The organism is Pseudomonas sp. GW822-FHT02E03, from assembly GCF_058802325.1.
In genome coordinates, this window is record NZ_JBXAOA010000036.1 from 1 (window position 1) to 51,322 (window position 51,322).

The following is a 51,322-nucleotide window of genomic DNA, read 5'->3' on the forward strand; positions in this document are numbered from 1 at the left end:
GGAATGTCCGGTTTGAGGTAGTAATCGAGGGCGCGATCGGCGGCTTCGTTGAGTTTTTTCGAATCGAGGGATTCGTAGGGGGATGTTGGATCGGTTTCCGGTGGGTTCGGTGTAGGTTTGAACATGGTAAAACTCCTTGATCAATGGAGTCGCCACATGTCGCTGCTAAACGAGAAAGGGTGGCGACCGTACGCGGGTTAGCAGACCAGGGATCAAGGAACCCGGCGCACCGAAGTGCCCCACGCACAGTCACCATAACGCAGACCAGCGTAGGCAAAAGTAGCTGGCTGATCGAGAGATGACACTGCGTGCCTTGATATTTACCGAGCTGCTAAACCCGATCGCTGATTCGTCAGCGACCCGGAAACGATAGAGCCCGGCCTCAAGACGCACAAGCCGGCGGATTCTGGCGTAGTCGTAGGCAGCGGCGCAAGAATGTGTAGCCTGAGTGAGTGTCTGGAAGTGTCGCTTAAACAGTGCCTGTTTATTGGTCTGAATTTTGTAGTGGATGGGCCGGCCTCTTCGCGAGCAAGCCCGCTCCCACAGGGATCTTCGGTGAACACACTATTTGTGTACGCCTGAGATCAAATGTGGGAGCGGGCTTGCTCGCGAAGAGGCCCGCTGGAACACCCTCGAACTTTCAGTTAAACCAAAAAAGAAGTCATCGTTCAAAATTTGGATGATTCTGTAAGTTGACCTGACTCCTGCCTGAGTAGAGGCCACGCTGTCGTCCACCCCTTGGACTTCAAGCGCTCTTGGTACATCGCTGTTTTTTCTTCAGTAAATCTCCAAGTGGGTCTGATGATCAGGTTGAAAAGATCATCCAGTCCCAAGGGGGCAGATACCTCACAGGTGTTTCCTTCGCGCAATCTGACGGCTATTGCCGTTGCTGTCTCTGGCCAGTAACGCATTGCATCCGTAGTGCAGATGTAAGGTTTATCGCCGTTCTGAACATGCATCCTCGCCTGGTTTTTTACTGACCAGAGGACTGTCGGGTCCAAATCTCGCAGAGCTGCTTCTAAAGCCCTGTCATCTGAGGGAGTGCAGTGACATGGATCAAACCAGATTACGTCGACGTCGCTCGCGATAGGAGATGGGAAGCGTCCGTGCAAGTGATCCCAAACCGCGTTCCGGACAAAACCTGCACCGATCCAACAATCCGGCAACCCCAGGGAATGAACAAGCTGGAGTAGACGCCATCGAGCGGGGTCTTCTGAAATGATTGTCTGGACTCTTGAAGCGTTATTCACTGACACCTCCAGCTCGTTGGGCAGAAAGATTCTCCTCACTACATCTTATGGTGTGCGGGAGATGTCGATGAAACATCATTTGTTTAGCAGTCTCACTTTGGGTTTTGTAGTGGATGGACGGGCCTCATCGCGGGCAAGCCCGCTCCCACAGGTATCTGCTTAGACCAAAGGATTTGTGAACGACACCAATCACTGTGGGAGCGAGCCTGCTCGCGATGAGGCCCGAAAGGACACCCTTGAACTTTCAGTTAAAAACCACCGCCATTGATCGTTCCCACGCTCTGCGTGGGAATGCCTCAACGGACGCTCCGCGTTCGGCTCTGGAAGGGACGCGGAGCGTCCCGGGCTGCATTCCCACGCAGAGCGTGGGAACGATCAACGTCAGCTTTTCCCGCACAAAAAAACGCCCCGCAATTGCGGGGCGTTTTCATTGAGGCTGCAATCAGAAGTCAGCCTTGACCGACATCACGAAGTTGCGCGGTTCACCGTAGAAGTTACCCCAGCCTTCGGAACCGATCGTGGCGTAGTAGCGCTTGTCGAACAGGTTGTTGCCGTTCAGTGCCACGGACCAGGTGTCGTCGATGCGGTAGCCGATGCGACCGTTCCAGACGGCGTAGCCTGCCTGGGTGATGTTCTTGCCGCTGCTCGCCGAAGTGCGGTAGTTGCTGCTTTGGGCATTGACGCCGGCACCGACGGTGACGCGTTCCAGCGGGCCGCTGAGCGCATAGTCGCCCCACACGCGCAGCAAGTGGCGCGGCACATAGGTGTTGTACGACACGCCATCCTGACTGACATCGGCGTCTTCCAGAATCTTGGTCTGGGTGTAGGTGTAGCCGGCGAGCAATTGCAGACGGTCGATGACTTCACCGCTGACTTCAGCTTCGAAGCCCTGGGCGCGCACTTTGCCGGAGTTCAGCGAGCAGCTGCTGTCCGGGCAGGCCGGGTCATCCTGGGCTGCGTCTTTCTGGACGGTGCGGAACAGGTTGAAGGAGCTGTTCAGGCGACCGTCGAACCATTCACCTTTGATCCCCAGTTCATAGCTCTGGCCGATCAATGGCTTGAGCGTCGAACCGTTGATGGTCTTGTAGTTGCCTTGCGGGGTGAAGATATCCGCGTAGCTGGTGTAGGCGGTCAGGTTGTCGTTGATGTCGAACAGCAGCGCGGCGAACGGGGTGACTTGCCCGGTTTCCTTGGCCTCGGAGCTTGTCGGCGTGCCTTCGCCGCGCCAGAACGAGACGGAGTCGGTTTCGGACTTGTACCAGCTGACGCGGCTACCCAGTACGAAGGTCAGCGGATCGGCCAGTTTCAGGCGTGCCGTGGAGTAGGCGCCGTATTGCTTGATCCGCATGTCCACCGGACCACCCCGGGAGGCATTGGCCAGGTAAAAACTTTCATCCGGCTGGGGCAGGTGATGGTTGGGGTTCAGCACATTCTGAGTTTGAGGCAAGAGGGCCACGGCGTAGAAGTCGTCCTTGTGGGAGCGGCTGGCGTTGGCACCGACGATCAGCTCATGCTCTTGGCCGAATGCGTCGAACTTGCCGTCCACATAAGCGTCGAGGCCGTAGTCGACCTGATCGTAGTCAAAGATGCTGCCGATCATCGCGGTACTGGTGCTGGTGGCGCCAACCGGTACCGAACCGCTGGGGAAGGCGTATTCCATGTCCTGGGTGTTTTTCGAGTAAACCCCCGCGACCTTCAGCGCCCAGTTGTCGTTGAACTCGTGTTTCAGGTCGCCAAAGTAAGTGGCCCGCTTGCTGCGCTGGTTGTTCCAGGCGGTGTTCAGGCACGTGGAGCGAGAGAGCTTCAGGTCGCTGCCATCGGCGTAGCGCGGCAAGCCGCCCCAGCACGGAGTGGCATCGACGTCTTCATAGGCCATGCCCAGGCCCAGGGTGGTGTAGTCGCTCAGGTCGAAGTCCAGCGCGCCGTAGTAGATCTGGTCCCTGCGTTCGCCCACGTCATAGAAATACTGACGGGTCTGCTGGGTCACCACGGCCCGGCCACGGATGGTGCCGGCGTCGTTCAGCGGGCCGCCGGTGTCGACCTGGCCACGGTAGTTGTCCCAGGTCCCGGCAGACAACGACAGTTGAGTGTGCGGGGTGTCCTGGCCGCGCTTGCGCACGAAGTTCACACCGCCTGCGGTGCCCCCGGCGCCCTTCATCATCCCGGCCGCACCGCGCAACACTTCGACCCGATCATAGATCGCCATGTCGCTGTTGAAGGCATCGGCCTGCACGTAGCTGCTGCCGATGTCCAGCGGCACGCCGTCGTACTGGTACTGGCCGGTCATGCGGAAACCCCGGGAGTAGAAATACTTGCCACCCATGGGCGAATCGTAAACGGTGATGCCCGGGGTCTTTTCCATGACCTGTTCGATGGTGTTCAGGTTCTGGTCATCGAGCATCTTGCGCGTGATGACGGTGATCGACTGCGGGGTTTCCCTGAGCGAGTGCTCGCCCTTGCCAATGGTCACCGCACCGGTGGTGTAGGAGTTGCTGCCTTCGGTGGTCGCGCCCAACCGCTGACCGTTGATGCTGGTCGGTGCCAGTTCCATCGCGCTGCCGGTGGCCGGCGCCAGCAGGGTGACCGTGTTGCCGTCGCGTTGATGGCGGATCCCGGTGCCCTTGAGCATCGCGTTCAGCGAATCATCTTCCTGGTAGCGGCCGTTGAGGGCACTGGAGCGCAGGTTCTGAATGCTCTCGGGGCTATAGATGATTTGCAGATTGGTCTGTTGACCAAGAGTCTGCAGCGCCTGAGCCAATGGCTGGGCCGGGATGTTCAGGGTCCATTCCTGAGCCTGGACATACGGCGTCACCGCCAGGGTCATCGCCAGGCCGAGGCCGGTGGACGTCATGCGCGAGCGAGTGGTGCTGCTCATTAACAGGGCGCGGGTCAGAGGTCGAAGCATGAAACGGGATGCGGACATGAGGTTAAGACCTTGGCAGGTATAGTTGGTAATGGTTCTTATTCATCTCATTAAGACGAGGAGGCCGCGGCAAACCGGAAAATTATTTTTCCGGTCCAGGGGCAATGCTGGTCATGTAGGAGCCAGCGGTGCGGCGATCCGACTTGCCGGCGAAGGCACTTTCAAGGACGCCTTCGCCGGCAAGCCTGGCTCCTACACGGCCTTCGTCAGTCAGGCGGGTTGCAGTTCGCTTTTGACCTTGCCGGCCTCCATGCGCACCAGTTGATCGGCCACGTCGAAATAGCGGTCATCGTGGGAGATGACGATGATGGTCTTGCCCAGGCGCTTCAGGTCGGGCAGCAGTTCGGTGTAGAAAATGCGGCGGAAGGTCGGGTCCTGATCGGCCGCCCATTCGTCGAACACCAGCACCGGCCGTTCTTCGAGCCAGGCATTGACCAGCGCCAGGCGTTTGCGCTGGCCGGTGGAAAGATCGGTGGTGCTGAACGCGCCGTCGCGCACGCTGACCTTGTGCGCGATCTCCAGCCGTTCGAGGTAGCGCGTGGCATCCTGCGGCACTTGTCGGTCGCCCTGAATCAGGTCATCGAACAGGTAATAGTCGGCAAATATCGTGGTGAAATTCTGCCGGTAGTCATCGCGATTGAGCGCGGTGATCGGCTGGTCGTTCACGCGGATCTCGCCTTCAGTGGGCGCATAAAGGCCCAGCAGCAGCTTGATCAGCGTGGTTTTGCCGCAACCGTTTTCACCGACGATGAAGACAATGTCGCCTTGTTCGATGCGCAGGTTGACCGGGCCGAGGCGGAAGGGCTCGCTGCCTTCCACCAGCGGGAAGGCGTAACGCACGTTGCTCAGTTCCAGGCTGTGGACCGGGCCGGGTTTGTAGCCCTGGTCTTCCAGCAGCAGGTGCGGTTCCGGGGAGGAAAATTGTTCGCTGAGCTCGGCGATCCGGCGAAACGCGATCTGCGCCCGGCTGATGATTGGCAGAGTGCTGACCAGGTGTTCCAGCGGGCCTTTCATGTACAGCAGCACCAACACAAAACCGCTCATCACGGCCTTGTCGGAACTGGGCCAGAACGATTGCAGGGCCAGTGCCAGGCCAATGACCACGAAGAACAGCATCGAGCCGAACGACTTGGCAATGACGAAGGTATTGATCGAGCGGATCTGGGTATCACAGATTTTCTCGGCGGTTTTCTGGATGCCGGACACGAACATCCGCTGACGCCGCGGGCGGTGGATGCGCAACTCCTTGGCCCCTTCGGCGATGGCGTTGTAGTGCTTTTGCAACTCGTCTTCGGAATCTCGCGCCGCGTAGAAACCGCGCATGCCTTTGGCCCGTGCGATGGCCTGGAGGGTGGTGCCGATGGCGATGGCCACCAGCATCATTAGAAACATCGGCCACGACAGCATGGCCAGGTAGCCGAGGCAACCGAGGGTCACGGTCAGGGAAATCGCCAACGGCGCGAAGGCGAAGGCGAAATCGCTGATGGTGTCTACGTCATGGGTCAGCACCGGGATCAACCGGTGGCTGCGGTAGCGCTCGATCTGGTCGATTGGCGCCGACAGCACTTTCTCCCCCAGCTCTTTGCGCAGCCTGGCGATGATGTGCTGACCAACGTAGTTGGTGCCGATGTCGGACACAATCGTGGTCAGTAGCGCCAGCACGCAAAGCCCGGCGAAAATCATCACCACGGTGCGGGTCAGGCCGTCAGCGGAATGCAGGGCATTGTTGATGGTCGCCAGCAACACGGTGACGCTCAGGCCACCGATCATGCCGAGCACGATGGACACAGAGACAATCAGGCGGAAGGGCTTGAGCAGGGCGAACAATTCGTTGATCGCCCCACGCGTTGGCTTGGTCATGGAGGATTCCTGCTTCGATGCGGAGGGAGTGCCGGTACTTAAGGAAAACGAATGGTCGGGGACTTTATTTAAACGGTCGCGGACGGTAATTGCCGGTTAGTCACAAGACCTGCGGCGAGCGAAATTCCTGTGGGAGCGGGCTTGCCCGCGAAAGCGGTGTGTCAGGCGACTTAGATGTTGACTTGTAGCGCCGTCATCGCGGGCAAGCCCGCTCCCACAGGTTTCGCGGCTGGACTTACCGGCATCGGTTCAAGCCCCTCGCAACAAAGGATTCAGAGCTCACGCACTACACGAAACCCCAGCCAGTCGCCGCTGCTGGTGGGCAGGCTGCTGTTGCGATTGCCGGAGCGGGAAAACACCGGTGCCTCGCCCCAGTCGTTGCCGCGCATGACCTGGCGTTTGCAGTTCTGCTCCAGCCACGGGCTGCCGTCGCTGGGCACGCCGACATAGTCTTCGCGGTAGCAGTCGGCGACCCACTCATAAACATTGCCGTGCATGTCGAACACGCCAAAGGCGTTGGCCGGGAAAGTGCCGGCCGGGGAGGTGAAGTTGTAGCCGTCGGCGGCGCCGTAGGTGTTGGCGTTTTTGGAGATCTGGTAATCGGCGCCTTCATCGAACGCAAATGGGAAAGCCCCGGTACTGCCGGCGCGGGCGGCGTACTCGCGGATCGACTCGCTGGGCATGCGATAGGCATGACCGGTTTTCTTCGACAACCAGGCGATATAACCCTGGGCTTCAGCCGCGTTCATGCACACGGCCGGGTGGCGCGCCGTCTGTTTGAAGCTCGGTTTGCCGGCCGTGCAGCGACGGCCCGGGCGATCATCGAAGTCGGCGGGGGTGTTGCCAGTGGCGCGCGTGTAAGCGTCCCATTCGCCGGCCAGTACCTGGAAGCGGCTGATGGCGAAAGGGCGGGTGAAGGTCACTTCATGCAGTGGGCCTTCATCGGGCTGGCGGCCGACTTCATCCTCTGGTGTGCCCATGGTGTAGCGGCCGGCGGGCAGCACGACCATTTCCGGACAGTCCTTGCAGTCCTTGAACACCTTGCCGGGGGCAGGCGGGCTCGCGGCCTGGGCGGTGCCGGGCAGCAGGCCGGCGAGCAGTGCGGTCAGCGCCAGGGCCGATAGGGTTCGCAGGGCGGAAGGTGTGTGGGGCGTATTCATAAGTCGTCTCGGTTAAAGGAAAACTGTGCCTCGCAGCGAAGTTTCACGCGGAGCGCTTTTTGCCCAGCACGTCGATGAAGCGGTCCACCTCGGCTTCGGTATTGAGCAGGCCGGGTGCGGTGCGGATCACCGGGCCGACGTCGCGGCTGACTGCATCGCTGACAATGCGGTTTTGCACCAGGTGGGCAGCCACGGCATCGCAATCCTGACCCTTGACCCGGAAGAAGGTGAACCCCGCCGAAAACCTCGGATCGACCGGGGTGACCAGCTCGATACCCGGTTGCTCCAGCAAGCGCTGTTTCAGGTAGCTGTTGAGCTGATGGATACGTGCCTGGACGTCGGCCTTGCCCAGTTCCAGGTGCAATTTGAACGCTTCGTCCACGGCCCAGCGATGTTCGAACGCGTGATAGCCGCCCGGGGACATGATTGTGGAAAAGGTCGTGGCTTCGGAGAAGGTCGGCACGCTCGGGCTGACGTATTTCAGCTCTTCGCTGCGGCTGCAAACGATGCCGGTGCCGCGAGGGCCGAACATCCATTTGTGGGTGCCGGCAATGAAAAAGTCGCAGTTCATCGCCGGGAAGCTCAGGTCTTCGACGCCGAAACCGTGTACGCCGTCGACCACGTAAACAATCCGGTCCTTGTCGTCGCGCTGGCGATTGTGTTCATCGACGAGTCGGCCGATGTCGCTGATCGGCAGCTTCACGCCACTGCCCGAGTGCACCCAGGTCATGCCCAGCACGCGGGTCTCGGGGCGGATGTTGCGGTTGATGGTATCCAGCACTTGGTCGGCCGAGATCGACTGTGGCTGCTCGAACAACTGAATCTTGCGCACCCGGGTGCCATCGCGCTGGTTGCGAAAGTTCAGGATGTTGTTCGTGGAATAGTGCTCGTGAACCGTGGTGAGGATTTCCTGATCGGGGCGCACCTGCACGCCGCCATAAATCATCGCCAGGCCTTCGGTGGTGCTGCCGGTGAGGGCGATCTGTGTCGGCTTGGCCTGCAAATACCGACCGGCCCAGAGCCGTACATTTTCTTCGCGCTGGTGGGTCACGCCCAGGTCCCAGTCCATGGCCAGCCCGGGATTCAGGTCCAGCGCGGCGCGGTGACGGGCGATGGCCTCGCGCACCGGTTTTGGGTGAGAGGTCACCAGAAAGTTGGCGAAGTGAATGTAGTTCGGGTCCTGGTCGAACAGCTGACGCAATTGCGCCCACTTGTCCCGGGGCAGCGCTTGCGATTGCGCGGCAGCGGCCGGTGAGCCGAGGCTGGCACCCAACGGCAGGCCAGCGGCGAGGATCCCGGCCTGTTTCAGAAAGGTCCGACGGTCATTCATGGCTTGACTGGTTCCTGGCGAGAAATCAGCGTGGGCTTCGCGGCTTTTTGCACCTGTTCCCAGACCCGCAGGAAGTTGCCGCCCCAGAGCTTGGCGATATCGGCTTCGGAATAACCACGCTGGATCAATTCGGCGGTGACGTTGCGGATTTCGCCGACATTTTCCCAGCCCTTGATGCCGCCGCCGTCGTTGAAGTCCGAAGCGATACCGACGTGGTCGATGCCGACCTTGCGCACGGTGTAATCGATGGCGTCGCCGAGGTCCTTGAGCGTGGCCTTGGGTTCTTCTTCGAGAATGGCGTACAGACCGCTGGCGTATTGACCGAGCTTCTGTTCGGACCAGGCGGTGATGATCGGATCGCCAGGCATCAGCGCCATTGCCAGGTTGGGCAATGGCGGCAAATCGAAACGTGTGCGCAGGGCGTTGAGTTTGTCCTGTGTGCCTTGGGTCAGCGGTTTGAGGTATTGCGAGAAACCGACCACCTGCACCACGCCGCCGCTGTTCTTGATCAGCTGCAGCTCCTTGTCGCTGAGGTTGCGCGGGATGTCCACCGAGGCCCGTGGCGCCGAGTGCGAGGCCACCATCGGCGTGCGGCTCAGCTGCGCCACTTGCTCCAGGCCCTTGCTCGACATCTGCGACACATCAATGATCACGCCCAGATCGTTGAGGCGCTGCACCGCTTGTTTGCCGATGTCCGACAACCCGTCGAGGGCATCGGGGGAGTCGTTGAAAAACGGCAACGGTCGTGACGAATCGGCCCAGCTGTTGTTGCCGATGTAGCTGAAACCGAACATGCGCATGCCGCGAGCGGCCCACAGGTCCAGTTTGCTCAGGTCATTGCCCAGCGGGTAGGCGTTGAGCATGCTGATGAAAATCGCAAACTTGCCTTCGCCGTGCAGGCGTCGGAAGTCGTCGGGGGTGTAGGCGATGCCGACCTGATTGGGAAAGTCGCGCACCAGTCCGGAGATGATTTTGTAGCGCACTTCCTGCTGGTTGCGCGCTTCTTCGACGAAACCGTCGGTGGGCCTGTGCGGGGCGTTCGGGCCGTTCCACATTTCCGGCCAGCCGAAAACCGTCAGGGCCGCGCCGGACAGTCGGCCGCGGTTGGCCTTGATCAAATCGAACTGGCCGGAACCGTCCTTGTCGGCCTCGTTGCCGTGGGCGCCGAAGCTCAGGGGGACGGTGATGTGGCTGTCGAAGGAAAGGATCCGCTCCTGCAGTTCGGTGGCCTGTTTCATGACCTTGACCGGGTAGCCGGGGTTGTCCTTGAACCCGTAATCCCAGACCAGCCAGCCTGCGCCGGCACTGATGGCCAGGGCCAGTGGCAGGCCGAGGTACAGGGCCTTTTTCGAACGTGTTTTTGTCATCGCCATCTCAGTCAGGTTCGCCGTTGAGTGCAGGCGCAGGGGCCTTTGCTATCTGGGAAGAACGATTGACCGGCACAGGAATTTAGGTGGCCCCGAAAAGATCGCCTTTCAAATGTAGGAGCTGGCGCAGCCTGCGATCTTTTCGGGGTCGCCCAAGATGAAGATCAAAAGATCGCAGCCTTCGGCAGCTCCTACAGGGGATCGCATAAATTTGTCGGGGCTACAAACGTTCTAGCTTGGATAAAGCCTGCTTCAAGGCTGACACAGGTAGGGCAATGACGATTTCTCGACGCTGGTTCATGGCGGGCCTGGCGCTCACGAGCGCTGCGGTGCCTGCCGCTTTTTATGCACATCGTGAGTTGACCCGGGAAAAGGAACCGATCACGCCGGGGGAGGCCACGGTCGACCTGGCGAGCACCGCCGGGCAGCAACTGGCGGACAGCTTGCGCGGAGTCTGGGACATTCGTTTTGTCGGCAGCGATGCCGGGCTTGAGGGCTTGCCGCAGGACGGGCTGGAGCTGTTTCTCGACATCGCTCATCGCGGACGAGGGTTGCGCGGCTACCTGGACACCGGCACTCATCTGCGTGGGGAAGGGGTGCCGCACTATCAGTTGATCGGCGATCTGGCGCCGGCTAATGGCGCCGAACTGTACTGGCGGCTGATGCGCACCGACGCCCCGTTGGTGGCGCCAGTGTATGAGTTCAAGGCCAAACTCGATGAGGTTTGGGCCGCTTTCGGCAACGCTGGCAGCGGCACGTTCAGCGGCCAAGTGCTGAGCCTGAATCGCCCGTTGGGTTTACCCGAACTCGACAACCGCTTTATCGCCATCAAGCGCCGGTTTCCCGAGGCGCGGGAGCGAACCGCCCTCAACCCGTCGTTTCTGGCGTGGCTGGTGTCGCCCGAACATCGATTGTTTCACCAGCTCTGGCATGCGTCCCGGGACAAATGGCACAAGCTCTCAGAGAAAAAACGCGAGGCCTTGCGCGGTATCGGCTGGCAACCCGGCCCACGGGACAAGGAGCGTGATGCCCGCGGGCCGCGCAAGGACCGCAACGGTTCGGGCATCGATTTCTTCTTCATGCACCGGCACATGCTCGGCATCGCCCGGTCCATGCAGGAGTTGCCGTCATGGTCGGCGTTCCCCCTGCCGCAGCCGGAACTTGAGCGTGATCGCCAAGGCTTCGCGCGCTATTTCGACAATCACGATGGCAATGCCCTGCCGCCAACCTGGTTGGCCGAAGGCGATGACGAATACACCAAGTGGGTCAGTGACATCAAAGCCGCAGAGACCTATCACAGCAACTTCCAGGTCTGGGAGTCGCAGTACCGGGATCCGCGTTACCTGTCGAAGCTGACCCTCGGCCAGTTCGGTTCGGAAGTCGAACTGGGCCTGCACGACTGGCTGCACATGCGCTGGGCGTCGGTGGCTCGGGACCCATCCAACGAGATACCGGTGCCGATGGCCCGGGATCAGGCCGACTTCGCTGCGCGCTGGTATGCCCCGGAAAACGACTTTCTCGGCGATCCGTTTTCGTCCCACGTCAACCCGGTGTTCTGGCGTTTCCACGGCTGGATCGACGATCGCATCGAAGACTGGTTCCGCGCCCATGAACGTTTTCACCCCGGTGAATTGAGCCGCCTGGAGGTCAACGGCGTGCCGTGGTTTGCGCCGGGGCGTTGGGTGGAAGTGAGCGATCCGTGGCTCGGGCCGGACACCCACGGTTGCAGCACGACGCCGGGTCTGCAGGTGGGGCGTTCGGTGGAAATGGATCCGGAAACCATGAAGCTGGCGTTGCGCATCACCTTTGGCGATGAAGACAACATGAGTGACCTGTTGCGCAAAGTGCCGCGACGGCCGTGGTATGCGCGGCATTTGAAGGTCAAGGGATGGCCGGTTTAATCGGATAGACCGCGTTATCGTTCTTCGCGAGCAAGCCCGCTCCCACATTTGATCTCCATCGAGCACGAGGTTTGTGTACGACGCAGATCCAATGTGGGAGCGGGCTTGCTCGCGAAGGCGGCCTCAAGAACGACGCTGTTCTACAGGGCTTGCCAACCCCCACCCAACGCCTTGTACAACGCAATACTGGCCTGCAACCGTGACAATCTCAGCTGCACATTCAGATCCTGGGCGGCATACAGCGTGCGCTGGGTTTGCAGTACCGTGAGCAGGTCTTCGGCACCGGCCTGGTAACGGCTCTGGGCGATGTCGAAAGCGCTCTGCGCCTGGCTCAGTTCCTCCCCTTGCCACTGACGTTGTTCGTCCAGCCCGCGAATGCTGTTGAGGGCTTTTTCCACATCGGCGAAGCCATTGATGATTGCCCCGCGATAGGTTTCCAGCAGTTCCTGTTGACGCGCTGTGGCCTTGTCGCGCTCGGCGCTGAGGCGACCATTGTTGAAGACCGGCGCCACCAGCCCCGAGGACAGGTTGTAAAAAGTGGTGCGCAACAGATCCGAAGCCAGGTCGGCGCCGGTGCCCAGGCTGGCGGTGAGTGTCAGCTTGGGCAGCATCGCCGCGCGGGCGACAGTCACGTCGGCCTGGGCGGCGGCGAGTTTGGCTTCGGCGCTGGCGATGTCCGGGCGGCGACTCAACAATTCACTGGGCACGCCGCTGGCAATCTCCGGCCAGTGCAGTTGATCGAACGGCTGCTCTGTCAGCGTCAGTGCTTGCACCGGTTGGCCGAGCAGGGCGGCGAGGGTGATCCGCGCTTCCCGGGTCTGTTGTTGCACCAACGGCAGTTTGCGTTGCTGTTCGGCCACCAGGCTTTTTTGCTGCGCCAGTTCCAGTGAGGTGGCGCTGCCGGCGTCATAACGGGTCTGCACCAATCGCAACACGCTTTGGGCGTTGGCCAGGTTCAGCTCGGCGATCCGTTGCTGTTCACGCAACGACAAGGCCTGGGTGTAGCTGTTGGCCACGCCGCTTTGCAAGGTCAGCTCCACGGTGGCCCGATCGAACTCGCTGGCCTGCAAGCCAAGCAGGGCACTGTCCCGGGCCGCCCGTTTGCCGCCCCAGAAATCGATCTCGTAACTGGCGCTCAGTTCCGCATCGTAATAATTCAGCGAGCGATTATCAGGGCTGACGTCCAGTTGGCTGTAGCCCTTGCCGTGCAGCAAGCGTTGGCGATTGGCGTTGAGGCCGGCCTTGAGTTCGGGCAGCAGCGGGGCGCCGGCGATGGTGGCGCTGGCCTGGGCCTGCTGCACCCGGGCGACGGCGGCGGCCAGGTCGTGGCTACCCACGCTGGCCTGTTCGATCAGGCGATTGAGTTGCGGGCTGCCGAACTGCGTCCACCATTGCCGGTTGCTGTGTGCAGCGGCGGCGGTGTTCGGCGATTGCCAGGCGGCGGGTGGTTGCAGGCCGCTGTCGGGGCGCGGCGCAGGGTTGCTGCAGGCGGCCAGCAACAGGCTGGCGGCCAGAAGGGTCAGGGGCACTTTCATAGGTCGATCATTCACTGGTAAGGGCCGTAACCGGATCGAGCCGGGCAGCCTTGCGGGCAGGCATGAAGCCGAAGATGACACCGGTGACCAAGGCGCAGCCGAAGGCGCCGAGCACGGCGAACAACTGGAACGCAACCGCGACATTGCCGAGCAGCAGCACGCCACCGACCAGCAGCGCCAGACCGATCCCGGCGACACCGCCGACCACCGAGAGCATCACCGCCTCGGTGAGAAACTGGCGCAGGATGTCGCGCTGGCGGGCGCCGGTGGCCATGCGAATACCGATTTCCCGGGTGCGTTCACGCACGGTCATCAGCATGATGTTCATGACGCCGATGCCGCCGACCAGCAACGAAATCGCGGCAATCGAACCGAGCATCAATGACAGCGTGCCTTGGGTGCGGGCCTCGGCCTGGATCATGGCGGCGTTGTTGGTCAGCTCGAAATCGCGCTTGCCCTTGTGCTCGCGCAGCATCGTTTGTTCGATCGCCTGCTCGGCTTCCTTGACCTTGCGTGCATCCTTGGCGGCGATCACCACGTACTCGGGATTGCGACTGCCAAACAACCGCACGCTGGCGGCCGAGTAGGGCACGGCGATGCGGTTGTCGCTGTCGGAGTCGCCGGAACTGGAGCCTTTTTCCGCCAGCACGCCAAGCACCTGAAACGGCACGTTTTCGATCAGGATGTACTGGCCGATCGGGTCGGCCAGGTCTTTGAACAGCTTCTCCCTGACCTTGTGGCCGATCACCGCAACGGCGGCAGCACTGTCTTCATCGGCTTGGGTGAAGTAGCTGCCCTGAACCACCGGCCAATTGAAAATGCTCGGGAAGTTGGTGTCGTTGCCGCCCACATAGGCGGTGTGATCGGCGTTGCCGAAACGCACGCCGGCCGTCGAGCCGTTGACCGGCATGATCCGCTGCACCTGGGGCAGGTTGGCGAGCGCGGCGACGTCGTCGAGGGTAATGATCCCGGGCGGCGTACGCGGATTGGGCGCGGCGCCGCTCAGGTAAATGATGTTGGAACCGAAGGCGCCCATCTGCGCCATCACCTGGCGCTTGCTGCCTTCGCCCACCGCCAGCATCACCACCACTGACGCAACGCCAATGACAATCCCCAGCAGCGTCAGGGCAGTGCGGAAGCGGTTGATCCACATCACGCGCCAGGCCGCCTGAACCGCGTCCACTAGTTCGCCTTTCCAGGCGCCATTGGGCTCGCTGCCGGCGCTCAGGCGCTGGCGCAGGTCCACGGCTTGCAGCGCACCGGGGCGTGCCGCGCCCGGGGTGGCCGAAGGATTTGTGGCGGTGTCGCTGATGATCAGGCCGTCGCGGATTTCGATGACCCGGTTGGCACGCCTGGCCACTTCGCGATCGTGGGTGATCAGGATCACCACATGCCCCTGACTGGCCAGTTCGTCGAGCAGGCTCATGACTTCGGCGCCGCTGTGGCTGTCGAGGGCGCCAGTGGGTTCGTCGGCGAGAATGATGTGGCCGCCGTTCATCAAGGCGCGGGCGATCGACACCCGTTGCTGCTGACCACCGGAAAGCTGATGCGGACGGTTGCCGGTGCGCGAGCCCAGGCCGAGGCGCTCGAGCAGGGCCGCCGCGCGGGCATGGCGTTCGTCCGCCGGAGTGCCGGCATAGATGGCCGGCATCTCGACGTTTTCCTGGGCCGATCCGGACGGGATCAGGTGGTAACCCTGAAACACGAAGCCGAAGGCCTCGCGCCGTAGCCACGCCAGTTCGTCGCTGCCAAGGCCGGCGACGTTTTCCCCGGCGAACAGGTAGTCGCCGCTGGTGGGGCGATCGAGGCAGCCGAGAATGTTCATCAGGGTCGATTTGCCGGAACCGGAAGCGCCGACGATGGCGACAAATTCGCCAGCGTGGATCGACAGGTCGATGCCGCGCAGCACTTCCACCACGGGGCTGTCGCCCCCGCCGTAGGCTTTGCGGATCTGTCGCAGGTCAATCAGGGGCGTTTGCATTCAGTCTCCGCTGCCGGTGAGCGGGGCGCTCAGCACGTGATCGCCTTCCGCCAGCCCCTCGAGAATCTGCGTGCGCAGCCGATCGCTGATCCCGGTGCGAACCTCGCGGCGCTGAACCTCGCCGTTGGTCGCCACCACTTGTGCCACTTGGCGATCCGCCGCGGTGCCGTTTTGCAGGGCCGCGGTGGGCACCGTCAGCACGTTCTGCGCTTGCTGGGCGACGAAAAATACCTGGGCGGTCATGTCGGTCATCAAGGCGTTGTCGGCGTTGTCGACATCCAGCAACACGGTGTAGAGCACCACCCGTTCGCTGCCGCTGCGACCGCTGGTGGGGCTGCCCTGCGACTGTTCGAGCGGGCGCGGCGGCACCGGCAAAATCTGCCGCACGGTGCTGCTCCAGCGCCGGCTGCCACCGCTGAGGGTGGTGAACCAGGCGGTCATGCCGGGTTTGACCTGGCCGATATCGGCCTCGGACACCTCGGCCCATACGGTCATCGGTGACAACTTGGCAATGCGCAATATCAGCGGCGTCTGTTGTTGGGCATTGAGCGTCTGGCCTTCCCGGGCACCGACGGCGACTACCGTGCCGGACATTGGCGCGTAGATCCGTGTGTAACCCAGTTCTGCTTCATCGCTGCGCAAACTGGCCTGGGCTTGACGAATCTGCGCCTGGAACATGTCGATGCGCGCTTGTCTCGCCCGGACTTCGGCGCGGGCGGTCTGCACATCTTCTTCGCGGGTCGCGCCGCCGGCCTTGAGGTTCTGCTGGCGCTGATACTTTTGTTGCGCCAGATCGTGCTGGGCGCGCTGCTCTTGCAACTGGGCCTTGAGGTTGTCGATGGAAAAGCGCCCGGCGTCGAGTTTGGCTTTCTGGGTCGAGGGATCTATCTCCACCAGCAATTGGCCTTCCTTGACTTGATCGCCGGCCTCGACATGAATCTTCTGGATCTGCCCGGACGCCTGGGCGCCGACGTCGACATAACGTCGCGGTTGCAGGGTGCCGAGGGCGGTCACGCTGTTTTCGATATCGGCGCGGGTCACGGTGGCGGTGGCAAGTTTTTCACGCCCCGGGGGGATCACTTGCCAGGCGGCCAAGGCTGCGGCGGGGATCAGGCACAGAGCGACAAACAGGGCGCGTCGGGTAGGGCGGGGACGTTTCATGCGGGGTTCCAGCCGGTAAAAATCGGCCCGTCGCTCGGCGTGCGCGGCAGTGACCGGCGCCGCTGAACGCTGTCGGTGGACCGACAGACACGGGAAGTTGTCCTGTAAACGAGAACCCCGGAGCAGAATTTAAGCCTTGAGACATGGGGTTACAGCACGACAAATGAGGTTATTTCTCAAGTAAATGGATCCAGTGCTTTAAATCTATATGAGAATTACTATAAATTACGCCTCTTGCGCGCTGCCATCATCGTGCCGCCATCTCTTTTATGGCGCAGATCTGGCTCAAGGACTGGGAGTCATGTTGGAAAACTACTATCGCGAGCTGGTGTATTTCCTGAACGCCAAGCTAGGCAACCGTCAGGTGGCCGAAGATGTGGTACATGACGCTTATCTGCGGGTGCTGGAGCGTTCCAGTGACACGCCGATCGAACAACCCCGGGCGTTTCTTTATCGCACCGCGCTCAATCTGGTGATCGATGACCACCGACGCAATGCCTTGCGGCAGGTCGAATCCCTGGACGTACTCGACAGCGAAGAGCGCTACTTCACGCCATCCCCCCACAACAGCCTCGATCATGGCCAGCGCCTGGACATGCTTCAGCGCGCACTGGCGGAGTTGCCAAAGCTGTGTCGCGAGAGTTTTCTTTTGCGCAAGATCGACGGCTTGTCGCACCCGGAAATCGCCGAGCACCTGGGGATTTCCCGGGCGCTGGTGGAAAAGCACATCGTCAATGCCATGAAGCATTGCCGGGTGCGCATGCGCCAGTGGGACGCCCATTGATCGGCACCGTTTAATCAGGCCTCGTTAAATTTTTTTTCATTGTCCTCGTTCCTATTCAACAGACGATCTGCTGCCGCACAAGGCCGGTCAGGTCACCCAGGCTTTATCCCCGCTGGTCCGGGGTTCATCCAGAGGACACTGGAAATGACACAGGCAATTGCATCGCCCATCGTTCACGACCTGATCGGCGTCGGTTTCGGCCCTTCGAACCTGGCTCTGGCCATCGCCTTGCAAGAGCGCGGGCCGAGCCAGGGCGAGCTGGATGTGCTGTTTCTCGACAAGCAGGCGGACTACCGCTGGCACGGCAACACCCTGGTCACCCAGAGCGAACTGCAGATTTCCTTCCTCAAGGACCTGGTGACGCTGCGTAACCCGACCAGCCCGTATTCTTTCGTCAATTACCTCAAGCATCACGGTCGTCTGGTGGACTTCATCAACCTTGGCACCTTCTATCCGTGCCGCATGGAGTACAACGACTACCTGCGCTGGGTCGCCGGGCAATTTACCGAGCAGAGCCGCTATGGCGAGGAAGTGTTGGCCATCGAGCCAGTGCTGCACCACCAGCAGGTGGAAGCACTGCGAGTGATCTCGCGTGATACGCAAGGTCAGCAGCATGTGCGCACCACCCGTTCGGTAGTGGTCAGCGCCGGCGGTACACCGCGCATTCCCGAAGCGTTCAAGGCACTCAAGGATGACGGCCGGGTGTTCCATCACTCCCAGTACCTGGAGCGCATGGCCAGGCAGCCGTGCGTGAACAACCAACCGATGAGCATTGCGATCATCGGCGGCGGGCAGAGTGCGGCGGAAGCCTTCATCGACCTGAACGACAGCTTCCCGTCGGTGCAGGTGGACATGATCCTGCGTGGCTCGGCCCTGAAACCGGCCGATGACAGCCCCTTCGTCAACGAAGTGTTTTCGCCGGAGTTCACCGACCTGGTGTTCCAGCAGGCCAGCAGCGAACGCGAGCGCCTGGTCAACGAGTACCACAACACCAACTATTCGGTGGTGGACATCGACCTGATCGAACGCATCTACGGCATCTTCTATCGGCAGAAAGTCTCGGGCATTGCGCGCCATGCGTTCCGTACCCTGACCACCGTCGAAAAAGCCACCGCTACCGAGCGCGGTATCGAGCTGGCGGTGCGCAACAACGCCACCGGTGAAGTCACGGTTCGCCATTACGACGCCGTGGTGCTGGCCACCGGTTACGAGCGCCAGATGCACCGCAAACTGCTGGCTCCGCTGGAGCAATACCTGGGCGATTTCGAGGTCGATCGCCACTACAAACTGATCACCGACGAGCGCTGCAAGGCCGGCATCTACATGCAGGGCTTCTGCCAGGCCAGCCACGGCTTGAGCGACACCTTGCTGTCGATCCTGCCGATCCGCGCCGATGAAATTGCCAGCTCGCTGTATGACCATGGCAAGTCGCGTGGGCATGGTCGGTCGGTGATGGATGTGTTGTTGGCAACTGCCAGCTAAATCTTCTGCACCTGCCAGGCCGCTATCGCGGGCAAGCCCGCTCCCACAGTTTGATCTTCAGTCACCAAATCTGTGTTCACTGAAGATCCCTGTGGGAGCGGGCTTGCCCGCGATGGGGCCCTCAAAAGCACCACAAATCCAGAATCCTGAACCCTCCTGAAGAATCCCGCGCTGCAACGGCGCGGCGAAACCCGACCCGTTCCGAGAGCCATGTACTGAAAGGATAAATGGCGCAGTTTTTAGGAAACGTCCTACAGAACGCTTCCTCGGTCTTGCGTAGCCTTGCCGCCTCACTCATCAGTCATTGATTGACCTGGAGGCACGCGATGATCAACAAAAACTTGCGTATCCTGATCGCCGACGAACAGCATTTTCACCGGATGAAAACCGAGCGGCTGTTCAATCAGCTCGGTTATTACCGGGTGGCCCCGGTACAAAGCCTTGTGGAGATGCTTACCCTGGTCGAGTACGGTTGCGAGCCATTTGATCTGGTGGTCATCAATGCCTCGCTGGCGGATGGGGCATTGAACCTGCTCGGGTTCTTCCTCGATAGCGGCCAGGTTCACCACGCCTTGATCTACGATGGCCGGCCGGCACAGTTGTCGCCGATCCCGGCCGTCGGTGTTAAACAGACGGTTCAGCAAAAGGTTCAGGTGAGCCACGGGGCGCGGCCTGATCTGGTGTCCATTCAACGGCTGATGGCGCTCATCGATCCGCCTGCGGGTGAAGCTTCACAGTCCCCCGTGCCTGCGCGATATCCGCATCAAATTGCTTGATTCTGGGTTACCGCTCGTCGGAACTATCATTTCTGACAGGTACCTCCTTCCTGTCCGTCATGCAAAAGTCTTAGCGCAGCCGTTGCGTCCGGTTCGTCGTTATCCGGCGTGCATTGGTGCGCAATCGTCAGATCTTTGCACAGGGAATTACCATGAAGTCAGTGCTGATTGTGGACGATCATCCGGTGGTACGCGCCGCAGTCAAAATCGTATTGGAGAAGGAGGGTTTCAAACGAATCTATGAGGCGTCCAGCGGTAGCGAGGCGTTGTCGATGCTCCGTGAGCACTCACCCACGCTGCTGGTGCTGGATCTGGTCATGCCCGAGGGCGATGGGCTGGATGTGCTGGACCGGATCAGGGCCAGTGATTGGTCATGTCTGGTACTGGTATTCACCTCCCTGGATCCGCTGTTTTTTCAAGAGCGTTGCATGCGCGCCGGAGCCATGGCGTATGTCGCCAAGACCAACGTCCTGAGTCAATTGCAAAAGGCTGTGCATGCGGTCATGACCGGTTACACCTATTTTGCGCGGCTGCCTTCGGGATCGCAGGACGCCCTGCAACGCAGCGAAAAACAGATGATCGACAAACTCTCCAACCGCGAACTGACCATCCTGCAATACCTGGCCCGGGGCACGAGCAACAAGGCCATCGCTGAGCTTATGCACCTGAGTCACAAGACCGTCAGCACCTACAAGACCCGCTTGATCGAAAAGCTTGGCGTGAACGCGGCGGTGCACCTGCGGGACTTCGCCAAGCGCAATCATCTGATCTGAATGAAACCGACCGTGCGCATCGTCCTGTTGGCCTTGATGTTGAGCCTTGTGCCGCACGTTTCAGCGGCACTGGCTGACGAGCCGCAGCGGTTGCATCTGCTGGGGCGCTCCACCGTGGAGGGCTTTGAGGTCAAGCTGGATGAAAAGGACTGGCAATGGCTACGCGATAAACGAGCCCTTCGCCTGGGAGTAACGGGGGCGGATTACCCGCCGTTCGAAGTGACGCGTCACCGCGATGAACTGGAGGGCATCACGGCCGATTACGCCGAGCTGCTGGGGCAACTGCTGCATGTCAAAATCGATGTGCTGCGTTATGCCACTCGTGAGGCCGCCATGGACGCCCTCAAACGACATGAGCTGGATCTGCTCGGAACCTCGAACAACTTCGAAGCGGCCGACCCCGCGCTGACCCGGTCCCGAGCCTATGCCGAAGATCAGCCCATGCTGGTCACCCGACTGAACGAGCGAATGCCCGTCGACCTTGCCGGCAAACGCATCGCCATGGTCGAAGACTATTTGCAGGCGCAGACCGTTGAAGATTTTTATCCCGATGCAAGTTTGCAACTCTATCCCTCGGCACTCGATGCGCTCGGAGCGGTAGCGTTCGGGCCAGACGATGTGTACCTCGGCGACTTCATCAGCGCCAATTATCTGATCAACAATAACTACCTCAACAATGTTCATCTGGCGGGGCCTTCCGGTCTGGATGCCAATCCATTCGGCTTTGCTTTGGCGAAGGACAATCCGCGTCTCAAAAGCATCATCGACAAGGCTCTGGCGGCGATTCCGATGGAACAACGCGTGGTCATCGAAGTGCGCTGGAGTGCCGGCAGGGCTAATGCGGCGGGTCAGGAGCAGGTGCGTTTGAGCCCCAGTGAACAACGCTGGCTGGACCGGCATCCGACGGTCACTGTCGGTGCGATCGACAACTTTGCCCCGCTGACGTTCTACGATGCCCAAGGCCGGTTCAACGGGTTGACGGCGCAGTTGCTGACGCTGATCAGCCAGCGCAGCGGTTTGACCTTTCAGGTGCAACGCGGGCACTCACTGGACCGGCAGATTGAACAACTCCAGGGCGGCGAAATCGACCTGTTGCCTGTGGTCACTCCCAGTACCGAGCGTGAAGACGCAATGCTGTTTACCCGCGCCTACCTCAGCAATCCATTTGTGCTGGTCAGTGCAACGACGACGGGCAGCCCAAGGACGCTGGACGATCTGGCCGGTAAACGCCTGGCGATTTATCGTGGTCATCCGTTGTTCGGGTTCCTGCATACCCGGGCGCCGCAGGTGCGCCTGGTCGAAGTGCAAAGCCCGGCCGAGGGCATGGAACGGGTGATCAAGGGGCAGGCTGATGCGACGCTCAGTTCATTGATCGTCGCCCGTTACCTGATCGCTCGGCACTACCCGGATCGTCTGCGCGTCAGCAGCACCGTCGGCGACCAACCCGCCCGTATCGCCCTGGCCACGCACCGCGGCGCGCTGGAGTTGCATTCGATTCTGAACAAGGCGTTGCTGAGCATTTCGCCTCAGGAAATGGACGATCTGGTGGCCCGCTGGAGCAATGATGTGGTGCTGGATGACAGCTATTGGCTACGCCATCGTCAAGGCATTCTTCAGGCGTTTGCCGTGGCTGGCGCCCTGTTGTTGCTCGCCCTGGGCTGGATCGCCTGGCAGCGCCGGCAAATCCGTCAGCGCCAGCACTGGTTACGGCAATTGCAGGAGGCCAAGAACGAGGCGGACGATGCCAACCGCGCCAAAACCACTTTTCTGGCCACCATGAGTCATGAGATCCGCACACCGATGAACGCCCTGATCGGCATGCTCGAACTGGCCCTCAAACGTGCGGACGAGGGCGTCACCGATCACTTTGCCATTGAGGTGGCGTCCGGTGCCGCACGACAATTATTGGCGCTGATCGGTGACATTCTGGACATCGCCCGTATTGAGTCCGGACATTTATCCCTGACACCTGAACGCGCCAATCTTCGGGAGCTGGTGGAGTCGGTGTGCCGGGTTTTCGAAGGCCTTGCACGGCAGAATGAGCTGGCGTGGCGAATCGATCTGGATGAACACAGTGATTGCGACGTGTTGATCGACCCCACCCGTTTCAAGCAGGTGCTGTCCAATCTGCTGAGCAACGCCATCAAGTTCACCCGTGAGGGCGAGGTGAGCCTGACGCTGCGGGTGACGCCTGTTACGTCGGGGCATCTGGCGGTCAGTGTGCGCATTGAAGACACTGGCATTGGCATCAGTGACGTCGATCGGCAACGGTTGTTCAGCCCGTTCGCCCAAGCCAGCAATAACCAGCAGTCAGCTCGCGGCGGCTCCGGGTTGGGCCTGGTAATCAGCCGTACCCTGTGCGAAATGATGGGCGGCCGGTTGCAACTCGGCAGTGTCCTCGGGCAAGGCACACAGGTCGACATCAACCTTGAGCTGATCGCACTGCAACCGTTGCCTGCCATTGCGCCAGTGGATAGCGGGGTGCAGGTGCCGACGCGACCACTGACGATTCTGGTGGTCGACGATCACCCGGCTAATCGTTTGTTGCTTTCATGGCAACTGAGCCACCTGGGGCATCGTGTGATGGAGGCTGAAGAGGGCGCACGGGGGCTTGAGCTGTGGCGCGAACATGAGTTCGATCTGGTGGTTACCGACTGCAATATGCCCAGGCTCAGTGGTTATGAACTGGCGGGTGCAATACGCGACGAAGAGCGCGTCCAGGGATTACCGTCGACGCTGATTCTGGGCTTTACCGCCAATGCGCAGCGTGAGGAAAAAGTCCGCTGCCTGGAGGCAGGTATGGACGACTGCCTGTTCAAACCCATTCTGCTGGCGGATTTGAGCGCATGGCTGGCGTCCAGGTTTGCAAACGAAGCACCCGAGACGCTCGAAAAGCAACCCCCGCCCGAGATGGACTTGAGTGGCCTGGAGCAATACGTCGGTGCGGACCGCACACTGCTCGATCAGCTGGTGCGCGAACTGGCGGTGACCAACCGGGTTGATCGGGATGATCTGCTCGAGGCGCACGCCAGAGGCAATCGCCATGACCTGCAAGCCCTGGCGCACCGCATCAAGGGCGGCGCGCGCATGGTCCGGGCGGTGCGTTTGATCGAACGCTGCGAACAACTGGAGCGCGTCATGGAGGCGGGGGAGCTGGCGCTGATCGACGAAGCCGTCGATCAGTTGCAGCACGCTATGTCATTGCTGGACAAACACTTGAGCCCGGATTTGAGTCAAGGCTGAAACTCAATCCCACTGCGGCGCAATGCCTTTGGGGCTGGTCAGCCGCTGGCCGCGATCAAGGGCTGCGATCAGCGCCATGTCGGCATCGCTCAGGGTCAGGGCGCAGGCTTGCAGATTGCCTTGCAGGTTGGCGCGTTTGGTCGAGGAAGGAATCACCGCATACCCAAGCTGCATGGCCCACGCCAGCGTGACTTGGGCCGGTGTCGCCTGAAGGCGATCGGCGATCTGCTGGATGAGCGGATCCTTCAGCACTTCGCCGTAGGCCAGGGTCATGTAAGAGGTGATCCGGATGCCTTGGCTTTGGGCGAATTCGACCACCTTGCGGTTTTGCAGGTACGGGTGCAGCTCGATCTGGTTGGTGGCGATGTTCTCGGCACCGATGGCAGTAATGGCCTGTTGCATCAGGTCGACCGTGAAGTTGGATACGCCGATCTTTCGGGTCAGGCCCAGTTGTTTGGCTTGGAGTAAGGCGCCCATGAATTCTTCGACCGGAACCTGATCTTCCGGCGACGGCCAGTGGATCAGCGTCAGGTCCAGGTAATCGGTTTGCAGCTTGTTCAGGCTCTCTTTGAGGCTGTCGATCAACCGGTCTTTGGCAAAGTTGGCCACCCAGATTTTGCTGGTGATGAACAGCTCGTCACGAGCAATGCCGCTGGCAGCGATGGCCTGGCCGACCTCGGCTTCGTTTTTGTAGATTTGCGCGGTATCGATGACCCGGTAGCCCAGCTCAAGACCGGTGCTCACCGAATCGATGACCACTTGGCCTTGCAAGCGAAAGGTACCAAGACCGAATGCGGGGATAGACATCAATGACTCCAGGGGTTGCAGTGGGAATGAGCGGGAGTATCCCCGGCTGGACCCTTGAGAAAAACCGCTGGATCGGCAAAGCACTGTTTACCGTAAGTCATGAATGGGATGTTTCAGTGGCATTGATGGTGTTTGGTCTGACGCCTTCGCGAGCAAGCCCGCTCCCACATTGGATCTGTGGTGTACGCAGATCCAATGTGGGAGCGGGCTTGCTCGCGAAGGGCGCGACTCGGTGCTGGAACTTGACCCCACCCCTAAGCAATATCGCTATGGCTGAATTCCTCGCCCAGAAAGTCGATCAAGGTCCGCACCGACGGCAGCAATCCGCGTCGTGAGGGGAAGATCGCGTGCACGATTCCGCACTTGGGTGTCCAACCCGGCACCAGTTCCACCAGTCGGCCGGCGGCAATCTCATCGCGCACCACCACACTGGGCAGGTGGGCGATGCCGATGCCGGCGAGTACCGCGTGACGCAAGGCCAGCAAGTCGTCGGTGACCATTCGCGGGGTATGACGAATCAGCGCGCTGGCGCCATCGGCACCGAACAATTCCCATTGATATTCACGCTGCGCGCCACCCCAATGCACGCTCGGCAGACCGCTTAGGTCAGCCGGCGTGGCCGGTGACGACAAGCGCGACAGAAATGCCGGACTCCCCACCAGGCATTGGGTGCTGTTGCCCAGTACCTTCATCACCATGTCGGTGTTTTCCAACGGCGGAAAGCGCACGCGCAGCGCGATATCGAACCCTTCGTGGATCAGATCAACCCGGCGGTTGGTGCTTTCGATGAACAACTCCACCAACGGGTATTTGAGCATGTAGCGGGTCAGCATCGGCCCGACCCAGGTGTTCAGCAGCGCGGTCGGGCAACTGATGCGCACCAAACCCTGAGGTTCGGAGCGATTGCGTTCGATCAGTTCGGCGGCGCTTTCGGCTTCGACCCGCATGGCCAGGCAACGCTGGTAATAAGCCTGGCCGATTTCGGTCAACGAGCAGTGCCGACTGCTGCGGTGCAGCAGGCGCACACCGAGGCGTTCTTCGAGCTCGGCAATGCGTCGGCTGAGCTTGGATTTGGGCATGTCCAGCGCGCGTCCAGCCGGGGCGAAACCGCGGTGCTCCACCACTTGGGTGAAGTAGTAGAGGGTGTTGAGGTCTTCCACCATCGTTCTCCAAATAGAACGCTAAGGCTGATTTTTGCAGTCTAGCGCACCAAAGGCGCCGGTTTTAAGCTTTGTCCATCGCGTCACACAACAGATTTGGAGGAAATGATGAAAAACATCATCGGTATCTACACCAGCCCACGACCTCACTGGGTCGGCGACGGTTTTCCGGTTCGCACGCTGTTTTCCTACGACAACCTGGGCAAACACATCAGCCCGTTTCTGCTGCTGGATCACGCCGGCCCTGCCGAATTCACCCCGACCACCGAGCGTCGTGGCGTTGGTCAGCATCCGCACCGCGGTTTCGAAACCGTGACTATCGTCTACAAGGGCGAACTGGAACACCGCGATTCCACCGGCAGCGGCGGCAAGATCGGCCCCGGCGATGTGCAATGGATGACCGCAGCGTCGGGCATTCTCCATGAAGAGTTCCACTCCGAAGGTTTCGCCAAGAGCGGAGGCACCCTGGAAATGGTGCAGCTGTGGGTCAACTTGCCGGCCAGGGACAAGATGGCCGAGCCCGGTTACCAAACGATTCTCGACGCTGACATTCCGAGCATTCCACTGAAGAACAACGCTGGCAGCCTGCGCTTGATCGCCGGTGAGTTCGAAGGTCATCGCGGCCCGGCGCGCACTTTCACGCCGATCGACGTATGGGACGTTCGCTTGAACGCCGGCAAGTTGCTGACCCTGGATCTGCACGAAGGGCGCAACACCGCACTGGTGGTGCTGCGCGGCACGGTTCAGGTCAACGGTGCGGAACTGGTGCGAGAAGGGCAGTTGGCGTTGTTCGAGCGCGACGGTGATCAGCTCAGTCTGCAAGCCCATAACGACGCCGTGGTGTTGCTGCTAAGCGGCGAGCCGATTGACGAGCCCATTGTTGGCCACGGCCCGTTCGTGATGAACACCGAGCAAGAAATTCACCAGGCCTTTGCTGACTTCCAGTCGGGACGCTTTGGCCGGATGAGTGATTGAAATCATTGTTGTAGCGCTGTGGCGTGCCGGGTTTGGCTGACTACGCTTGCCTGGCCACGTTTAAACGAAAAATCAGAGTTCACTTCCGCCGGCCCGTTCGGCATCGATAAAAAGCGAGGATTACCCCATGACTACTTCCTACAAACGTCTCGACAAGGATAACGCCGCCGTTCTGCTGGTCGATCATCAGGCAGGTTTGCTTTCTCTGGTGCGCGACATCGATCCGGACCGTTTCAAGAACAACGTGCTGGCCCTGGCCGATCTGGCCAAGTACTTCAAGCTGCCAACGATTCTGACCACCAGTTTCGAAACCGGCCCCAACGGCCCGCTGGTGCCGGAGCTCAAGGCACTGTTCCCGGACGCGCCGTACATCGCTCGCCCAGGCCAGATCAATGCCTGGGACAACGAAGACTTCGTCAAGGCGATCAAGGCCACTGGCAAGAAACAACTGATCATCGCCGGTGTGGTGACCGAAGTCTGCGTGGCGTTCCCGGCGCTGTCGGCACTGGCCGAGGGCTTTGAGGTGTTCGTGGTGACCGACGCTTCCGGCACATTCAACGAACTGACCCGTCAATCGGCGTGGGATCGCATGTCGTCCTCCGGTGCCCAACTGATGACCTGGTTCGGCCTGGCCTGTGAACTGCATCGCGACTGGCGCAACGACGTGGAAGGTCTGGCGACTTTGTTCTCCAACCACATCCCTGATTACCGCAACCTGATGACCAGCTACAACACTCTCACCAACAGCAAGTAAACCCTGACAGCACATACACACATAACCTGTGGGAGCGGGCTTGCCCGCGATAGCGATCGATCATTCAACATCACAGTGACTGAATAATTGCCATCGCGGGCAAGCCCGCTCCCACAGTGTTTTGTGTTGTTCTGAAGGCATCAAATCCTCCTACACTGTGCCCATCCGTACTATTGCTGGAGTTGCTTGATGCTGTCACTGCTTACCGATCACCCGTTGCTCAGCGCGCTGATTCTGATCCTGATCGATCTGGGATTGTGGCGTTTGATCACGGCCAGCGGCAGCAACTGGAAACTGGCGGTGCGGCTGGTGATTTTCGCGCTGTTCAGCATGCTGCTGTTCAACGAAGGCTTGAACCCCATGGAGCCGGCGCCCTGGGCCGACAACGTGCCGTTGCACCTGGCGGCAACCGGTTTGCAAATTGGCTGGTGGCTGTTCGCCGCGCGCACCCTGACGGTGTTGATCGGCGCGGTGATGATGCAACGGGTCGGGCACACCGGGCGTTTGTTGCAGGACTTGCTCGGTGCGGTGATTTTCCTGATCGCGGTCATCGCCGCCCTGGCTTACGTGCTCGAGTTACCGGTCAAGGGGGTGCTGGCAACCTCTGGTGCGTTGGCGATCATCGTCGGCCTGGCCTTGCAAAGTACCCTCAGCGACGTGTTCTCCGGGATCGTCCTGAACACCACCAAACCCTATCAACTGGATGACTGGATCTCCATCGACGGCACCGAAGGCCGGGTCACCGACATCGACTGGCGCGCCACGCGCCTGCAGACCGCGCAAGGCAGCATGGCGGTGATTCCCAACTCCCTGGCGGCCAAGGCCAAAATCGTCAACTTCAGCCGGCCCAGTGACATTTTCGGGGTGTCGATCAGCTTGCAAGTGAGCCCCCATGCTCGTCCGCAAACGGTGATCGATGCGCTGGAGCGGGCCATGCAGGGGTGCCGCTTCCTGTTGGCCAAACCGGCGCCAAGCGTGTCGTTGAAAAGCTCCGGCAGCACCGGCGTGGAATACGAAATCAGCGGCTTCGTGGTCTCCATGGATCAGAAGCGCATGGTGCGCAATCTGCTGTTCGACCTGGCATTCCGGCACTTGCAGGCGTCGGGTGTCAGCCTGTTGTCGAGCGTCGAACCCAACGCGCCTGCCGCGCTGTCACGGCAGCGGGCGTTGCTGGATAGCTCGAACATCTTCTCGACCCTGCGTCAGGAAGAGAAAGAAACCTTCAGCCAGAACATGAAGCTGCAAACCTTCCGCGCCGGCGAAATGATCCTGCCGGCGGGGGAGGTCAGCGATCACCTGTTCATCATCGAATCCGGCGTGGTGTCGGTCACCTTGAGCCGCGCTGGCAAAAAGTTCGAGGCCGGGCGCATGGGACCGGGTGAGGTGATTGGCGAGGCCGGGATTCTGTCCGATGAATCGGCGCTCGCCGACTTTTCGGCCAAGACATTTTGCACGCTCTACCGCATCGAGAAGGAATACCTCAAGCCATGCCTGGATGCGCGGCATGACATCAATGAGGCAATGAAGGCCTTGCTGGATTTCCGTTTGCATACGGCTCAGACGCTGATTCAGGAAACACCCAAAGTGGTGGAGAAGAAGGGGTTTTTGCAGTGGTTGCGCAAGCGTAGCGGCTGATGTGTTGGTTGCCTGTACCGGCCCCTTCGCGAGCAAGCCCGCTCCCACATTAGAGCTTCAGTGAACACAGGTTTTGTGTCCGGCGAAGATCCAATGTGGGAGCGGGCTTGCTCGCGAAAGCGCCGGTACAGTCACAGAAAAACTTCTGGTCTATTGGCATCCTCAACTTCCCAATAATTGGCTATTTGTACAACCTCAGGTCGGCATTAACGTAGCGCCAACCTCACCTGTTATTGGAGCTCACCATGCAATCTCGTATCGATTTCTACACCGCCTCCCCAGACGGCCTGAAAGCCATGATGGCCCTGGAAGCCGCCGTCTCGAAGCTGCCGCTGGAAAAGTCGCTGATCGAACTGGTCAAGCTGCGCGCATCACAGATCAACGGCTGTGCCTTCTGCATCGACATGCACACCGCCGATGCCATCAAGGGTGGGGAAACGCCACGCCGGCTGTTTGCCGTGACGGCCTGGCGCGAGGCACCGTTCTTCACCGATCGTGAACGCGCCGCGCTGGCCTGGACCGAATCCTTGACCCAACTGAGCTTGACCCACGCCCCGGACGAAGACTATGCGCTGCTCAGCGCCGTGTTCAGCCCCAAGGAAATGGTCGACCTGACCGTGGCGATTTCCACCATTAACAGCTGGAATCGGCTGGCCGTGGGTTTTCGCAAAATGCCTCAAGAGTAAGAATCGGGCTCAATGCGCATCGGCACTCGGCGCGGCCGGTGGTTGCACCTTGCGCATCAAGGGCACCATCGCCGTGGCGAGGATGAAGCAGACCATGATCATCAGGAACGCGTCGCCATAGGTTTGTGTCTGCGCTTCGCGGTAGGTCAACAGCCACAGCTGACGCAGGCTGGCGGTGACGCCGATGTCACTGCTTTGGCCGAGGGCGGCGAAGTTATTGCCGACCTGGGACAGCCACTGATTCAGCGCTTCGTTGGTGCTGTTGAGGTTCTCCGCCAACCGGGTGAAGTGCAGGTTGGTGCGGTCATTGAGGATGGTCGCGCACGCGGCGATACCCATCGCGCCGCCGAGGTTGCGCATCAGGTTGAACAACCCCGAAGCATGTTTGAGCCGCGCGGGCGCCAGTCCGCCGAGGGTCAGGGTCACCGCGGGCGGCACTGCCAGTTGTTGAGCGATCCCGCGCAAGGCTTGTGGCAGCATCAATTCTTTCGCCCCCCAGTCGTGGGTGATCGGGCTGAAATCCCACATCGACAGGGCGAACAGCCCAAGGCCGGTCATCATGATCCAGCGCAAGTCGATGCGGTTGGCCAGAAAAGCGTACAGCGGAATCGCCAGAATCTGGAACACCCCGGTGGAAAAAACCGCCAGGCCAATGTCCAGCGCGCCGTAACCGCGCACCCGGCCGAGAAACAGTGGCGTCAGGTAAATCGTCGCGAACAGACCGATCCCCGTGACGAATGAAAAGAAACAGCCGAGGGCGAAGTTGCGGTCTTTCAAGGCACGCAGATCGACGATCGGATTGGCCACGTACAGGGTTCGACCAATGAAGGCCAATCCGGCCAGGCCGCTGATCCAGGCGGTGGTCAGAATCGTGCTGTCGCTGAACCAGTTCCAGCGCGGGCCTTCTTCAAGGGTGTATTCCAGGCAGCCGAGAAACACCGCCATGAACAGCATGCTCAGGTAGTCGGCGCCCTTGAGCAGCGACAATTCCGGCTGGTCGATTTTCACCAGCATCGGCACCGCCACCGCGACGAAAATCCCCGGCACCAGGTTGATGTAGAAAAGCCAGTGCCAGGACGAAATGTCGGTGATCCAGCCACCGATCACCGGCCCCAGCGTCGGTGCCAGCGAGGCCACGGCGCCGATGGTCGCGGCGGCGATCACCCGTTGTTTACCGGTGAAGAAAAAGAACGCGGTGGTGAACACCAGCGGGATCATCGAACCACCGAGAAATCCTTGCAGGGCACGGAAGGCGATCATGCTCTGGATGTTCCAGGCCGCGCCGCAGAGCAGGCTGGCCAGGGTGAAACCCACCGCCGAGGCGCAGAACAACCAACGGGTCGAGAACACCCGGGACAGCCAGCCCGACAGTGGAATCACGATGATTTCGGCGATCAGGTAACTGGTCTGCACCCACGCGGTTTCGTCGGTGCCGGCCGAGAGTCCGCCGCCGATGTCACGTAGCGACGCCGAGACGATCTGGATATCCAGCAGCGCAATGAACATGCCGATGCACATCGTGGCGAAGGCAAACACCTTGGTCGCCGTCGCCATGTTGGCGGCATTGAACGGCTGCGCGGGGGCGGCGAGGGCGCGGTTCATGGCGCGCTGGCCACGGTCGGTGTTTCAGGTTCGGCGCGAGTGTCCACTTCGGCGGTCACCGACAGGCCGGGGCGCAGATGACCGAGCACGCCGTCGGCCGGGTCGAGCAGGATTCGCACCGGCACCCGCTGGACGATTTTGGTGAAGTTGCCGGTGGCGTTTTCCGGTGGCAGCACGCTGAACTGCGAACCACTGGCCGGCGCGAGGCTGTCCAGATGACCGTGGAATTCCCGTCCCTTGAGCACGTCCGCATGAACGATCACACGCTGGCCTGGCGTCATCCGCGACAGCTGATCTTCCTTGAAATTGGCATCGACCCATAGTCCGCTGGCTGGCACCACCGACAACAGTTGCGAACCGGCCTGGGCGTAAGCGCCGACCCGTGCCCGACGATTGCCGATCACGCCGTCGACGGGGGCTTTCAACTCGGTGTAACCGACGTTCAACTGCGCCAGATCACGCTCGGCCCGTGCCTGAATCAACGCGGCGCGCGCTTGCTGCTTCTGGGTTTCGATCACGTTCAACTGACGTTGCGCAGCCAGCAGTTCGGCCTGGGCCCGGGCACTCTGCGCCTGTGCAGTCTTGAAGGTGGCGTCGGCCCGTTGTGCGCTTTCCACCGAGACGGCATTGCTGTTCACCAGGCGTTTGTAGCGGGCGTTATCGTCCCGCGAACGGGCCGTTTCGGCGCCGGCGGCATCGATGCCGGCGCGGGCCTGGCCGATCACCGCGTGTTGCAGTTGTTCGGTGGCGTCGAGGTTGGCGAGTAACGCTTCTTCGGCAGCCACCGCACCCTCGGCCTTCGCCAGGTTGGCGCGATAGTCGCGGGCGTCGAGCCGAATCAACACATCCCCGGCCTTGACCCTTTGGTTGTCGGTGACCAGCACCTGATCGATATACCCCGCGACCTTCGGCCCGATCACCGTGACGTCGCCACCGATGTAGGCATCGTCGGTTTCTTCGATGAAACGGCCGGCGGTCCACCAATGGGTTGCGTACAGCCCGATGATCACCAGGGCCGCAATAGCTGCCGTCAGCGAGAGCAACCTTTTAAGCAGGGGAGGCTTGGGTGTGGTCACTGCGACAGCAAGGTCGGGTTCAAGGCTGGGCATGCTGGTCATGGACAAATACCTGGGGGGCTTATTATGGGCGTAATATGACGCAGGTAATATTTGGTGGCAATGAGTTTTCCCTACCAGTCGTCAGGTGCTCTTGGGTAAACAAAAAGGGCCAAGCAATTGTTTAAGAAATGTAAGCGTTGTAGGACGTGTCTTGCATTTGCGTAGGAACGATCTGACTATCACTCGCATTGACGGAGTGGCATTAGGCCATTTTATGATCGCAAGGATGTTGAGTGCCGTATTTGCTTCGCGCTGTTCCTCGTCGTAGTCCCACGCCTTGCACGCTGTTGTCGGCCTTGCTGCTGAGCCTGAGTGTTTCCTCGCTCAAGGCGGCCGAGCCTTCCGCTCCAGGCCAGGAAGTGCTGCGCCAGCAGCAACAACAACAGCGCGACCTGCAACAACTGCAACTGGAACAGCGCCGCCGGCAACTGGAGCGCGGCAGTTTTGGTGCGGCGCCGGTCACGCCTGTCGTTCCTGCCACGGTGCCTGCCGATGAGCGCTGCTGGCCCCTGAGCGGAACGCGCATTGGCGGCGTGACGCTGATCAGCAGCCAGACACTCAATGAGCGAATCAAACCGCAGCTGTCGTCGTGCATGGGCGTCGGTCAGATCAACCATTTGCTGGCGACCATCACTGGCCTGTATGTCGAGGCGGGTTACATCGCCAGTCGGCCGTACCTGCGCAGCGCGCCAGCGGCGGGGCAGTCGCTGGATATCGTGGTCGATGAAGGCTACGTCGAGTCCATCGAGCTGGCCGACCAGAGTCTGCCGGTGTCCCTTGGCGGTGCATTTCCCGGAATGCTCGGCAAGCCGCTGAACCTGCGGGACCTGGAGCAAGGCCTGGATCAGTTGAACCGCTTGCGCTCCGTAGATTTGACCGCCGACATCGCCCCCGGCAGCCAACCCGGCGCCTCTCGGCTGATCCTGCGTTCGCGCACCCACGGGCAGTCGCGTTGGGCGTTGGGCTTGGGCGTGGACAACCTCGGCAGCGCCAGCACCGGGCGCGATCGTGACACCTTGAACCTGAGCCTGGACAGCCCGCTGGAGCTCAACGACGCGCTCAATCTGAACGTCAGCGACACCCTCAATCAGGGCGACCGCTACAGCCGCAACGCCAGCCTGTATTACGCCATTCCCTACGGTTACTGGACCTACAGCCTGTTCGCCAGCCACGCCGAATACCGCGCGCCGTTCAAACTCAGCACGCTGACATTCCACAGCACCGGCATCACCGACCAACTCAGCCTGCGCGCCGACCGGGTGCTGTGGCGCGACCAAAGCCATCAACTGAGCGCCAACCTGCAATTGGCTCACAAGGACGTCGACAGTTACCTGGAAAACATTCGCCTGGGCATCCAGAGCCCGACCCTGACCGTGGCCGAAGCCGGGCTGAATCTGTTCTGGCTCAACAGCGCGGTGTGGAACCTGGACATCAATTACGCCCAAGGATTGCGCTGGCTCGGTGCCGATGACGATGCCCAACGTCAGGTCAACAACCTGCCCAAAGCGCAGTTTCGCAAATACCGCGCCGGCCTCAGCCAGTGGCGCAACGGCCAGTTGGGCCAACAGGCCTGGCAATGGCAGAGCCAGCTCAACATGCAGTACAGCCCCGATCCGCTGCCGGCCATCGAGCAATTGCTGGGCACTGACGATTCTGCGGTGCGCGGCTATCGGGTCAGCAGTGCATCCGGTGCCAGTGGCGCGATCTGGCGCAATACCTTGCGCCTGCCATTGCGCAGCGCTTTGCCAGTGCAGATCACCCCACGGCTGGGCCTGGACAATGGCTGGATCAAGGCCGACCACGGCGCTCAAGGGCAACGCCTGAGCGGCGCCAGCGCCGGGGTCAACTTGAGCTGGAAAAACCTGCAAGTTGACGTCGATTACCAACGCAGCCTCAACACCCCCAGCGGTTTGCAGCATGAGCCAGAGACCTGGCTGATGCGCGTGGGGTTGCAGATATGAACACCAACAAACAGCCGTCGGACCTGAGCGCCACAGCCACGGCCAACAACTCAGCGCGCAACGTGATGCCGCACTTTAATTGAGAGGTTTTTATGCCTGCACAGACATTTGCGTTCCATCTTTCCCCTCGGGGCAAACTGCGCTGGGCGATTGCCAGCCTGTTTCTGATTGCTCACCTGCCCAACGCTTTGGCAGGGGGCGTAGTGGTCGCGCCGGGCCCCGGCGGCACCGCGCAATTGCAAACCCAGGGCGGCGTGCCCATCGTCAACATCGTTGCGCCTAACGGATCCGGCCTGTCCCACAACCAGTTCCTGGACTACAACGTTGACCGTCAGGGCCTGGTGCTGAATAACGCGCTGCAAGCCGGGCAGTCGCAACTCGCCGGGCAACTGGCAGCCAACCCGCAATTTCAGGGGCGGGCCGCGAGCGTGATCCTCAATGAAGTGATCAGCCGCAATGCCTCGGCCCTCAACGGCGCCCAGGAAATCTTCGGTAAATCCGCCGATTATGTGTTGGCCAACCCCAACGGGATTTCGGTGAACGGCGGCAGTTTCATCAATACCCCGAACGCCAATCTGGTGGTCGGTCGCCCCGAACTGAACGACGGCAAGCTGCAAGCCCTCAGCACCCGAGACGCCAGCGGCACCTTGCAGATTCAAGGCGCGGGCCTGCAAAACCGCGAAGGCTCGGTCAACCTGATCGCCCCCCGCATCGACAGCCAGGGCCGCCTCAGTGCCCGGGATCAATTGAACCTCACCGTTGGTCGCAACCAAGTGGATTACGCCAGCGGCCAGGTTAAAACCGTGGACCCGGCCGGCAACACTCAAGACCAACGCATCGACGCCAGCCTGTTCGGTGCGATGCAGGCTGGGCGCATCAACATCGTCAGCACCGCTGAGGGCGCGGGTGTGCGGGTCGGCCCGGTACAGGTCGACGGTCGTGATGGCGTACAGATTCGTTCCGCCGGTGACCTGAGCATCAGCGGTCAGGCTGTTCCCGACAGCCTCGATGTGGTCCGCGCCGGCGTGCGCAGCAGTCAGGGCGATGTCGGTCTGCACAGCGGCAAGGACCTGCTGCTGGCTGCTGCTGATGTCAGTGGCCGTGACGTCAAGGTCGATGCCAAACGCAACCTGACCTTGAGCACTGTCGAAAGCCGCAAGCTTCAAGAGAAACGCGAAAACTGGAACAACAGCACCATCGGCATCACCTGGGAAACCTACGACCGGACCCAGACCGACAGCGACTCGCGCCAGCACGGCAGCCAGATTCTCGCCCAACGTGACGCGCAGTTGTCGTCCGGTGCCAACACCGAACTCAAAGCGGCCAAGGTCGACGCTGCCAACACTCTCAGCGTCCAGAGCGGCGGCGATCTGCGCCTGACCGCCGCCACCGAAAGCCACACTCAAACTGATCAAGGCAACCACCGCAAACACCTGTGGAAGGCCAACTGGGACACCAGCAGCGAAGAGCAGCGCAGCATCACCACACAGTTGAAGGGCGGCAATATCGCTTTGGCCACGGCGGCGTTGTTACGTGCCGAGGGCGCGGAGTTGAGCAGCAAGGGTGATATCCAGCTCGCCGGCAAACAGGTCGAGATCACCAGCGCCAGCCGCACCCAGCGCAACAGCGACAACCGCTATTCCGGCGATCTGGTGGGCGGCGGTTTCTTCGGCAAGACCGGCGATGCGGATCAGGGCAAGACCCTGAACCAGGGCAGCAAGGTCAATGCCGGCGGCAAACTGATCGTCAAGGCCGACGATGTGCGCATCAGTGGCAGTCAGGTGCGCGGCGGCAGCGAGGCCAGCGTGATCAGCGACAAAGGCTCGCTGGTCATCGATGGCGTGCAAGACACCTCCCATGCCAACAGCCACGACAAGGACAGCAAGTTTTTCGGCATCACCAAGGATGAAACCCGTCAGAACGCCAAGGACAGCACCACGGTGCGCAGCGAACTGACCTCCGACAGCAACCTCAAGCTCAAGAGTGCCAAAGACATCGAAGTGGCCGGCTCCACGGTCAAGGCCAATGGCACCCTCAGCGCCGAGGCGACGGGGGACGTCAATGTGCATTCCGCGCAGAACACCCATGAGTCCGGCAACACTACCGAAACCCGTGGCTTCGATGCCTATGCCAAGGAAAACACCCCGGGCGCCGGGCAGTACCGCGCCGGTGTGCATTACCAAGACAAGCAGCAAACCGCGAGTACCCGTGATGTCAGCCAGCAAGGCTCCAGCCTCAGCGGCGCCAACGTGCAACTGGCGGCAGGCGGTGATCTGACCCTTAAAGGTACCGAGGTCAAAGCCACAAACGGCGACGCGACCCTGAGCGGTAAAAACGTGTCGCTGCTGGCCGAGCAGGACAGCCACAGCACTTCGACGGACACCAGCAGCACCAGCGGCGGTTTCTACTACACCGGCGGCCTCGATCGTGCCGGCAGCGGAGTGGACTTCACCCACAGCACCTCCCAGGACACCACGAACAAAACCACCGCACAAACCACCAGCATCCAAAGCAGCGGCAACCTGAATATAAACACCGGCAAACTCACCACTGAAGGCGCGCGTCTTGATGCCGGCAAAGGTCTGAATGTCGCCGCCACCGAAGTCGACAATCGGGCCGCGAGCAACTCCGACAGCAGCACTCATACACAGAGCAACTGGTCGGCAGACGTCGGTGCCAACGTCGAATACAAAGACATCGCCCGGCCGATCGCCAAAGCCGTCGAAGGCGTACTGAACGGTAAGGTGCCGGACAAGGACGCACTCGCCAACCTCGGCCAGCCGAATGTCGGCATCGACGTGGCGATCGGTCATCAGCACGGCAGCCATACCGAGCAAAAAAGCAACGCCGTGGTCAGTCAGTTCAAGGGCGGCACGGTGGACGTGAACGTCGCCGGCACGTTGCAGGATCAGGGCACTCAGTACCAGGCGAGTGCGGGCAAAGTGAACATCAGTGCCGACACGTTGGTGGCGAGCGCCGCGCGCAATACCCACGGCAGCACCGATCAGACGCTGGATGCCAGGGCTGACGTGCGGGTCTACACCAAAACCGGTGAGGACGTGAACGTCGCCGGCAGCGGTGCGGGCGGCAGCAGCCAGACGCGTAAAGACAGCTCCACCGCTGTGGTCGGCGGCTATGCCGGTAGCCAAGGCGTGAACATCAACCTGCGTAATGACGGCCAGTTTGAGGGCAGCCATTTCGATGGCGGGCAGGGCGGTGTTTCGATTAAAACCGGCGGTGAGCTGGCGTTGAATCAGGCCAATGACCGCCAGAGCAGCGACAGTTCCAGCCTGCGTGGCAACGGTTCGCTGAGCGTCGGCACGGCTCCTGGCACCGACGGCACCAACGTCAATCTCGGTGCTGGTTTCCAACTCGATCACAAAGGCAATCAGACTCAGGACAGCCAGGCTCGCGTGGCAAGTATCGAGGGCAAAGGCCCGGTGCAATTGAGCAGCGGCGGCGACCAGACCCTGCAAGGGACGACAGTCGATACCGACGGCGCCATCGACCTGAAGGCCGGCGGCAAACTCGACCTGCAAGCGGCCACCGACACCCATCGCGCCACGGGCAGCAATCTCGGCGGCGGTTTGAAGGTGGGCGGCAGCAAAACCAGTACCGAGAAAAGCAGCGATCAGGGCGGCAACCTGAGCGCCAACTTCAACATCGGCCGGGTCAATGAAAGCAGCCAGACCCTGACCGGCGGCAAGCTCAACAGTCAGGACAAGATCCAGCTCAGCGGCGATTCAATCCATCTGCAAGGCACTCAGGTCAGCGCGCCGAACGTTGCCCTTGATGCGCAGAGCGGCGGGGTCTATCAAGAGTCGGCCCAGTCCACGCAAAACCGCACGAACTGGAACGTCGCCCTGAATGCCGGCGGTAATCTGAGCAACAGCACACCGACGGCCACCAACGAAAAAGACGTGGCCAAGAGTGATCATGGCTTCAATGCCGGGGCCAAGGTGGGCGTGGATTACCTGCAAGGCACGACTCAGCAGAACAGCCAGATCAAGGCTGACAGCGTGGTGTTGAACAGCGCGGGCGATGCGCATCTTGCAGGCGCACGGATCGATGCGACGAAGGTCAGCGGCAAGGTCGGTGGCGACCTGACCGTGGAAAGCCGTCAGGCCAGCCAGACCAGCGCCAAGGTCGATCTTGACCTCGGTTTGACCGGCAAAAAAACAGCGCCAGTCGACAAGGACAAAGTGGCCGACAACAGCAAACCGGGCGGGACGGACTACACGCCGACCCTGAAGCTGGATGCCGGTTTTGCTCACAAAGACAGCGTCGGTCAGGCCTCGGGCATCAGCGGCACGCAAGGCGTGAATCTCAAGGTTGGCGGTGCAACGCAATTGACCGGCGCACGGGTTGCTTCATCTGAAGGTCGTGTGGATCTAGGGGGCTCCAAGGTCAGCACCACCGACCTGAGCAACCGCGATTACGGCGTCAAGGCAGGACTCGATCTGCCAGAAAAGCCGCAAACCGAGGGCAGTAAACCCGACGTTTCCACCGCTGGGGAGCACAGCGTCAAACTCGGCCCCGTGACCCTTGGCGGTCATTACGACAGCCAGTCGCTGCAAGCCGGGATCGACGAGAAAAACATCTAAGCCCCACATGCATCCCCCTGTGGGAGCGGGCTTGCTCGCGAAAGCGGTGGGTCAGTCGACATAGTGTTGCCTGATACACCGCCTTCGCGAGCAAGCCCGCTCCCACATTGGAGTACCGCCGTACACATATTTTGTGTTCACAGAAGATCTACTGTGGGATCACCTATTCTGATGGGGCGAGGTTGCCCAACGCTCGATTTACCAATCAGGTGGAATGCATTGCTTCTGCTTAATAGGAAGCATTACTATTCGCGCCTCCTCCCCACAGCACACCGCAATGACCCCCAAGCTGCCCCGCAGACACGGTTTTTTCGAGCATTACGAAGAGTTGATCGGCACCTGGACCCGTCGCCTGAGAAATCGTCAGCAGGCCGAGGACCTGGCCCACGACACCTTCGTGCGGGTGCTTGAGTCCGATTCGGCGGCGGTGCAACAACCTCGGGCGTATTTGCACCAGACCGCACGCAACATTGCGGTGGACGGGTATCGGCGTGAGGATCGGCGGGGCGCCATGGAGTCGGAGGCGATCGATCACAGTGTGTCGTCGTCCGGCGACCCGGAGCATTTCATGCACGCGATCCAGTTGGCCGACTCCATCGAACGAGCGCTCACCGAGTTGCCGGTCAACTGCCGCAAGGTGTTCGTCTGGCAGAAGATCGAAGGCCTGACCCAGGCCGAAATCGCCGAACGCCTGGGGCTGTCCAAGAACATGGTGGAAAAGTATATGATCCGCACCCTGCGGCACCTGCGTGATCGCCTGGACGGCTTACAACCATGATTCGCCGCGGCTTCTCATCCCCAGCTCAACAGGACTTTCCATGATGGATACTCGTGATTGTGCGTGCGGGCAAACAACGGTTCGCGATGAAGCGGCGCGGTGGTTTGTGCGTTTGCAGGACCCTGCCGTCAACGCCGAAGAGCTGCGAGGTTTCGAGGTCTGGCGTGACGAACACCCGCAGCATCGCGACGAATATCAAATGCTCCAGAGCCTGTGGGCGGCGGCCGATCTGTTGCCGGCCAAGCGCTTGCACGCCTTGTGCGAGACCCCGCCGGCACGCCGCACACGTTATCCACGGGTGCGTTACGCGGTGGCCGCCAGTGTATTGGCGGTGGTGCTTGGCCTGGGATTGTTCAGTGGCTTGAACCATCCGGCGACCTACACGGCTGAATATTCCACAGCCCTTGGCGAGCGTCGTCATGTGGCGTTGCCGGACGGTTCGGTGATCGACCTGAACGGCCGCAGCCGGGTGCAGGTGCGCTATGAAAAGGATCGTCGCGGCATCGAGTTGACGCAAGGCGAGGCGATGTTCAACGTCGAGCACGACAGCAGCCGACCGTTCGTGGTCGAGGCGGGCAGCGGTAAAGTGACTGTCACCGGCACCCGTTTCGACGTGCGTCGCGACAGCACCGAAACCCGCGTCGTCGTAGAGCAGGGCACGGTCAAGGTTCAAGGTAACGGCGCTGATTTCATCAGCCTCACCGCCGGCCTCGGTACTCGCGTCGATGCTCTGGGGAAGGTGGCCGCCGCCTATACGGTCAACCCTGCAGAACTGACCGCATGGCGCAGCGGCAAACTGGTGTTCAACAATGCCAGCCTCAGCGAAGTGGCCGAAGAGGTGTCGCGCTATCGGCAAAAACCGCTGACGGTCGGCAGCGCCAAAGTGGGCAATTTGCGCCTGACCAGTGTGTTCAAATCCGACAACACCGACGCACTGCTCAAGGCCTTGCCGAGCATTCTGCCGGTGGCCATTCGCACCCTCGATGACGGCAGTCAGGAAATAATTGCCCGATAGATTCAGGTTTTTTTCGAGTTCTTCGTCTACTTGTCCAACTGCAACTGGTTTGCATTAACAGCCGCACACTCTTGCGATCCACAGGACAATGTTCGACGTGAAGAAAACCACCGCTAAAAATAACAAAACATCCTGGCTGCCCCTCGCTCTCGCCTTGGCGGTCAGCTCGGCGCTGCCCCAGGCGTTCGCCGCCGATGCCATTCATATTCAGGCGCAGCCGCTGGGTCAGGCCTTGAGTCAGCTGGGCCAGCAAACCTCGCTGCAGGTTTTTTTCAGCCCGGAACTGGTGGCCGGCAAACAGGCTCCGGCAGTCGACGGTAATCTCTCGCCGGAACAAGCCTTGCGCCAATTGCTGCAAGGCAGCGGTCTGGAATACCGGATCGATGAAGGCTCGGTGACCCTGATGCCAGCCCCGACTTCCGCCGCCAACGGCCCGCTGGAACTGGGCGTGACCGACATCAAAGTGGTCGGCGACTGGCTCGGCGATGCCGACGCCGCCGTGGTGCAAAACCATCCCGGCGCGCGCACGGTGATCCGCCGTGAAGCGATGGTAGAGCAGGGCGCGATGAACGTTGGTGATGTGTTGCGTCGTGTACCCGGCGTGCAAGTGCAGGACGCCAACGGCACCGGCGGCAGCGACATTTCCCTTAACGTTGGTGTGCGCGGCCTGACCTCGCGCCTGTCGCCACGCTCTACCGTGCTGATCGACGGCGTGCCGGCTGCCTTCGCCCCTTATGGCCAACCGCAGCTGTCCATGGCGCCGATTTCCTCCGGCAACCTCGACAGCATCGATGTGGTGCGTGGCGCCGGTTCCGTGCGTTATGGGCCGCAGAACGTCGGTGGCGTGATCAACTTCGTTACCCGTGCGATCCCGGAGAAAGCCACCGGCGAAATCGGCACCACCCTGGAAACCACTCAGCGCGGTGGCTGGAAACACATCGACACCGCGTTTCTCGGTGGCACCGCCGATAACGGCATGGGCGTGGCGCTGTTGTATTCCGGGGTGAACGGCAACGGTTATCGCAAAAGCAACAACAGCAATGACATCGACGACGTGATCCTCAAGACCCATTGGGCACCCACCGATCAGGACGATTTCAGCCTCAATTTCCATTACTACGACGCCAGCGCCGACATGCCCGGCGGCCTGACGCAGAAGCAGTACGACGCCGATCCGTTCCAGTCCGATCGTGACCATGACAACTTCAGCGGCCGTCGCAAAGACGTGTCCTTCAAGTGGATTCGGCAGATCGACGACCGCACCCAGGCCGAAGTGCTGACCTACTATTCCGACAGTTTCCGTGGCAGCACCATCGCCGCTCGCGACCAGAAAACCCTCAGCTCCTATCCGCGTACTTATTACACCTTCGGCATCGAACCGCGGGTGTCCCATGTATTCGATCTGGGCCCGACTACCCAGGAAGCCAGCGTCGGTTATCGCTACTTGAAAGAAGGCATGCATGAAGAGGCGAGCCGTCTGGCGCTGGTGAACAATCAGCCGGTGGTCACCAAAACCTCCGATGGCCATGTGTTCCAGGATCGTACCGGCGGCACCGAAGCCCATGCCATTTACATCGATGACAAGATCGACGTCGGCAACTGGACCGTGACCCCCGGCATCCGTTTTGAAAGCATCAGCACTGAATGGCACGACCGGCCGGTTCTCGACACCGCCGGCAAACCTGTGCAGGAAAAGCGCCGCAGCATCGACAGCAACGAACCGCTGCCGGCCCTGAGCGTGATGTATCACATGTCCGAGGCCTGGAAGCTGTTCGCCAACTACGAAACCTCGTTTGGCAGCCTGCAATATTTCCAGCTCGGTCAGGGTGGTTCGGGTGACAACACCGCCAACGGCCTGAACCCGGAAAAGGCCAAGACCTACGAGATCGGTACGCGCTACAACAATGACGTGTGGGGCGGGGAAGTGACGCTGTTCTACATCGACTTCGATAAAGAGCTGCAATACATCAGTAACGATGTGGGCTGGACCAACCTCGGCGCCACCACGCACCAGGGCCTTGAAGCCTCGGTGCACTACGACATGGCGGCGCTGGACCCACGGCTCGACGGCCTGACCGCCAACGCCGGTTTCACCTACACACGCGCCGTTTATGAAGGCGAGATTCCAGGCTTCAAGGGCCGTGACCTACCGTTCTACTCGCGTCAGGTGGCCACCGCCGGGCTGCGTTATGACATCAACCGCTGGACCTACAACCTCGATGCCTTTGCCCAGTCCAAACAGCGCTCGCCGGGCACCGCGGTGAACGCTGATGGCAGCTTCAGCGGCAACTACATCACCGAAGGCAGCGCGGACGGCCAGTACGGCGACATCCCGGGTTACGTGACCTGGAACGTGCGTGGCGGTTATGACTTTGGCTCGCAGCTGTCGAACCTGAAAGTCGGCGCCGGGGTGAAAAACATCTTCGACAAGCAGTACTTCACCCGCTCCAGCGACAACAACTCGGGGATGTACGTCGGCGCGCCACGCACATTCTTTGTTCAGGCCAGCGTCGGGTTCTGATCGACCGAGTTAACTTCATCGCGGGCAAGCCCGCTCCCACAGGACTTTTGGCGTACACAAAATCTGTGTTCACTGAAGACCTATTGTAGGAGCGAGGCTTGCCCGCGAAGCTTTTAAACTTTCAACACCTTCCCGCCAATCGCCACGGCCACCAGCAACACTGCCATCAACCCAAAGGCAAAGCTCAAACTGCTGCCATGGGCGATAAAGCCGATCACCGCCGGCCCCGCGAGAATCCCTGCATAGCCCAACGTGGTAATGGCCGGCACGGCGATGCTTTCCGGCATGACGGTCTGTTTGCCGACGGCGGTGTACAGCACCGGCACAATGTTCGAGCAGCCAGCCCCCAGTAACGCATAACCCACCAGCGCCGCCTCCCACGCCGGTGCGAACGTCGCCAGTGCCAGGCCCGCCGCGGCCGTCAGCCCACCGAATACAATCACCCGCGTATAACCAAGACGCCGAACAATCCTGTCGCCGGTCAAGCGCCCGACGGTCATGGTCAGCGCAAACGCCGCATAACCCAGCCCGGCATACGCCGTGTCGATCCCGCGCTCCTGCGCCAGGAACACCGCGCTCCAGTCGAGCGCCGCGCCTTCGGCCAGGAACACGATGAAGCACATCCCGCCGATAAACAGCACGATGCCATGGGGCACGGCGAATGCCGGGCCGGAGCTTTCACTGCCGTAAGGCAACAGGTGCGGCGCGGCTTTAAGCAATGCCAGCACTAGAATCACGATCACCACCAACATCGCCCCCAGCGGTGAAAAACCCAAGCCGAGCAACGCGCTGACACCCGCCGCGCCGACGATCCCGCCGAGGCTGAACAGCCCATGAAAACCCGACATCATGGTCTTGCCGCTGGCCCGCTCGACGATCACCGCTTGCAGGTTCACCGTCGAATCCACCGTGCCCAGGCCCGCGCCGAACATGAACAACGCCGCGATCAACGCCGGGATCGTAGACACCGTCGCCAACAGCGGCAGTGCCGCACAGATCAACAAGGTGCCGCCGCTCAACACCCGACGGCAGCCGAAGCGCGTCGCCAGAATACCGGCCATGGGCATCGCCAGAATCGAGCCCACCCCCAGACACAGCAGCAACAGCCCGAGGGTTCCTTCATCCAGCCCGGCCCGCGCCTTGGCGTAAGGCACCAGCGGCGCCCAGGCCGCGATGCCGAACCCTGCGATGAAAAAGGCGATGCGGGTGGACATCTGTTCCAGACGTCCGGGGACGAAGGTCGCTTGGGTGTTGAGGTTGGTCATATCGATCCTTGGCAAAAAACGTCGCGTCCCCAAGGGACAGTGAACAACCACAAAGGGTTCGATCATCACGTCCGGGCGGGGGAGCAGTCAGGCAGGGTGACATCCTTGCACAGCCAGCCGCTGTTTCGCGATATCGTCGACACATCAATTGTTCATAGAGGGGGGCGCCATGACGCGGATGTACGATGCTCGGGGCAATATCTATGCGGTGGTGACGCCTGACAACGCACGCAGTAGCGGTATCGAATTGCCTGCGCTGGCCAGCGATGCCGCGCAGACCCGCGAGGCCTGGGCAATGTCGGCCATCGAGGCGTTCTGCGCTTGGGCTCCAGGTACACAGCCGCCCGGCAGCAAGGCACATCGCTGCGATGGTCTGCTGGTGGGACCGTTTCAATCGGTGCCGCCTTTTGACCTGTTGATCGTCAACACCGACGGCAGCCTGGCCGAGCGCAGTGGCAACGGCCTGACGATTTTTTCCCAGGCCCTGAGTGAACAAGGGCTGATGGCGGAAGAGGCCTGTCAGCTGCGGGTTCATCACGACAAGAGCGACGCGGTTTCGCCGGTGGAGACATCAGTGAAACCCGCTGAAATCGATGGTGTGCAAGGGTTCTGGCTGGATTTGGGCAAACCTTCGTTCGGGCCGCAAGCGGTGGGTGCGCGCGAGGTTGAACGCGTGACGCTGAATGATCGTGAAGTCAGCCATGTGCAGCCGTTGTCAGCGCTTGATCCTGTCTGGAACCGGAGCCAGTTTGTGCGCATCGGCAATCCGCATTGCGTGACGCTGCTGGCGAATGCCGACGCGTTGCCGAGCAATGAGCAGATGCGTGAGCTGCCATTGGCGCAAGGCTTGATGCGTATTGCCTATGCCATGCCGACCGGGGCTGGGCAGCCGTGTCCGGCGGGTGTGAACCTGCAATGGGCGATGCTTGAATCCGAGGGCCGAATCGTTGCGCGGGTGTTCGAGCGCGGCGAAGGGCCGACCGCGTCCTCAGGCACCAGCGCCAGTGCAGTGGCGTGTGCGGCGTGGCGCGTGGGTTGGGTGACGGCGGGGGAGGTGAAGGTGGTCATGCCTGGCGGCACGGCGCCGATTTTACTGGAGGAATTGGAGGGCGAATTGAGTCGGGTCAGATTGTTTGGTGCGGCGCGGTTGATGGGTTGAATTTTAGATCGCCTTCGCGAGCAAGCCCGCTCCCACAGTGGATTTGTGATCGACGCAAAACTACTGTGGGAGCGGGCTTGCTCGCGAAGGGGCCATCACATTCAACGATGTTTCAGCTCAGACCACTGAATTCCACCACCGGCATCTGCCGCTTCATCAACACCTTACCCTCGCGAACCGAATACAGCGGCAACCCCTGGCTGCGAATCACCTCATAATCGCTGTCCGCCGACAGAATCAGCAGATTCGCCGGCCGTCCCTGTTCCAGCCCATAGCGATCACCCAGGTTCATGGCCTTGGCACTGTTATCGGTCACCAGATCCAGCGCGCTCTGCAAATTGCGATAACCGAGCATGTGGCAGATGTGCAAACCAGCCTCGAGCACCCGCAGGATGTTGCCGTTACCCAGCGGATACCACGGGTCGACAATCGAATCCTGGCCAAAGCACACATTCATCCCCGCCTCGAGCAACTCATTCACCCGGGTCACGCCGCGGCGTTTCGGGAAGCTGTCGAAGCGTCCTTGCAGGTGAATGCTTTCGGTGGGGCAGGAGACAAAGCTGATCCCCGAATGCCCGAGCAGCCGAAAGAGCTTGGCGCAGTAGGCGTTGTCGTACGAACCCATGGCCGTGGTGTGGCTGGCGGTGACGCGCGAACCCATGTCGCGGCTGCGGGCCTCTTCGGCCAGCACTTCAAGGAAGCGTGAGTGCGGGTCGTCGGTTTCGTCGCAATGCACGTCCACCAGGCAACCGGTGCGCTCGGCCAGGTCCATGAGAAACTTCACCGAGCTCACGCCCTGATCCCGGGTGTACTCGAAATGCGGAATGCCCCCGACCACATCGGCGCCCAGGCGGATCGCTTCTTCCATCAGCTCCCGACCGTTGCGGTACGACTCGATGCCTTCCTGAGGGAACGCGACGATTTGCAGGTCGATCAGATGACGGCTTTCCTCGCGGACTTCAAGCATCGCCTTGAGCGCCGTCAGCTCCGGGTCAGTGACGTCGACGTGGGTGCGCACATGCTGGATGCCGTGGGCGGCGAGGGTCTGGATGGTCTTCTTGGCGCGGGTCTTGGTGTCTTCGTGGGTGATGGTCGCCTTGCGCTCGCCCCAGCACTCGATGCCTTCGAACAGCGTGCCGCTCATATTCCAGCGCGGCTCGCCGGCGGTCAGGGTGGCGTCGAGGTGAATGTGCGGCTCGACGAAGGGCGGCACCACCAGATTACCGCCGGCGTCCAGGTCGTCAGGCCCCAGTGATGGGGCTTCGGTTTGCCGGGCGATGCTGTGAATCAGGCCGTTTTCCAGGTGCAACTCATGCAGGCCTTCTTGGTTACGCAGGCGGGCGTTGATGATGTGCATCAGGCAATCCTTCTTATAGATCTTGGAGTGGCGCGTCGGCGGTACGGGCACCCAGTACGCCGGTCAATAACACATACGTTAGCGCGGCAGCGGCAATCCCTACCAGCGGCGCGACCCATGGCGAGTTGAAGGCGGCGACCGTGCCGACCGCATAGGCAGTCAGGCCAGGCCAGTTGAACGCGGGCAATTGCGTATCCGCCAGGCGGGGATAGTGACCCCGATAGCGGAAGAAAAAGTCCGCCATGATCACCCCGCCAATCGGCGGAATCACCGTGCCCAGCAGAATCAGGTAAGGCACCAGCATGTCGTACATGCCCAGCAGGGCCAGCAGCGTGCCGATCACCGCGCCGGCCAGGGTCACGGTTTTGCGGCGGTCGGTGCGCAGCAGGTTGCAGCCAGCGACGGCGAAGTTGTAGATGGTGTTGTCCTGAGTACTCCAGATGTTGAGCAGCAACATCGCCATCGCGGCCATGGCGAAGCCTTGCAACAGCAGCACTTCGACCACGTCCGGTTGCTGATAGACGATGGCGCCGTAGGCACCGATTAGCACCATCAGACCGTTGCCGACGAAGAAGCCGATCAGGCTCGCCAACACCGCCACCCGCGCCGAACGGGAGAAGCGTGTCCAGTTGGTGGCTTGCGTCGCACCGCTGACGAATGTGCCGAACACCAGGGTAATCGCGGTCGACCAATCCAGCGTTCCCGTCGGAACCACCGCGAGCAAGCCCTCGAGACCGCCGACCTTCACCGTCGCAACCCACATCGACAGCATCAGCAGCAACATCATGGCCGGCACGGCGATGTACGACAGAATCTCCAACCCGCGATAGCCGATGTAGGCCGTGGCACAGAAGCCCAGGCCGAACAGCACCATCAACCCGAGAACCGTGCCCTCGCTCAGTTCGAAATATTTTCCCAGCACCACTGCTGCCGTCGCGGTGCCCCAGGCGTACCAGCCGATCTGGGTGAAGCCGAGGATCAGGTCGCTGAGTTTGCTGCCCACTTCACCAAAGCAGAAACGTCCCATCAGTACCGAGTTCAGGCCGCTTTTGAAGGCGATGTAGCCCAGCCCCGCGGCGTAGATCCCCAGCAGCAGATTGCCGACGATAATCACCGCCATCATCTCGCCGAAACTGAACGCCACACCGAGCTTGCCGCCGGCAAACATGGTCGCGGTGAAGAAGGTAAAACCCAGTAGCACCATGGCGGTGGAGGCAAGTCCCTTGCGGGCATGCATCGGGACTTCGCTGAGGGGGTAATCGTTGCCCGAATCGTTCTGCGTCATGTGGCGTTCCTTGCTGGATGGAGGACGCGGGGGTGTTGCAGTGCTCGTGCCAATGGCGCGAGGGTGTTGTTATTTATAGACGAGCAGGCGGATTTGGCCCGCAGAGAGGCACGAAAGCGGTGCGGGGTTGAGTCAAATTGGAACATTTGTTGATCGTTCCCACGCTCTGCGTGGGAATGCAGCGCGGGACGCTCCGCGTCCCTTCCGAGGGGGACGCAGAGCGTCCATTGAGGCATTCCCACGCAGAGCGAGGGAACGATCATCATCAACCGGCCGAAGGTAAAAACCGCAGCAGCGCCGCCACAATCACCTCCGGCGCATCCTCCTGAACCAGATGCCCGGCATTCGCAATGGCATGAAACTGCGACCCGGCAATCATCTGTTGCAGCGCCCGGCCGCGCTCGATGGGAATCCACTGATCGTCCTCTCCCCAAAGAATCTGCACCGGGCAGCGAACCGTCGGATACAGCCCTTCGACCTCGCGGGTATAACGTTCATCCATCTGCGCGATCTGCCGATAGAACGCTGCTTGCCCAGGCTCCCCAAGCCATGGCCGCACATAGGGTGCCAGCTCTTGATCGGGTATCTCGCGCTTGATCGCGCCACGAATATAGGCCGGTACAATCGCCTGCTGAATGTAATCGGGCAATCCACTGAATGCGGCTTCATGCTGACGCACATGCTGCACGAATGGCGAACCCCAGGGCGACAGCGCCACTGGATCGATCAGCGTCAGGCTGCGGTAATCCTTGCCATTGAGCAGATGCGCGCGCAACGCGGTGGCGCCGCCGAAATCGTGGGCCACCACGTCTGGCCGTTGCAGGCCCCAGTGCTCCAGCAATTGCGCCAACAGTTGGTTTTGTACGCCCAGCGACACATCGCCGTCCGGTTGTGTGGATTGCCCGTAACCCAGCAGATCGAAGTAGTGCACCCGGTGCGTGGTGATGAAGTGCGGCGCAATCCGGTGCCATACATAAGAAGAAAAGGGCGTGCCATGCACGAACACCAGCGGCGGACCGTCGCCACGTACCGCGTAGCGCACGGAGTGCCCATTGAAACGATAGGTCTGAGCCAGCGGCCAGTCAGCCATGGGAGCGTCCTCTTGGCATGTGCGAGCCAAGAAGCATAAGCATAAAAAAACAGCCATTGAAGGCTGTTTCTCTATTCACTGACGAAACGCAGTTCTTGTGTGGTCGGGCTTGTGTGGGAGTCGGGCTTGCCCGCGATGCAGACGGCTCGGTTTAATGTCGAACCGAGTTGATGCCATCGCAGGCAAGCCAGCTCCCACAGGGATTCATGTTGTGCTTGGGATCGGCTTACTCGCCGCGATAGATGCAACCGCTGGTGCAGGTCTCGTGGATGCGAATCGCGCTGAGTTCCGGCAGCAGGGGCTTCAATTCATTCCAGATCCACTTGGCCAGCACTTCGCTGGTCGGGTTTTCCAGGCCGGGAATGTCGTTCAGGTAGTTATGGTCCAGGCGCTCGTAGAGCGGCTTGAAGATCGCCTTGATTTCCGAGAAGTCGCGGATCCAGCCGGTGTGCGGATCGAGATCGCCGCTCAGGTGAATCGCCACTTTGAACGAGTGACCGTGCAGGCGACCGCACTTGTGGCCGTCCGGCACGTGGGGCAGGCGGTGGGCGGACTCGAAGGTAAACTCTTTGAAGATTTCCACAGTGATGTTCAGCTCTGTCAGGTGGCGATCGCCGCGGCGATATGGGCAGGTGGCGAGTTTACCAGCTTGTGTTTGGCGATGCGGGAAAACACTGACCAGTGTCCTGTCTCACCAATACGTTCCTCTTTTGGCGAGTGGCTGTTGTCGTCAGGCAAGGCGCCGCGACGAGTCATAGCCCGCTATGGCGAGGAGCGGCAACGCAGCATGGCGACAACAGCCACCGTCAAAAAGGAACAGTATTGGCGAGACAGGGCACTAGAGGGTCAGCAAGCGCTCGCCGAGGCGACCGTTGGCGGTCAGTTCGAGAAACTCGTCACCTAGCCTGCGGCTTTCATCCATTGTCGCGCGCCAGTATTTCTGCCGGCTTGGGGCGTCGCCCATGAAGCGCTTGAAATCGTTACGGTCCGGCAGTTTGCCGTAGGGCAGGCGCGACAGATATTCCTTTGACGGCGCCAGCAACAGAACATCCTGCAAGCGCGCAGGACAGGCGCGACGCCACGGCAGGGTCTTGTCGAACCAGCCGGGGATCACTCGATCAGTGAAGTGCGGATACAGCACAATGTCATTGCCGCTGTAGGGCAAGTCGAGGTGATAGTCCAGCAGTCCGCCATCGCGAAACGTCCCGGCGCCGGCACCCGGCAGGTCGCGCACGCCTTGCATGACCATCGGGATCGAACCCGAGGCGAGCAGGGCCTGGCGCAGGTTGCCGGCATCCAGCGCAACGAAGCGCGACGGGAAGTCATTCAGTGCGTTGACCGGTGGCGCCAGACGCGGGTCGTGGATGATCAGCCGCTCGAAATGCCGCGACAGCCGCGCGCGCCCGCGCAGGTTGTCGGCGATCACCGACGACAGGCCCAGCCCCAGCCGACCGCGATGATCGTCCGCCAGCAGGCCGTGACTTTTGACCACCATGATGTTCAGTCGGTAGTGGGCGTTGTCCAGAATCGAGGCATCGCGGCCGTCGAGCAAGTCATCGAGCATGCGCCGGGAACTCTGGCTGATCTGCGCCATGGTCACGCCCTTGGCGAAATTCTGCTCGGTATACAGATGACCGAGGCGGCGGATGCCTTCGGCGGCATCCGGCAGGCAGGCGCTGGCGAACCGCCAGGAACCCACCGAGGCGCCGATCAGCGAACGCTCCCGGGGCGCCGCCGGCAGCCATTCGCCGAACAGCGCCAGATCCAGCCCCTGAATTCCCAACGCTTTCGGGCCACCGGCGGCGCCCGGCAGCGTGCCCACATCGGCGGCGCTCAAGCCATTTGCACGGATGCGCGCCAAGGCCCGCGGGCCGGCCTTGACAGTCAGGGAAGGGAACTTGATGTGGATCGCGGTCATACCGGGCTCGATGTTTAGCAGGCGTGGGATTATGTGGGAGCGGGGGGGGGGGGGGGGGGGGGGGGGGGGGGGGGGGGGGGGGGGGGGGGGGGGGGGGGGGGGGGGG

At 61.1% G+C, this 51,322-nt stretch carries 35 protein-coding genes and 1 pseudogene; 16 read left to right on the plus strand and 20 right to left on the minus strand.

Annotation, left to right across the window (positions count from 1 at the left end; translation table 11 throughout):
• The 7 genes and pseudogenes from AC1RQB_RS21745 to pvdM all read right to left on the minus strand — a co-directional run.
• Positions 1 to 125, minus strand: a pseudogene (locus AC1RQB_RS21745) (DUF6124 family protein); the annotation flags it as partial.
• Positions 126 to 668: 543 nt separating this feature from the next.
• Positions 669 to 1,250, minus strand: a complete 582-nt coding sequence (locus AC1RQB_RS21750) for a nucleotidyltransferase family protein (protein WP_081235216.1) — start codon at positions 1,248 to 1,250, stop codon at positions 669 to 671.
• Positions 1,251 to 1,692: 442 nt separating this feature from the next.
• Complete coding sequence (locus AC1RQB_RS21755; protein ID WP_081235215.1) at positions 1,693 to 4,173, minus strand: TonB-dependent siderophore receptor; 2,481 nt, start codon at positions 4,171 to 4,173, stop codon at positions 1,693 to 1,695.
• 210 nt (positions 4,174 to 4,383) lie between these two features.
• Entirely contained in the window at positions 4,384 to 6,033 is a 1,650-nt protein-coding gene (locus AC1RQB_RS21760) for a cyclic peptide export ABC transporter (RefSeq protein WP_063341006.1), read from the minus strand.
• 272 nt (positions 6,034 to 6,305) lie between these two features.
• On the minus strand, positions 6,306 to 7,193 hold the full coding sequence (gene pvdO, locus AC1RQB_RS21765; RefSeq protein WP_063341005.1) for a dihydropyoverdine dehydrogenase: 888 nt from the start codon (positions 7,191 to 7,193) through the stop codon (positions 6,306 to 6,308).
• Positions 7,194 to 7,236: 43 nt separating this feature from the next.
• Positions 7,237 to 8,523 (minus strand): pyoverdine-tailoring periplasmic protein PvdN, encoded by a 1,287-nt coding sequence (pvdN, locus tag AC1RQB_RS21770; protein WP_063341004.1) that lies wholly within the window; start codon positions 8,521 to 8,523, stop codon positions 7,237 to 7,239.
• Positions 8,520 to 9,890, minus strand: coding sequence for a pyoverdine-tailoring dipeptidase-like protein PvdM (pvdM, locus tag AC1RQB_RS21775; RefSeq protein WP_063341003.1), 1,371 nt, complete (start codon positions 9,888 to 9,890; stop codon positions 8,520 to 8,522). Before pvdM ends, pvdN begins: the two co-directional genes overlap by 4 nt.
• Before the next feature lie 275 nt (positions 9,891 to 10,165).
• Here pvdM and pvdP point away from each other — a divergent pair, with 275 nt between their 5' ends.
• Positions 10,166 to 11,791 (plus strand): pyoverdine maturation tyrosinase PvdP, encoded by a 1,626-nt coding sequence (gene pvdP / locus AC1RQB_RS21780; protein ID WP_063341002.1) that lies wholly within the window; start codon positions 10,166 to 10,168, stop codon positions 11,789 to 11,791.
• A 140-nt stretch (positions 11,792 to 11,931) separates the two neighbouring features.
• Here the strand turns inward: pvdP and AC1RQB_RS21785 are convergent, their stop codons facing one another.
• From AC1RQB_RS21785 to AC1RQB_RS21795, 3 genes are read right to left on the minus strand one after another with little or no spacing between them, the layout of a single operon-like run.
• On the minus strand, positions 11,932 to 13,326 hold the full coding sequence (locus AC1RQB_RS21785) for an efflux transporter outer membrane subunit (RefSeq protein WP_063341001.1): 1,395 nt from the start codon (positions 13,324 to 13,326) through the stop codon (positions 11,932 to 11,934).
• Between the two features lie 7 nt (positions 13,327 to 13,333).
• Positions 13,334 to 15,307, minus strand: coding sequence for a MacB family efflux pump subunit (locus AC1RQB_RS21790; RefSeq protein WP_063341000.1), 1,974 nt, complete (start codon positions 15,305 to 15,307; stop codon positions 13,334 to 13,336).
• Positions 15,308 to 16,468 (minus strand): efflux RND transporter periplasmic adaptor subunit, encoded by a 1,161-nt coding sequence (locus AC1RQB_RS21795; RefSeq protein ID WP_063340999.1) that lies wholly within the window; start codon positions 16,466 to 16,468, stop codon positions 15,308 to 15,310.
• Positions 16,469 to 16,769: 301 nt separating this feature from the next.
• On the opposite strand from AC1RQB_RS21795, the gene AC1RQB_RS21800 reads away from it, so the two are divergent.
• From AC1RQB_RS21800 to AC1RQB_RS21820, 5 genes are all read left to right on the plus strand, one after another.
• The gene (locus AC1RQB_RS21800) at positions 16,770 to 17,252 is read left to right on the plus strand and encodes a sigma-70 family RNA polymerase sigma factor (RefSeq protein WP_008071207.1); all 483 of its coding nucleotides are present in this window, start codon (positions 16,770 to 16,772) and stop codon (positions 17,250 to 17,252) included.
• A gap of 144 nt (positions 17,253 to 17,396) precedes the next feature.
• The gene (locus AC1RQB_RS21805) at positions 17,397 to 18,734 is read left to right on the plus strand and encodes a lysine N(6)-hydroxylase/L-ornithine N(5)-oxygenase family protein (protein WP_063340998.1); all 1,338 of its coding nucleotides are present in this window, start codon (positions 17,397 to 17,399) and stop codon (positions 18,732 to 18,734) included.
• A 326-nt stretch (positions 18,735 to 19,060) separates the two neighbouring features.
• Complete coding sequence (locus tag AC1RQB_RS21810) at positions 19,061 to 19,510, plus strand: hypothetical protein (RefSeq protein WP_063340997.1); 450 nt, start codon at positions 19,061 to 19,063, stop codon at positions 19,508 to 19,510.
• Between the two features lie 152 nt (positions 19,511 to 19,662).
• A complete protein-coding gene (locus tag AC1RQB_RS21815; protein WP_063340996.1) occupies positions 19,663 to 20,283 on the plus strand; it encodes a response regulator transcription factor in 621 nt (206 codons plus the stop codon).
• Entirely contained in the window at positions 20,284 to 23,526 is a 3,243-nt protein-coding gene (locus tag AC1RQB_RS21820; RefSeq protein ID WP_063340995.1) for a transporter substrate-binding domain-containing protein, read from the plus strand. It abuts the gene before it with no gap.
• A gap of 3 nt (positions 23,527 to 23,529) precedes the next feature.
• On the opposite strand, the gene dkgB is transcribed toward AC1RQB_RS21820, so the two are convergent.
• Together dkgB and AC1RQB_RS21830 are read right to left on the minus strand one after the other, a co-directional pair.
• Complete coding sequence (dkgB, locus tag AC1RQB_RS21825) at positions 23,530 to 24,333, minus strand: 2,5-didehydrogluconate reductase DkgB (protein ID WP_063340994.1); 804 nt, start codon at positions 24,331 to 24,333, stop codon at positions 23,530 to 23,532.
• Positions 24,334 to 24,587: 254 nt separating this feature from the next.
• Positions 24,588 to 25,496, minus strand: coding sequence for a LysR substrate-binding domain-containing protein (locus AC1RQB_RS21830; RefSeq protein ID WP_007907672.1), 909 nt, complete (start codon positions 25,494 to 25,496; stop codon positions 24,588 to 24,590).
• Positions 25,497 to 25,601: 105 nt separating this feature from the next.
• Between AC1RQB_RS21830 and AC1RQB_RS21835 the strand changes: the two genes are divergently transcribed.
• The 4 genes from AC1RQB_RS21835 (at position 25,602) to AC1RQB_RS21850 (ending at position 29,543) form a co-directional block, all read left to right on the plus strand.
• Positions 25,602 to 26,468 (plus strand): pirin family protein, encoded by an 867-nt coding sequence (locus AC1RQB_RS21835; protein WP_007907675.1) that lies wholly within the window; start codon positions 25,602 to 25,604, stop codon positions 26,466 to 26,468.
• A 127-nt stretch (positions 26,469 to 26,595) separates the two neighbouring features.
• A complete protein-coding gene (gene ycaC / locus AC1RQB_RS21840) occupies positions 26,596 to 27,222 on the plus strand; it encodes an isochorismate family cysteine hydrolase YcaC (protein ID WP_008011497.1) in 627 nt (208 codons plus the stop codon).
• Positions 27,223 to 27,411: 189 nt separating this feature from the next.
• The gene (locus AC1RQB_RS21845; RefSeq protein ID WP_063340993.1) at positions 27,412 to 28,857 is read left to right on the plus strand and encodes a mechanosensitive ion channel family protein; all 1,446 of its coding nucleotides are present in this window, start codon (positions 27,412 to 27,414) and stop codon (positions 28,855 to 28,857) included.
• A gap of 245 nt (positions 28,858 to 29,102) precedes the next feature.
• Positions 29,103 to 29,543, plus strand: a complete 441-nt coding sequence (locus AC1RQB_RS21850) for a carboxymuconolactone decarboxylase family protein (protein WP_063340992.1) — start codon at positions 29,103 to 29,105, stop codon at positions 29,541 to 29,543.
• Positions 29,544 to 29,552: 9 nt separating this feature from the next.
• Here AC1RQB_RS21850 and AC1RQB_RS21855 read toward each other — a convergent pair whose 3' ends face one another.
• Both AC1RQB_RS21855 and AC1RQB_RS21860 read right to left on the minus strand, forming a co-directional pair.
• Positions 29,553 to 31,145 carry a DHA2 family efflux MFS transporter permease subunit gene (locus AC1RQB_RS21855; RefSeq protein ID WP_063340991.1) on the minus strand — a complete coding sequence of 531 codons (1,593 nt, stop codon included), beginning with the start codon at positions 31,143 to 31,145 and terminating at the stop codon, positions 29,553 to 29,555.
• Positions 31,142 to 32,263 carry an HlyD family secretion protein gene (locus AC1RQB_RS21860; RefSeq protein ID WP_063340990.1) on the minus strand — a complete coding sequence of 374 codons (1,122 nt, stop codon included), beginning with the start codon at positions 32,261 to 32,263 and terminating at the stop codon, positions 31,142 to 31,144. The genes AC1RQB_RS21855 and AC1RQB_RS21860 overlap by 4 nt, the downstream gene beginning before the upstream one ends.
• 233 nt (positions 32,264 to 32,496) lie before the next feature.
• Here AC1RQB_RS21860 and AC1RQB_RS21865 point away from each other — a divergent pair, with 233 nt between their 5' ends.
• The 5 genes from AC1RQB_RS21865 to AC1RQB_RS21885 all read left to right on the plus strand — a co-directional run bounded on the left by AC1RQB_RS21865 (position 32,497) and on the right by AC1RQB_RS21885 (position 43,142).
• Entirely contained in the window at positions 32,497 to 34,224 is a 1,728-nt protein-coding gene (locus AC1RQB_RS21865; RefSeq protein ID WP_063340989.1) for a ShlB/FhaC/HecB family hemolysin secretion/activation protein, read from the plus strand.
• Positions 34,225 to 34,316: 92 nt separating this feature from the next.
• The gene (locus AC1RQB_RS21870; RefSeq protein ID WP_063340988.1) at positions 34,317 to 38,828 is read left to right on the plus strand and encodes a hemagglutinin repeat-containing protein; all 4,512 of its coding nucleotides are present in this window, start codon (positions 34,317 to 34,319) and stop codon (positions 38,826 to 38,828) included.
• 277 nt (positions 38,829 to 39,105) lie between these two features.
• Positions 39,106 to 39,606, plus strand: coding sequence for a sigma-70 family RNA polymerase sigma factor (locus AC1RQB_RS21875; RefSeq protein WP_007907700.1), 501 nt, complete (start codon positions 39,106 to 39,108; stop codon positions 39,604 to 39,606).
• Between the two features lie 40 nt (positions 39,607 to 39,646).
• Positions 39,647 to 40,621 carry a FecR family protein gene (locus AC1RQB_RS21880; protein ID WP_063340987.1) on the plus strand — a complete coding sequence of 325 codons (975 nt, stop codon included), beginning with the start codon at positions 39,647 to 39,649 and terminating at the stop codon, positions 40,619 to 40,621.
• A gap of 97 nt (positions 40,622 to 40,718) precedes the next feature.
• Entirely contained in the window at positions 40,719 to 43,142 is a 2,424-nt protein-coding gene (locus AC1RQB_RS21885) for a TonB-dependent siderophore receptor (protein ID WP_063343863.1), read from the plus strand.
• Positions 43,143 to 43,255: 113 nt separating this feature from the next.
• On the opposite strand, the gene AC1RQB_RS21890 is transcribed toward AC1RQB_RS21885, so the two are convergent.
• Positions 43,256 to 44,407, minus strand: coding sequence for an MFS transporter (locus AC1RQB_RS21890; RefSeq protein ID WP_008011521.1), 1,152 nt, complete (start codon positions 44,405 to 44,407; stop codon positions 43,256 to 43,258).
• Positions 44,408 to 44,576: 169 nt separating this feature from the next.
• On the opposite strand from AC1RQB_RS21890, the gene AC1RQB_RS21895 reads away from it, so the two are divergent.
• Positions 44,577 to 45,566 carry a diaminopimelate epimerase gene (locus tag AC1RQB_RS21895; RefSeq protein WP_063340986.1) on the plus strand — a complete coding sequence of 330 codons (990 nt, stop codon included), beginning with the start codon at positions 44,577 to 44,579 and terminating at the stop codon, positions 45,564 to 45,566.
• A gap of 112 nt (positions 45,567 to 45,678) precedes the next feature.
• Here AC1RQB_RS21895 and codA read toward each other — a convergent pair whose 3' ends face one another.
• From codA to AC1RQB_RS21920, 5 genes are all read right to left on the minus strand, one after another.
• Positions 45,679 to 46,923, minus strand: coding sequence for a cytosine deaminase (codA, locus tag AC1RQB_RS21900; RefSeq protein WP_063340985.1), 1,245 nt, complete (start codon positions 46,921 to 46,923; stop codon positions 45,679 to 45,681).
• A 13-nt stretch (positions 46,924 to 46,936) separates the two neighbouring features.
• Positions 46,937 to 48,208 carry a cytosine permease gene (codB, locus tag AC1RQB_RS21905; RefSeq protein WP_063340984.1) on the minus strand — a complete coding sequence of 424 codons (1,272 nt, stop codon included), beginning with the start codon at positions 48,206 to 48,208 and terminating at the stop codon, positions 46,937 to 46,939.
• A gap of 265 nt (positions 48,209 to 48,473) precedes the next feature.
• Complete coding sequence (locus tag AC1RQB_RS21910; RefSeq protein ID WP_063340983.1) at positions 48,474 to 49,298, minus strand: alpha/beta fold hydrolase; 825 nt, start codon at positions 49,296 to 49,298, stop codon at positions 48,474 to 48,476.
• A gap of 226 nt (positions 49,299 to 49,524) precedes the next feature.
• Positions 49,525 to 49,881 (minus strand): 6-carboxytetrahydropterin synthase QueD, encoded by a 357-nt coding sequence (queD, locus tag AC1RQB_RS21915; RefSeq protein WP_003173033.1) that lies wholly within the window; start codon positions 49,879 to 49,881, stop codon positions 49,525 to 49,527.
• 255 nt (positions 49,882 to 50,136) lie between these two features.
• The gene (locus AC1RQB_RS21920; RefSeq protein WP_063340982.1) at positions 50,137 to 51,216 is read right to left on the minus strand and encodes a patatin-like phospholipase family protein; all 1,080 of its coding nucleotides are present in this window, start codon (positions 51,214 to 51,216) and stop codon (positions 50,137 to 50,139) included.
• Positions 51,217 to 51,322: the final 106 nt, after the last annotated feature.

Bases quoted from the DNA above. Each gene is read 5' to 3' on its own strand.
- AC1RQB_RS21845 (WP_063340993.1), top strand. From the start codon at position 27,412: ATGCTGTCACTGCTTACCGATCACCCGTTGCTCAGCGCGCTGATTCTG.
- AC1RQB_RS21855 (WP_063340991.1), bottom strand. From the start codon at position 31,145: ATGAACCGCGCCCTCGCCGCCCCCGCGCAGCCGTTCAATGCCGCCAAC.
- dkgB (WP_063340994.1), bottom strand. From the start codon at position 24,333: ATGTCTATCCCCGCATTCGGTCTTGGTACCTTTCGCTTGCAAGGCCAA.
- AC1RQB_RS21850 (WP_063340992.1), top strand. From the start codon at position 29,103: ATGCAATCTCGTATCGATTTCTACACCGCCTCCCCAGACGGCCTGAAA.
- AC1RQB_RS21875 (WP_007907700.1), top strand. From the start codon at position 39,106: ATGACCCCCAAGCTGCCCCGCAGACACGGTTTTTTCGAGCATTACGAA.
- AC1RQB_RS21895 (WP_063340986.1), top strand. From the start codon at position 44,577: ATGACGCGGATGTACGATGCTCGGGGCAATATCTATGCGGTGGTGACG.
- AC1RQB_RS21870 (WP_063340988.1), top strand. From the start codon at position 34,317: ATGCCTGCACAGACATTTGCGTTCCATCTTTCCCCTCGGGGCAAACTG.
- ycaC (WP_008011497.1), top strand. From the start codon at position 26,596: ATGACTACTTCCTACAAACGTCTCGACAAGGATAACGCCGCCGTTCTG.
- AC1RQB_RS21810 (WP_063340997.1), top strand. From the start codon at position 19,061: ATGATCAACAAAAACTTGCGTATCCTGATCGCCGACGAACAGCATTTT.
- AC1RQB_RS21920 (WP_063340982.1), bottom strand. From the start codon at position 51,216: ATGACCGCGATCCACATCAAGTTCCCTTCCCTGACTGTCAAGGCCGGC.
- AC1RQB_RS21910 (WP_063340983.1), bottom strand. From the start codon at position 49,298: ATGGCTGACTGGCCGCTGGCTCAGACCTATCGTTTCAATGGGCACTCC.
- AC1RQB_RS21755 (WP_081235215.1), bottom strand. From the start codon at position 4,173: ATGTCCGCATCCCGTTTCATGCTTCGACCTCTGACCCGCGCCCTGTTA.
- AC1RQB_RS21890 (WP_008011521.1), bottom strand. From the start codon at position 44,407: ATGACCAACCTCAACACCCAAGCGACCTTCGTCCCCGGACGTCTGGAA.
- codA (WP_063340985.1), bottom strand. From the start codon at position 46,923: ATGCACATCATCAACGCCCGCCTGCGTAACCAAGAAGGCCTGCATGAG.
- pvdM (WP_063341003.1), bottom strand. From the start codon at position 9,890: ATGACAAAAACACGTTCGAAAAAGGCCCTGTACCTCGGCCTGCCACTG.
- pvdN (WP_063341004.1), bottom strand. From the start codon at position 8,523: ATGAATGACCGTCGGACCTTTCTGAAACAGGCCGGGATCCTCGCCGCT.
- pvdP (WP_063341002.1), top strand. From the start codon at position 10,166: ATGACGATTTCTCGACGCTGGTTCATGGCGGGCCTGGCGCTCACGAGC.
- AC1RQB_RS21790 (WP_063341000.1), bottom strand. From the start codon at position 15,307: ATGCAAACGCCCCTGATTGACCTGCGACAGATCCGCAAAGCCTACGGC.
- AC1RQB_RS21805 (WP_063340998.1), top strand. From the start codon at position 17,397: ATGACACAGGCAATTGCATCGCCCATCGTTCACGACCTGATCGGCGTC.
- AC1RQB_RS21795 (WP_063340999.1), bottom strand. From the start codon at position 16,468: ATGAAACGTCCCCGCCCTACCCGACGCGCCCTGTTTGTCGCTCTGTGC.
- AC1RQB_RS21760 (WP_063341006.1), bottom strand. From the start codon at position 6,033: ATGACCAAGCCAACGCGTGGGGCGATCAACGAATTGTTCGCCCTGCTC.
- AC1RQB_RS21785 (WP_063341001.1), bottom strand. From the start codon at position 13,326: ATGAAAGTGCCCCTGACCCTTCTGGCCGCCAGCCTGTTGCTGGCCGCC.
- pvdO (WP_063341005.1), bottom strand. From the start codon at position 7,193: ATGAATACGCCCCACACACCTTCCGCCCTGCGAACCCTATCGGCCCTG.
- AC1RQB_RS21815 (WP_063340996.1), top strand. From the start codon at position 19,663: ATGAAGTCAGTGCTGATTGTGGACGATCATCCGGTGGTACGCGCCGCA.
- AC1RQB_RS21835 (WP_007907675.1), top strand. From the start codon at position 25,602: ATGAAAAACATCATCGGTATCTACACCAGCCCACGACCTCACTGGGTC.
- AC1RQB_RS21830 (WP_007907672.1), bottom strand. From the start codon at position 25,496: ATGGTGGAAGACCTCAACACCCTCTACTACTTCACCCAAGTGGTGGAG.
- AC1RQB_RS21820 (WP_063340995.1), top strand. From the start codon at position 20,284: ATGAAACCGACCGTGCGCATCGTCCTGTTGGCCTTGATGTTGAGCCTT.
- codB (WP_063340984.1), bottom strand. From the start codon at position 48,208: ATGACGCAGAACGATTCGGGCAACGATTACCCCCTCAGCGAAGTCCCG.
- AC1RQB_RS21800 (WP_008071207.1), top strand. From the start codon at position 16,770: ATGTTGGAAAACTACTATCGCGAGCTGGTGTATTTCCTGAACGCCAAG.
- AC1RQB_RS21860 (WP_063340990.1), bottom strand. From the start codon at position 32,263: ATGACCAGCATGCCCAGCCTTGAACCCGACCTTGCTGTCGCAGTGACC.
- AC1RQB_RS21880 (WP_063340987.1), top strand. From the start codon at position 39,647: ATGATGGATACTCGTGATTGTGCGTGCGGGCAAACAACGGTTCGCGAT.